The sequence below is a fragment of the Corynebacterium sp. MSK035 genome, from assembly GCF_030232615.1.
GTDB classification, from domain to species: domain Bacteria; phylum Actinomycetota; class Actinomycetes; order Mycobacteriales; family Mycobacteriaceae; genus Corynebacterium; species Corynebacterium jeikeium_D.
Genome location: NZ_JASPJP010000012.1, coordinates 1 through 57,671, shown reverse-complemented (window position 1 = coordinate 57,671; position 57,671 = coordinate 1). Strand labels below are relative to the sequence as shown.

Below are 57,671 nucleotides of genomic sequence, written 5' to 3'. Positions count from 1 at the left end.
CGCAGCTGCTTCATCAGGTGACCAATTTCCTTTAAGTCGCCGCGTGGCGCGGGCCCAGGCTCAAAGGTCAGTGGCAGCACATCATCTTCAGTGACTCCCGCCTCCAACATGCCGGGCGGGGAAATATGCCACGAAGTGGGCATCGGGATAGAGGCCAAGCTGCGGTACGCGCTGGGCTCCAGCCCATCGGTGGCAATTGGCGCCGAGCCACCCATCGCAGCAGTTTCCCACGCCGCGGCCATAAACTCCTCGCCTGCACTGATAAGGTCCTGTGCGCGAGAGCGAATGCGCTCCGGCCCGCACATGAGCACATGCGTTTTCTCCGGCATGACCTCAGTGAGCATCTTCATCGGATGCTGACTAATCAGTGGGATCAGCGATTCCATGCCCTCCACCCACTGGCCATCGCCGATGCGGGTGAGCATTTCTTGGACCTGGCCAGAGCGCGTGGTGGCGAGTTTCTCCGCGGCGGCCTTCACATCGTCGTCGATAAGCAGTGCACGACACGGGAAGATATCCAGCTGGTCGACCTCTACCTCAGAGATCGTGCGCTGGTCAGCGACGGAAAAAGCGCGCAGGTCGGTGACCTCGTCACCCCAGAGCTCGATACGTACCGGCAGCTCTTCGGTCGCAGGGAAAACATCGACGATGCCGCCACGCACGGCAAACTGGCCACGCCTGCCGACCATGTCCACATGCGAATAGCCGTGATGCACCAGCCGCTCAACCAGGTTCTCGCAGTCCCGGTCCAGTTGGACGTGAATGGGGGCGCTGGCTTCAGCCTCAAGGTCGTCCACAATCGGCTGCACCAACGAGCGCACCGCCGCAATCAGAACGTCGACCTTGCCCCGGCGAACGTCGTAAAGCGCCTTACGACGCTGCGCCACGGTATCCACCGCTGGCGAAAGCTTCTCATGCGGGAGCGTCTCCCACGAGGGGAACATAGCTACACGGTCGCCGATCATCGACTTGACCTCGGCAGTCAGGTCCTCCGCCTCACGGCCGGTAGCCGTGACGACCAGCACCGGCACCTTCGTGGACATGGCGTAAATAAGGTGCGAACGCACCGCGTCCGCACCCGTGAGCGCCAGCTCGTCTTCGCCGATGCGCCCGAGCACGCCGACAAATTGAGGATCCGTGACAACGAGGCTTTCCAGCCCCGACAGCGGGTTCGGCAGAATGCTGGGTGTGGCTTTCGCCGAGGAAGACGCAGAAGTTGGCATAGCCCCAATATAACCATGCACCCCGGATCCACCCTGCGTGCTGGTTAGCCGTTCTCCGCCACCTGCATCGGGTCCGCTGCAGCACCTGCTCCAAACTTCGCGCCCTCAGCGGCCGCTGGCACATCAGCGGAACCATGCAGAGTCGGAGAACCCTCCATGCCGGCCAGCCCGTTCCAACACAGGTTCACGATGTGCGCCGCCACCGTCTCCTTATCCGGACTGCGCTTCTCCATCCACCAGCGAGCGGTCTGCGAAACCATACCGACCATGCAGTTTCCGTAGAGCACCGACATGGCCGGGTCGAAGCCGGCGCGTTTGAAAGCCTCGGCAAGGATAGGCGTAATCGACTCAGTGGCATTATTCAGCAGCGTCTCATAGCCACCCGCCACGCCGGGGTCGCGAGAAATAATGGAGAATCCCTCCGGGTTTTCCTCCACATAAGTCAGCAGTGCCAACACCGCCTGTTCGATGCGGTAACGCGAGCGTCCCAGGGACAACGCTTCCCTAATCGTGGCCTCCAGGGTCTTCATCTCCTGGTCGACGACTGCCTGGTAGAGCCGCTCTTTGGTACCGAAATGCTCGTAGACAACCGGCTTTGATACCCCAGCTGCGGCAGCGATCTCCTCCATTGAGGCGGCATCAAGCCCCTTGGCGGCAAAGATTCCACGGCTGACTTCTGTCAGCTGAGCTTTGCGCTGTGGACCGGTCATACGTCGTCTCGGAGAATTGGAGGCCATGCTTTTAGATTAGTGGCTAAAGTCTTGCTATCGTATATCGCAGGCGCAAGCGAGTTGGCTGAGTCGAATCAGCCATGCAATTTTTCGCGTTTGCCCCATTCTCCCATGGTGTAATGGCAACACTCCGGTTTTTGGTACCGGCATTCTAGGTTCGAGTCCTGGTGGGAGAGCAAGCGGGGGGCCGGCCCCTTAATTAAGAAGTGACTTTTCGCCCCGCCGTGACCGTGATGCACCCTGACCGAGGAGTAGCAAGTTTCATGTCGAACGGTTCGGCCACCGCTGTGGTCATTCTCGCCGCGGGTCAAGGCACCCGAATGAAATCCGATACGCCGAAAATGCTGCACGCTATCGGCGGTCGTACCATGTTGGAGCACGCGCTCTATGCCGCCAAGGGCATTAATCCGGATGAGATTGCTGTTGTCGTTGGCCACCAGCGCGAAAAGGTAATCGACGCCATCGGGACTTGGGCCTCGGACACCGAGCACTCCAACGGTGTCGTCATTGCCCACCAGGACGAGCAAAACGGTACCGGCCACGCTGTTCAGTGCGCGCTGGAGCACCCCGAGCTGCAGAACTTCGATGGCACCATCCTGGTGACCACTTCCGATGTTCCGCTGCTGGATTCCGAAGCGCTCCAGGCGCTGCTCGAAGAACACAACCGCAAGCCACGCGCTGCCGTGACTGTGCTGACCTCCACTGCTGACAACCCGCACGGCTACGGCCGCATCGTTCGCAACGCCGACGGCGAAGTTCTGCGCATCGTGGAGGAAAAGGATGCCTCCGACGAGGAACGCGAGATCACCGAGGTCAACTCCGGTGTCTACGCATTTGATGCCGAGACCCTGGCAAACGCTCTCAAGCAGCTGGACACCAACAATGCCCAGGGCGAGCTCTACCTCACCGATGTCATCGGCATCGCCCGTGAGGCCGACCGCTCAGTGCGAGGCCACCGCCTCGCCGATGCCACCGTCGTCGCCGGTGTCAATGACCGCGTCCAGCTGGCTACCCTTGGCCGCGAGCTCAACCGTCGCACCTGCGAGGCAGCTATGCGCGGGGGCGCCACTATCGTCGATCCGGACACCACGTGGATTGACGTTGAGGTGGAAATCGGCCGCGACGTCACGATTCTGCCGGGCACGCAGCTGCACGGCAAGACCGTGATTGGCGACGAGGCCACCGTGGGACCGGACACGACACTGACCAACATGGTCGTCGGCAAGCGCGCCAGCGTCGTACGTACACACGGTTCCGATTCGGAGATCGGCGAGGATGCGACGGTCGGACCGTTCACCTACATTCGCCCGAACACCAAACTCGGTGTCGGCGCGAAGCTCGGCGGCTTCGTAGAAGCGAAGAACGCGCAGATCGGAAACGGTTCGAAGGTTCCGCACCTGACCTACGTCGGCGATGCGGAGATTGGCGAGCACTCCAACATTGGTGCCTCCAGCGTGTTCGTGAACTACGACGGTGTCAACAAGCACCGCACCATTATCGGCTCGCATGTTCGCACCGGCTCCGACACCATGTTCATCGCTCCGGTGACCGTGGGTGATGGTGCGTACTCAGGTGCAGGTACTGTTATTAAGGACGACGTTCCTCCGGGAGCATTGGCGGTCAGTGGTGGCCGTCAGCGCAACATCGAGGGATGGGTCGAGCGGAAGCGTCCAGGTACCGCTGCTGCTGAGGCATCGAAGGCGGCTCAGGTAGCTGACAACGCTGACAACAACAAGGAAGACCAGGAAGGCTAGACGGCAGATGACCGGCCAGTGGATCGATAACCAAAAGAACCTCATGCTCTTCTCCGGAAGGGCACACCCGGAATTGGGCGAGGCAGTTGCCAAGGAGCTCGGCACAGAGCTGACTCCGATGACCGCTCGTGATTTTGCCAACGGTGAAATCTTCGTGCGCTACGAGGAATCCGTCCGCGGTTCCGATGCCTTCGTACTGCAGGCGCACCCGGCACCGCTGAACAAGTGGCTCATCGAGCAGCTGATTATGATTGACGCGCTCAAGCGCGGTTCGGCCAAGCGCATCACCGCTATCCTGCCGTTCTTCCCATACGCCCGCCAGGACAAGAAGCACCGTGGCCGTGAGCCGATTTCCGCTCGCCTGGTCGCTGATCTGCTCAAGACCGCAGGCGCTGACCGCATCGTCTCCGTGGATCTCCACACCGACCAGATTCAGGGCTTCTTCGACGGCCCGGTCGATCACATGCACGCCATGCCGATTCTGTCGGAGTACATCAAGAAGAACTACTCCCTGGACAACCTGGTCGTGGTCTCCCCTGACGCCGGCCGTGTGAAGGTTTCCGAGAAGTGGGCCAACACCCTGGGCGACGCCCCGCTGGCCTTCATTCACAAGACCCGTTCCGTCGATGTCGCAAACCAGGTTGTCGCCAACCGCGTGGTCGGCGAGGTCTCCGGTAAGACCTGTCTGCTCATCGACGACATGATTGACACCGGCGGCACCATCGCCGGCGCTGTCAAGGTGCTGCGTGAGGCTGGCGCTGAGGATGTCATCATCGCTACCACGCACGGCGTCTTCTCCGACCCAGCTCGCGAGCGCCTGTCGAAGTGCGGTGCCCGCGAGGTCATCACCACCGATACCTTGCCGCAGTCCACCGAGGGCTGGGACAACCTGACCGTCCTGCCAATCGCACCACTGCTGGCTAAGACGATCCACGAGATCTTCGAAAACGGTTCCGTCACCACCCTCTTCGAGGGTCAGGCATAAGTTCTTTCCGCTTGCCGACGGGCACCCCGCCGCGACCAGCAACCTAGTTTTGCTGGTGGTGGCGGGGTTTGCTGTTTGACCTGTTAGTCCACTACAATTTCTCCGGTAAGTCTCGGCGAGGGCGGCCACAGAAGGTGGTTGCCGTTATCGACGCGACGCTCGCAGCCCAACTTTTGCGCCCACGGTGGCATGGATGCGGCACGTGCTCGACTCGACGACTCAATATCGAATCGTTTAGGAGTCCATTTTCATGGCAAAGCCCAACATCATCAAGATTGATGCTCGTAACCGCACCGAGTTCGGCAAGGGTGCCGCTCGCCGTGCCCGCGTTGCTGGCGACATCCCTGTTGTCATCTACGGCGCTGACCTGGATGCCCCGAAGCACATCCTCGTTGACACTCTGGATTTCCACGCTGTCATCCGTAACCACGGTGTCAACGCTGTTCTGGACGTCAACATCGAGGGTGAGTCCCAGCTGTCCATGGTCAAGGCTGTTGACCAGAACCCGCTGACCCTCGACATCGACCACGCTGACCTGCTCGCCATTCACCGTGACGAGAAGGTTGAGGTTGAGGTTCCGGTCGTTCCGACTGGCGAGCTCGCTCCGGGCGCCCTGCTCATGCAGGATGCCGAGACCATTCTGGTCAACGCACCGGTTCTGGCTATTCCGGAAGAGATCGAGGTCTCCGTCGAGGGTGCAGAGGTCGGCACCATGGTTCACGCCGGCGACGTTACCCTGCCGGAGGGCCTGGTCCTCACCGACGACGCTGACCTTCTCATCTTCAACATTGTCGAGCCGGAGGAAGAGCCGGCTGGTGACGTCGATGCCGACATCGAGGGCATGGGCGAGGCTGAGACCCCGGATGAGCCAGCTGAGGAATCCGCTGAGTAATTATGAACTCGCAGGCCTAGCTACCACAGCTAAGTAAAAAAAGGGACGGACACTCTGGTCCGTCCCTTTTTTGTTCTTGAAACTCCCCGAAGCCAACAGACCGCGCGCTGTGTGCCAAGATTGAACTCATGAACGCCTCCACCACACCTTTGCTTGTCGTGGGGCTCGGCAACCCTGGGCCCAAATATGAACTCACCCGCCATAACGTCGGGCATCTGGTGCTAGATGAACTAGCCAGCCGCACTTCTCCGATGCCGTCGTCGTTTAGCGTGCACAAGAAGTCGAATGCTGAGATAGTCCAGACTCGGTTCAAGACTTCCGACGGTGGCGAGCGGAGGGTGATTCTGGCTAAGCCCCGGACGTACATGAACCTGTCGGGTGGACCGGTCGCGGCGCTGACAAAGTTCTTCAACGTCGCACCTACCGACGTCGTGGTAGTCCACGATGAGCTGGACCTGGACCCGGGCGTGGTGCGCCTCAAGCGCGGCGGGGGCGAGAATGGCCACAATGGCCTGCGCTCGACCACGAAGTCGTTGGGCACGAAGGACTACATGCGCGTGCGCATTGGCATTGGCCGTCCTCCGGGCCGCCAAGATCCGGCGGACTACGTGCTGCGTAACTTCAATGCTAAGGAACGCGAGGAGCTCGCTTTCACTCTGCCCACTGCGGCGGAGGCGGTGGAGCTAATCGCCAGCCACGGGCTGGAGATTGCGCAGAACCAGATTCACGGGCGGTAGCAGAAGCGGGAGGGGGGGGGCTATTTTCACGTTCCCGGGAGCTTCAGTCTTTACAGCTCGTCGGTGTTCGTGCTGCTCGGCGTTTTCGTCGGCGTTTTCGCTCTGTCCACCGAGCGCCTGGCGGTGGGATTCGGGAAGCTGCGGCAGGGCGCCCGTGAGGGCATCGACCAGGTGATGAGGATCAGGCGCCCGAGGAGCTCCCCGTCCGGCACGCCCACGACTCGGCGTAGCGGCCGCCCTTCGCCAGCAATTCATCGTGCGTGCCCCGTTCTGCGACCGTCCCGTCCTCCGAAAGCACGACGATGAGGTCGGCATCGCGAACGGTGTGCAGGCGATGGGCGACGACAATCACGGTGCGATCGCCGCGCAACGCCTCCATCGTGCCGACGATCGCCCGCTCAGTGGCCGCATCCAGCGAGGACGTCGGCTCGTCGAGAAGCACCACCGGGGAATCCTTCAGAAGCGCCCGGGCGATGGCGAGGCGCTGCCGCTCGCCTCCCGACAGCAGCGTCCCCTCCTCCCCCACCGGGGTATCCCACCCGGAAGGCAGCAGCTCCACGATGCGGTCCACCCCGGAACGCCGGGCGGCCTCGCGCAAGCGATCCCCGTCACCGGGCTCGGAACCGAATCCGGGATCGGCGAAGACCACGTTGTCCCGCACGGACGCGTCGAAAAGGAACGTCTCCTGGAACACCGGGGTCACCAGCGAGTTCACGCCGTCGGTGCCAATCCGAGGCAAGGGTACCCCGCCGATGAGGACCTCCCCCGAGTCCGGATCATGAAAACGCGACAGCAGCCGCATGACCGTCGTCTTGCCCGCCCCCGACGGTCCCACTACGGCAACCAGCGCTCCCTGAGGGGCACGGAAGCTGACGCCGTCGAGAACCTTCTTATCCCCGTACCCGAAGCTCACGTCGCGGAACTCCACGTCATGCCCGTCGGGCAGCTCCGGTGCGGCAGGTTCGGGAAGGGCGGGGATTGCCCGCAGGTCACGCAACGCAGCCAACGTGTTGCGGCCCGCACCGAAACCGCCGGACAACGCTCCCGCCGTGGTGATCGGTCCGGTGAACTGGACGACCACGATGAGCATCGGCGCCAAATGCGCCGGCGCCATCCCGCCCGTCGCGGCGACTGCCACGGCGACTATCACCGCCGCCGTGAACACCGCATGGACGACCGAACCCAGCCGTCCGATGGCCGCCCCCTGCGTCGACGTCGCCTTCGCGAACGCATCGTGTTGGGCCCGGATTGCCTCATCCACCATCGCGTCCGCCGCCGAACCGTCGCCCGCGGCGCGAATCGCCTGCTGGCAGCGGGTGAACTCGATCAGCCTGCCGGAGACGGCAGCGACGGCGTCAGCATGCGCTTCGTCCGACTCCCCGCCGACGCGACCAATGGCCCGGTAGGCGAAGAAGATCACCGGCGCCGACGCGACGAGAACCAAACCGACGCGCCAATCCACCGCCAGAATTCCGAAGGCGATGACGGTCGGCGCAACCGCCGCGGCGATGACAGGCCGCAGGATCACGTGCGGCACGGACGCCGCGAACGCGATACCCGACGATGCCATCTCCGAAAAGCGGCCGGCCGTGGACTTGGTGACGTACCCGAGTGGCAACGTCAGCACGCGTTCGCCCAGAGAACGCAGTAGGGACGACAGCACCGCTGCGGAATTCGCCCTGCCGACCGTCCCCGCGGCGAGAGACAGCACCGCATGGGCGGCCGCGAGGCCGGCGATGACGCCGGTGAAACGCCACGCCGTCGCATCATCTCCCTCGGCCAGAGCCGACAGCAGCGGCAGCAGCGCGACGAACGCCGCTCCCTGAGCCAGCGCGGCAAGCGCGGCCAACGCAATGAGCCACGCCAGCGTCATTCTCGAGCGCCGATCCGTCATCGACCACAAGTCCCGAATCATCGGTTCCCCGCCTTTTCATCGTCTAATTCAGTGCCCCGCGGGGCGGATGGTTCGTCGTCGAGCGCGAACGCGCGCCACAAATCCCGGTAGCGGCCACCGCGCGCAAGCAACTCGTCGTGAGTACCCGCCTCCGCAACCGCTCCCCCGTCGAGAACGAGGATGCGGTCGGCGTTGCGGATCGTGCTCAACCTGTGCGCGATCACAATCACCGTCCGTGAACGGGCCAAACGCTCGATTGCGGACTGGATGAGGGCCTCGGAAGCCGGATCCGCGTAAGCGGTTGCCTCGTCGAAGATGAGCACCGGCGCGTCCGTGACGATCGACCTCGCGATGGCCACGCGCTGCGCCTCACCACCGGAAAAGGTCACGTCGACGTTGACCACCGAATCCAGGCCCTTCGGCAGCGCCGCGATGACCGCATCGAGGTTCGCGAGCTTCGCGGCCGCCATGATTTCGCCGTCGGTGGCGTCTCTCCTGGCCAGCCGGATGTTCTCCCGCAACGGCAGCGTGAGCAACTGCGGATCTTGGAACACCACCGACACCGAGCGGTGCACGTCGCGCACGGCGATGTCGCGAAGATCGGCGCCACCCAGCAGCACCGAGCCTTCAACGGGGTCGTGGAAACGCGCCAACAGCCGGGCGACGGTGGACTTTCCGGAACCGGAGGACCCCACCAGCGCAGTGAGGGTCCCCGGTTCGAACGTCGCGGACATCCCGTCGAGGACCCGCGGCCCATCGCCGTAGGCGAAGACCAGGTTCCGGGCCTCGAGCGCGCCTCCGCGCACGGGCACCGGATCGGCGGGCTCGACGATCGGCGGCGTGCCCAGCACCTCCGCGATGGACTTCAGGGCAGCGATCCCCGCGATGATGGGTTCGGAGTTCATGGCCACCCGCACGATCGCCGCGGAGAGTCCAAGGCCGAGAACCAGCCCGGCGACGAGCCCCTCCGGTAGGCCGCCCGCGGCGTCCCTCAGAGCGAGGCCGGCCCCGCACACCACTGCGAGGACTGTAATCGGGGACGTCACCACGTCGATGACCCCGAGATAGATGTTCGACTGCCGGGACCAGGCAGACCACGCACGGACGAACGACAGCGCCGCGGCATCGTAGCGACCCGCGCCCTGGTTGGCGCGTCCGAAGGACTTCATCACTGAGATACCTCGCACCAACTCGATGACCGCGGCCGTCACTCCTTCGGAGGCTCGCTCGTAGTCGCGCTGAAGACCGGCTCCGCGCGAAATCATCACACCCATCAGGGCGAAGGTGACCAGCACCGGGACGACCGCCACCGCCGCGATCCGCCAATCCACCGCGACGAGCGCGATGAGGGAAAGCAGGGGAACCAGCACCGCCACCACGGTCTCACCGACGGTGTGGCCCATGAGCTGGTGGACAGCCGCGACGTCCTTCTCAACCGACCCGATGATTCCCGACGAGCGCCGGGCGTCCAGCCAGCCCAGCGGCAACTTCCGGATTTGGGCGACCAGCTGGCGCCGGAGGTGGAGCTGCAGGTCGTTATCCGCCCGGTGCGAGAGCATACCGGCGGCGCCGTCCGCGGCCATGCGCACCGTTGCGGCGACGACGATGACAGCCACGGCCAACCACGTCCGATGCTCCGGGGCCTCCGGGTACGTCATCGCGATGTCGATGATGCCGACCAGCGAAGCGACGGTAGCCACCGACGACAGGACGGATAACGCGACCACCGCACGCATCCGGGTCCGGATCGGGGCGAGCAGCGACCACGGGCTTACGGTCCCGTCCACGGCGCTCACTTGCCCGCCTCCCCGATCGTGCTTTTCTTCGTGAGAGTACAGAAGTACACCATGCCGGCGTGTGAGGCTCCGCCCAGCTTCAGCCCGTTGGCTTCGGCGAGGTCCTCGAGCTCGCTGCCCCGGAACACCCGGTGGCCCATCTTCGCCATGACGGCCATGTCGACCCGCTCGTTCACGTCGGGATCCTCGGCGAACGTCTGCACGTAAGCGATGCCGTCGTCGGCGAGCAGCCCGGCGACCCTGCCGAGCACAGCACCCGCATCCTTCATTTGGTGGAGCGCGCCGCACACCCAGATTTCATCGGCCCCGCCGGTCTCTCCCGCGAGCGGCGCGAGGACGTCGGCGACGTGGAATTCCGTCCGGGCCCCGACCCCTTCGACGGCGGCGCGTTCGCGGGCGATGCGGATCGCATTGGGCGACAGGTCGTAGCCGACGATGTTCGCCCTGCGATAGCGAGGCTCGGCGGCAAGCATGCGGGAGAGCCACCCGGTTCCGCAACCGAGGTCGAGAACCCGGGCCGGCGCATCCGGCCCGGGATCCAGCGCACGGAGCTTCCGATACACGGCGGCGGCGTCCATCGGTTCACGCGCATAGCGGCTGAGGAACCTCGGCTGGACCTTGTCCTCGTAGGCCACGAGGAGTCTGCGGTTGTTCTGGACGATCTGGGCAATCGACTTCATCTGGTTCTGTCTCCGGGGGTGTGGGCCGCGTCCACGCGGCGGTTTCGGGTTAGGTGCTCGGGTTCGCGGGCCGTCGTCGGCGGCGCCGCGCCCGTGGACGTGCCCGTCATGCAGACTCCCCCGGCCTCGTTTTCACGGCGATGCCCCACGCCGCGAGCACGGCGATGCCTAAGAACCAGGCCGCGCAGACCACCAGACCCGCAGCCCCGGTGCCGTTGACGGCCTCGCCGGCCGCGGATACGGGGGTGTGCCCGGCGATTCCGCGCAGGAGAGGACGGAAGTGGTCGGCGGGCATGAGCACCGTGTTGACGAACATCGCAACGATGATTAACGGGATGAGGGCCACGGAACCCTGGGGGCTGGTGATGGAGAACGCGATGTACGTGCCGGTGCATGCGGCCGCCGCGGCAACCATCGCGCCGGTCACCGCGATCCTCCACCACCAGGACACCTCCGGGGGGCCGTCGGAAAGCAAGGCGGCCACCGCCGCGACGACGACCGTCATCGCCATGATCCGGATGAACTCGGCAATAATCCGTGCGGCCGGCACGGCCGCGTACGGTGACGGCATGGTGATTAACCGCTCGTGGAAGCCATTGCTGCGTTCAACGAACACGGTGGACGATCCCGTGATGGCCAGGATGAACGCCCACGCCGTCACGACCAGGATGACCGCGTTCCGGAGTTCGAACTCTCCGGTGAGCTGCCTGACCAGGCCACCGAACATGCGGTTGACGATGAACAGGTACACGAGCGGAGCAATGAACGTCATGAACCAGAAGTCGGGGCGCCGCAGCCAAATGTGGGCGATGCGCCGCAAATGCACGAAGATGGCGTCGATCATGATTCGCTCCTCGAGGTGAACCGGCGGATGAACAGGACGATTCCGGCGACCACCGCGACACCGAGCCACAGGGCTGCCTCTTCCCCTGCGCTATCCGGGAAGGCGTCCGGGGACGCCGCCCTGATCACCTCGATCATCGGCGAAAACGGCATGTGACGCACGACGTCGCGCAGGGAGCCGTCCAAAGCGGTCGCCGGAATGAACGCGGTGGAGAACATAAGCAGCAGCATTTCCAGCGCCTGGATCGATGAGGCCGTCGACACCGGGGCGGGCACCATCAGGATCACCCCGTCCGTGACCAGGGACAGAACCGCTGCGGCGAGCAGTGACCACAGGACAGTCCACGCGACGTCACCGACAGCCATGTCGAGGCCACAGGCCCACGCGACGACCAGCAGCGCCGCGATCGACGCGGACATCCGCAGCAAATCGGTGGCGAGCCTGCCGGCGACATAGCCGCCTGTGGCCCCGGGCAACACGCGCACGCGGTCAACAAGCCCGGATTCGACGTCCTGTCCCACCGCCATCGCCGACGCCGCGGCGGTGAACATCGCCGCCTGGAACAGGCAGCCGCCGAGCACGAAACGCAGGTACCCGAAGCCGGATTGCCCCGCCGAGTACCCAAACACCGCGTACAGGCACAGCAGGAAGAGGGGCGGAACTACGAACATGGAGATCAGCGACGCGGTGTTGCGTCGCAACAGCAGCAGATCCCGATGGAGAAACGCCGCGACCGACGTCGCACTCATCGCGCCGCACCCCCTGCGTTCATCGATATGAACACCTCGTTGAGGGTGGGCGGCGACACGCTCAGCGAATCCGGCAACGCTTCCGAGGCCTCCATCGCCCGCGCCACCGCCTCGAGGATCCGCGGTCCGGGGTCGACGTCGAGGGACACCGACTTCCCCGCGACGCGGGCGCGGTCCAGGCACGTTCCCCCGAGGCAGCGGGCGAACGCCTCCGCCCCGGCGGCGGTGGCGAAGGACACGCGGAGCACGTGCGACCCGAAGTCGCGGCGCAATTCCTCCGGCGTTCCGCTGGCGACGATGCGGCGGTCCTTGAGCAGATGGACGTGGTCTGCCAGCGCCTCCGCCTCTTCCAGGTACTGGGTGGTCAGCACCAGGGTCATTCCGTCGTCCCGCAGCTGCCGGATGAAGCCCCACAGCTCTTCGCGGCTGACCGGGTCCAACCCCGTCGTGGGTTCGTCGAGGAACAGCAGCCTGGGCACGACGCACAGCGACGCGGCGATGTCGAGGCGCCGCCGCATGCCACCCGAATAGGCCGACACCAACGTCGAGGCACTGTCTGCGAGCGAGAATTGCGCGAGTAGTTCCGTCGCGCGGGCGGCCGCGTCGGCGCGGTCGAGTCCGCGCAGCCGCCCGAAGAACTCCAGGTTCTCCCGGCCGGTGAGGTTCTCGTCGATCGCCGCGAATTGGCCGGTGGTGGCAATGTCGGCGCGCACGCCCACCGGATCCTCTTTCACATCGCGCGAGAAGATGCTCACCTCGCCGGAGTCTGCGGTGATGAGCGTCGACAGGATTCGGATGAGAGTGGTCTTGCCTGCGCCGTTGTGGCCGAGGAACGACACAATCGCCCCGGCGGGCACGGTGAAACTCACGCCGTCGAGCACATGCTTGCGCATCCGGGCACCGCGCTTTCCCTTACGCCCGCCGTCCGGCGGGGCACCTGCACCGCCTTCGGGCGCGGTGCCCGCTTTGCCCGCAATCGGGTAGCTCTTCGTGAGGTTGCGGACGACGATCGCCGCACCTCGTTCAGCTTTCTCCGTCATCGTTTCCCCTTTTCTTTGGTATCGCAGTGGGCCGCTGTCGGCAGCGGCCCCGTGGGCGGGTTGTCATGCGGCACCTCGATATGGATGCCCGCATCGCGGGCGAAGGCGAGGACCGGTTCGAGGAGCCGGGGGTGGCCGACGAGATCCCGGCACCCCGGCGTGACCGGCTTCCCCGCCACCGCCACAACGGTGGCGGCAGCAATCGCCGCGGTCATTTTGTAGGAACCCGGGCCGGTCGCCCGGACGACGGTCGTCTCGGCCGACGGCCCCGCATCGCCCGCGCCGGCGGACGACAGTGCGACGACCAGCTCGGCGGGTTGCGGAGTGCCCTTCGCCCGCGCCTTCCGCGATGTCACGGCCGCCCCGAGACGGGCGAGCAGACCGGAGACAACGGGCATCGCGTACAGTCTCGACGTGCAGATCTTCTCCACCAACGCATCGGGGAGGGCATCGAAGGCGACGTGGTAGGAATATCCACGGATCGAGGGGCACACCTCGCGTACGACGTCGACGTCCGGGCATTCGTAGCCGATTCCGCTTTGCGACGACACCGGGTTGCGCCGCACTTCGACAATGGCGCCGCCGAGCATCGCGCGGTATCCGCCGCGAATGGTCCGGAACATCGACTCGACCGACGCGGCCCCGGATTCCTGGTCGGCGCCGATTCTCAGATCGACCCGCACATCGCGGACCTCTTCGACCCCCGCAGCGCGAGCCCCGAGAATCAACAGTGCCGTCGACAAGCCCGGGCACAGGCCGAACCCGGTGAGCACGGGAACCCCCTCCCGCCGGGCATCCCCGTCGAGGGCCATGATTGCGCGGCGGGCGTCGATCGAATCGTTGACGTCGATGTATCCGGTGCCTGAGTCAATGCAAGCACGGGCGAGTGAGTCTGCGTGCACCTCGAACGGGCCGGTGCAGTTGACCACCCAATCGTGTTTGCGGAATACCCTGCAGATCTCGTTGTGGCCGGCGGCGATCCTCAGCGGGAAGTGCCGCCCCGGGCCATCGTCCGGTTTCTTTCGGGAAGTGTAGGCCAGCTCGATCCCGTCGACGGCGCCGAGCATCCCCCGGACGAGCCGTCCGGTGACGCCGGTACCTCCGGCCACCAGCACTTTCACAGGTTCGCCCGCGTCGCGGTCCCGTGCTTCCCCGCCGTTTCGTCGATCAGTCACTTTCCATCTCGTTTCCCCGGTCCCGCGACCGGTCGATTCCATCGGACGACGGGTCCACTGCCCTGTCGTCCGTTTCCGGCGCCCGGCGCCGGTGTTCGATGTACTCCCCGATGAGAGCCCCAGTCAGCGCGGCATCCTCTCCGAGGACGAACGAATAGTGGTTTCCCGCGACGCCGGCGACGCAGAGGTCATCGACGAGGTGGTCCCGCCACTGGTCGTGGTTGTGAGCCTCGCCGTCATCGGGGAAAACGAACAGCGCCTCCCTCACCCGCCCCTCGGGCCGGTACCGGGTGCGGGCATCGATGAGCGAGCGCAGCGAGTTGAACTCCGTCGCTGTCACCCGGTCGCCGGAAAGCCCAAGGTCCTCCAGGAGCGTCGGTGCGACCGCTGCGGCCAGGGCACGCAGGCGGGCCCCTCGTTCCTCATCGGTCTCGTCGACCCCGCCGAACTCCGCCCAGAGGCGGGCAACCGGCGTTCCGTGCGGGAGATCGGCGATCGAGGGCATCACCCGGGACAGCAGCCCCTTTTCGGATTCCGCGTCGAAATCCCCGACGTCGACCGCGATCCCCGGAGCCAGGCTGTCGAGAAACACCAGCGCAGGATCGAGATCGGCCAAACGGAGCGCCATCTCGGCCGCGATGGTGCCGCCGAGGCTCCATCCAACGATCGCAGGGGCGGCACCGTCGACGAGCACCTCGCGGACCCGGCCCGAGTAGTGGGCCGCGATATCGCCGATGCCGATAGCGTGGGGGAATGGTCTCTCGAACTCCGCGAAGCCGACACCCCACACCTGCCCGCCACCGGGGATCGCGAGTGCCAGGTCTCGGTAGATGTCGACGGTGCCGAATCCGCCGTGGACGAGGAAGATCGGGCGCGCCTCATCACCGCTGCGCAATAGGACCAGCGAACGGTCCGCGGCCGACGCGCCGGGGTCATCCGCGTCCCGCCGGTCGGTCGGCGTGGCCGTCGACTGGCCGACGAGCTCTGCCACGCCACGTGGCGTCGGCTTGGCCAGCGCTTCCGCGAGCGGCACCGACGCCCCGGTGATGTCCTGGATCCGCTGCATCAGTTTCACGAATCCCAGGGAGTCGTAGCCGAGGAGGAACAGGTCGTCGTCCGCGCCGGCTTCGGCACCGCCGAGGTCGGCCCGGACTATCCCAGTGATGACCGTCAGGTATCCGCGAACTCGGCCCATCAGGTCCCCGGATGCGATCCTCGAGATCGCGCCCGCCCTGTCGCGCTCTGCCGATAACACGCCCGCGACGCCGTCGTCGATCACCCCACCGCCGGAAGAAGTGCCCCCGACCGCCAGGCGCAGGTGCCGAACCTGGCCGACGCTCAGCGGCGCCGCTTCGGAGCAGCCCCCGGCGAAGCCCGACACCGACCTGATGTAATGGTCGAAGATGTCCTCCACCAGTTCCGGTTTCAGGATCTGCTCGACGAAATCCCAGGCGACGTTGATACGCCCGTCGACCTCCATCACCTGGTTGTCCAACAGCACCTGCGGAGTCTGGGAGATGGCGTAATCGACGTCTCCCAGGACGTGGGCATCCTTGCCCGAGCCATCGCCTGCCGCGGCCCCCTCGCCGAACAGCAACGAGGTGTACACGAACGGCGCTATGGCCTGTCCGACGGCCAGACCCCGGTGGCGCGCGATGGTGCCGAGCAACGACACCCCGGAGTACCCGGCCGCCATGTGCCCGAGCAGCCGGTTGCGCAGTTCCGCCGTCCACCAACGGAGATCATGGTCGGCGGCCGCTTTTACAGGCATCAGAATGACGCCGGTGAAATCACCGAAGACGCCGGCGACGTCGGCGATTTCGGAATCACGGTTGTACGTGGTGATGTTGATGCCGACCGAATCCCCCTTCGACCACAGCGACAGGCTCGTCGCATAGCAGGCGAGAAGCAGTGCGGACACGCTGCCGTCGGCGGCGCTGGCCCTTTCCCGCAACAGCGCGGTTTCCTCAGCGGTGAACGTGTACGACAGGCGACGCATCCGCGGCACATCCACGTCCGCGGCCGCACCGCTTGATGGAAGGGTGTTGCCGGGCGGGAACTCCTCGACCACCGTCCGAGTCAACGTCTCTTCGCCCCGCCCGACCGCCGAAGCTTCCCGACGCTTCATCTCCAAGACGTACGTGCGGTAGTCGCCAGTGACGGGCGGAAGCTCCGTTCCTCGGTACAGCTTGTCCAGGTCGTCGATGAAAATCCGCTGGCTCGCCCCGTCTCCGATGATCATGTCCACGCTGAAGAACAGGCGGTGCCGCCCGTCCGGGAGCGCGAACGCCGACAGATGGAACAAGGGCCAGCTGCCCAGATCGAATACCTGGTGGCTCAGCTCATCGCGCTTGCGCCGCACCGCCTCGACCACGGTCGCCTCATCGGCGGTCCGGTAGTCGGCGACATCAATACGGTAGCGCGGAACCTCCGGCAGGATCCGCTGCGTGGCTTGTGCGGTGAACACGACGCGCAGCATCGGATGCCTGCGGATTAGCTTGTCGAGGGCGTCTTCCAGGCGATCGATGTCGGTACCGGGTTCGGTGACGGATTCGATGTAGTAGTGCTCGGTGACGCCGCCCAGCTCGAACCCTGAGTTCCGGCCAACGTAGTAGGCCTTCTGCATGTCAGTCAAGGGGAACGGCGCGTGGGGGTCATCCCCGAATTGTTCCACCGGATCCTTTCCGTAGGCACTCGCGGAGCATTCTCGGGCGCCTCCTGCGGCTGAACCGGCACCGACGGCACAATCGGGGGAAGGCACTGCCTCGGCGACGGCTTCAGACTCGGCCCCGGACTCCCGCATGGCCTCCGATACAAGGCCGGCGATGTGCGCGATGGTCGGGTCGACGATGACGTCGCGGAAACGGAGCCGGACTCCCGTCTTCTGCCGGATTGCGCGAATCATAATCTGGAATTGCAGGGAATCGCCGCCACGGCGGAAGAAGGACTCTCCCGCGCCGCACGCCGAATCCGCGGCACCCGTCGACGGGGCTTCCCCGAGAATCTCGTCGAAGACTCCGGACACCAACTCGATCGCCCCGGGGTCGGCGATGGAACCAGCCGAACCCACGGCTTCGGCCCCCGCCCCGGCGACCTCGCCATCGGCCGTTGCCCCGCCGCCCGCGGCGCCGACGTGCCTACGAATTTCCTCCTGATCCAGTTTCCCGTTGACGGTAACGGGCAGATGCGCCACCGGCAACAGGACCGTCGGCACCATGTACGCTGGCAAGCAGCGGGCAAGCTCGGCCCGGACGGCATCCCGCGAGCCGGTCATATCGTCCACCGGAACGTAGAGGCACGCCAGTAGTCCCCGATCGCCCGATTCGACAACCGCCGCCATCGACGCGGTCACCAGGCCGGACCGCTCGAGGACCGATTCGATTTCTCCGAGTTCGACGCGGAAGCCCGCGATTTTCACCTGACGATCGCGGCGGCCGAGAAATTCCACAAAACCCTCCGCGTTGAACATGCCCACGTCTCCGGTCCGGTAGCAGCGACCGATGCCGGGGACATACCCGAAGGCGGCAGCGGTCCGCTCCGGATCGGCCGCATACCCCTGCGCGACGCCGAGGCCGCTGATGTGGATTTCCCCCGGCACCCCGACGGGGCAATGCACCCCGTCGGGCGCGAGCACGTGGATGCCCTGGTTCGCCAGCGGGTACCCGTAGGGAATGCGGTTTTCCAGGCTGTCGCGTTGCAGCGGGTACTGGATGGACCAAATGCTTCCTTCGGTCGCACCGCCCAGGCTATTGATCGACGCGTTCGGGAACATGTCCATGGCGCGCGCCGGAAGCCCCGCTGCGATGCGATCGCCGCTGAGCAATACGGTGCGCACATCCGGGAACACGTCGTCGTCCGTCGCCCGGACCAGGGCGAGCTCCAACAGGGCGGGCGCGGAGTTCCACAGCGTGACCCGCTCTTCCCGCAAGACGTCGAGGATTTCATCGGCGTTGCGTTCGTCTCCGACCATCGTCACCGTCGCTCCTGCCGCGAACGCACCGAACACGTCGTAGACCGACAGGTCGAATCCCAGCGACGACAATCCGATGATGCAGTCAGCGGAGGTGACCCCATACCGCCGGTTCACGTCGAGGATGGTGTTGACACAGTTGCGATGACTGATCCGCACACCCTTTGGCCGGCCCGTGGTCCCCGAGGTGAAGATGACGTAGGCAAGGTCGTCAGGGGCAGTGCCGGGCGAAGAGTGCGCACCCGCGCTGCCCGCGCGGTCGCAGACTTTCGCGGCTGCAGGCTTGCCGACGCCCTCTACTCCGCTTTGGTCCAGTTCATCGATCACGCCGGTGTCCAGAATCGGGCCCTCCGCACCTGAGGCTTCCACTACGTATTCTTGTCGCTGGGCCGGCATGCCCGCGTCGACAGGCACGAATGCGGCTCCCGCACGCAATGCGCCGACCATGTTGACGATGTCGTCGGGATGCTTGGTGTAGCGCACGATCACCGCATCCCCCGCCCCGACGCCGGAATCCGAGAGTTGGCGGGCGATGCGTCCGGCCCTGGCCCAGACCTCGGCGTAGGTGTACGAGATGCCCCGGGCGGCTAGGCGCACGGCCGGCGCATCCGGAGTCGCCGCGCATGCGGCTTCGACAAGCGAAACCAGGGTGTCATCGTGGATTGGGCCCGCAGCATCGTTGTAGCGGGCGACGGCCCCCTCCGTCTCCGCATGACGGATGGGCAGAGCCTCTCCCCCCTCCGCCACCACGTCCAGGGCCTCCGCAACGGCTCCGAACATCGCATCTACCGCAGGGAAGTAATCGTCGACCACGTCCCACGACAACGCCATCCCGCCCGATGCCGGCATCACCTGGATGTCGAGGCACACCTGCGCGGTTTGCGTGTAGACGCGTTCGATGACCGGGCTGCGCCCGCTTCCCCGCTCGCCGCCGAGGTAGCTGGTGAACACCACCGGAGCGGTGGCCTGGGACTGATTGGCCGCGTCCCGGAGGAATCGCTGTAGCACCTCCACACCGGAAACGCAGCGGTGGGACAGCCCTTCGCGGATGTCCAGGTCGATCGCCTCCGCCAACCCGTCGATGGTCGCGGCTCTCCCGGCGTCGACGCCGACAAGCATCGATGAAGTGAAATCTCCCATCACCCTCGTGCCCGCGGCGAGGCCGCTGCGTTCGCTGACAGTCACGTTGACCGTCAACGCGGATTCGGGCAGCCACCTGCAGACGACGGCGGCGTTGACGGCCATCACCAGCGACGACAGGGTAACTCCAATGCGGCGGGCACGTTCGCTGAGCTTGGCGGTGACCTCCGCGTCGAGCACCGTGCCCAAGCGCCGGGTCGACCAATCGTCGCCACCCCCCACGGCCGCCGGGAACTCCGGACGCCGCGGCAGATCTGCGGCCTTCTTCTCCCAGTAGGCGAGGTCCTCGGCCCGTTTCCCGTCGCGCCGGCGCGCAGAGATTGCCGCCAGGGCATCCCCATATCTGGAAGCCGGAGCCGGCGGCTCCCCGGCCAGCAGGGATTCGAGCTCGTCGAAGAACAGGTACACCGAACCCGCATCCATGACGATCATGTTGAAGTAGATGAACATCCTGCACCCGCCCGCATCTGCGAGCAGCCTCGCGGCGACCATGGGGCCGTCCTCGTTCGACGATCGCGCCGCGGTTCGCATGTCCCGACGGATCTCCCCCACCGCCGCGTCGATATCGTCGCCGGACCCGGCTACCTCGACGGTGGCGAGGCACACGCCGGTCGGGCTCAAGACCCCGGCATCGACGTCGAGCCGATGGAACAGCACGTCGTGACGCCCGAAGACCGCCCGCACGGCCTCCTCCACCTGCGGCAACGAATAGTCGTGCCGGGATTCCGCGTAGATGTACGTCGCTTGGCCGCCAAGCTCGATGTCCTCGTCCGCGCCGAGCAGGTAGGCGGTCTGGATTGGATTGAGCGGGACCGCATCCGCGGGACCAGCCCCATTTTTGCCGGCACAGCCGTCATCCGACTCACCCGTCGCTACAGCGGGATCGGCCCCGGCAGCGGCACCTGCGGCAGATCCGGCATCAGCGCCACCCCGGGCGGCGTCGATGACGGCCGCCAAATCAGCGACCGTGACCCCGGGGTCCATCGCCGCGTAATCGATGGTGACCCCGTACTCGTCCTCCAGCGCCAGCAGCATCTGGAGGAAAGTCAGGGAGTTCGGGATGTGGTCGCGGAGTTTCACGTCCGCCGAATCCAGGTGCACGCCGATGGCGTCGGCGATGGACTCCGACAGCCGTTCGGGGGCGACTCGGGCCCCGGTGCGGGCTCTTCCCACGGCGGTAGATGCGACGGCCGGCGCGATCGTTTCATTGGTCATCGTCATCGCCTCAGAGCAGAGCCTCGAGCTTGCGGCGGAGCTTCTTGCCGTTCGACGCGACGGGTAGCTCGTCGACCCACAGAACCCTGGAGACGGGCACCCCGGCGACGCGCATCAGCTCGGTCGTCGCGGACCGGGCCACCGCCTGTTCATCGATCGGAGGTTCATCCCCGTCCGATTGCCCGGCACCGGTCGCATCGTCGGCCTTACGATCGGTCGGGGTCCGCCTGGCCAAGAACACGGCGATCTCCTCTTCGCCCGTGGCTGGGTTGCTCCGGCCGAGAACGGCAACATCGCGGTCAAGCACATTCTCCAGCACGGCTTCCAAATCAGCCGAATAGTAATTCCGGCCGTTGACGAAGATGATGTCCTTCTTCCGGCCGAGGACGAACAACTCGCCGTCGCGGAGAATGCCCATGTCCCCCGTTGCGAACGCCCCATCATCGGTGAGCTCGTGCTCCACGATCCCCTCTGCTGTGATCGCGGCGCGGGTCATCGGAGCGCCGGCGATGTGGATTTCACCGACGGTGCCGTCGCCGAGGACCCCGCCCCCGTCATCGCGGATGGTCAAGGAAATCCCCGGGACGGCCTTGCCCAAGGCGACGAACTCAGCTCCGGACTCGCTCTCGATGTCCTCGAAACGCTGCCCCGTGGCGATGCCCGTCCGGTCAAGTCGCACCGTGGACAGACCCGAGTAGATGTCCCGGGTCGTGACCAGCAGGCAAGCTTCGGACATTCCGTAGGCGGAGGTCAGGGCATCCTCCCGGAGGCCCATGGCGGACATCGCCGCGAGGAACTTCCGGGCCAATGGAGCGTCGATGGGCTCAGAACCGCTCATCAGCTTCTGGACGTTGGAGAAGTCGTAACCGTGGTCATCCCCGAGGGGCCGGCGCTCGAGATGGCGCAGGAAATGCTTGAACGCGAAGTTCGGGCACACTGTCACCGTCGGCCGGTGCCTGGTCACGGCCTCGAACCACCTCGGGGGATCGGCGACTACCTCGGAAACCGGCAGCAACACCTGGTCGTACCCACGAAAAAGGGCGTAGACGTGGAAGCCGATCAGCGAAAGGTTGTGGGTCAAAGGCAGCCACGTGAGCATCTTGTTCTCGTACCGGTGCGCGTGGCGTGGGATCGTCGCGCGCAGACCGTTCAGCACGGACTCGTTGGTTACGATGACGCCCTTTGGCGATCCCGTGGAGCCGGACGAAAACTGGATGAGGGCTTCGCCTGCCGTCCCACCTCGCACCGGGAACGCGGGGACCGCCCCGGCGCCATCCCCGGAATTCACGTCACCCGCCTGAGAGAAGTCCGATTCAGCATCACCCGGCATCGCCGCATCCGGTTCCGCGGCAGCGTCATTGACGATGGACACGTCGAGCAGCCGGTCCTCGCCCACGACCACGGCACCGTTTGCGCCGGTGAGCAGCGTGTAACTGCGTTCGTCGACCAGGATCGGGGCCCCGGGCATCATGTCCGAGAGCGTCCGCACCCTGTCGACGTCAACCGGGCCCGACACCGGCGGCGCAAGCGCCGGAACCGCGCCGGCGTAGACGCAGCCCCAGAACGCCCGGATGAGCCCGCGGTTCTCCGAAACCTGGAAGATCACGCGATCGCCGGGGCCGATGCCGGCTTCGGCCAACCGAGTCGCAGCCGCCACCGCCTCCGCATGGACCCGGCCATACGGGACGAAGACGTCCCGCCGATTCTCGACGAAGGTGATCCCCTTTTTCGTCTCATCAGCTTTGTCCCGTAGCACGTCGCTGATGGTCCGGATCGTGTTCATTGGTACCTCTTTCGGTTGTCGGCGCCATGCCGGTGCCGGGCGGACCGGGCCCGCATGGCGTGACCCGGAGGATGTGTCTGAAGGGTTGAAAGGGTGAAGCACCTGGGTGGGGCGCGTCTCCGCACAAGCCCGGAAATGCTCACCCGCCGGTTCCAGGCGCCCGTCAAGTCACTGCGGACACCAGGGCGGCGACGAAGACCGCAGCGGACGCTGCGGCCGCGAACCCGTCACGCACTCGCCAGGGGTAATCGGTGCGGAAGGTGCGCCGCGGATGGCGGCCGAAGTTGCGCATCGCCAGGGTCAGGGACAGCTTTTCGGCGCAGCGCACGGCGCTGACGAACAGGGGAAAGGCGATGCGCGCGGGCGTCGTCGCGCGGATGAAGCCGGAGCGGAAAGACTGCCCCGGTCGCATTGAGCGCAATCTAATCGCCCATGTCAGATGGGGGATTTCGCTGCGCAGGAACGCCGCGATGCTCACCCCGGAAATCGCTATGGTGCACCATGTGTAGGGCACCCGGAGGCGTTGCACCATGGCGTCGAAAAGCTCCTCGACGCGCATGCACGCGGAGACCAGGACCGTCCCCGCGAACACGGCCGTCAGCAGCAGTCCGTGATGGATGCCGTGGCGGCCGGCCTCCGCCGCATCCCCACCTCCGTAGAACTCGGAGCGCCACCCGAGCAGGCCGAAGAACACCCCGATTAACAGGACGAGAAGGACCTTCCCCGCCGTCGCCCGAACGTCGCGTTCCGCGATCGCAGCGAGTGCGAGGAACGCGACCACCGTCAGGGCGAGAACGGCGTCTCCGCCGTAGAGCAGCCCGGCGACGAGGACGAGCATCACCGCCGCGACAATCGTGATGGCGTTCAACCCCGCGCGCCTTCGAGCGGCGGATCCACTGGTCCAGGGGCTTTCGTCCAAGGACGTCCGTGCGCCGGCCGCGGGCAGTGCACGATCCCGCCGGGACGACTCCGGGGAAGCCGGCACGTCGGCTGCGGGACCGGACCAGGCGACCTTCCCTTCGGCGACGATGCTCGCCCGATCCGCCCACGTTCGCGCGGCACGGCGGTCGTGGCACGTGAACACAACGGTTCCGCCGGCCCCGGCGTATTCCGCTAGGGCATCCAGTACGATGCGCGAGCTCGGCGAATCCAGGTGCGCCAACGGCTCGTCGAGAAGCAGCAAACGGCGATTGGCCGCCACCGCCAGGAAGATGCCCAACCGTCTTTTCTGTCCGCCCGACAGGACGAACGGCGAGACGGGGTCAAGTGCCCGGGGGCACAGGGCTTCCCGCAGTTTCCGCAGCTCATCGGCGCCGAGTGGTCCGTGCGGGTCCGTGCCGGCCAGCGCGGAGTCGATTTCCGCGGCGACGGTCGCGCGGGTGAACTGGTGCTCGGGGTTCTGGAACGCCAACGACGCGAAGGCGTCGGGCACGCGCCGGGCGGACGCGCCGTCAATCCGGAGGTCCGCTCCCGCCGTCATCTGGCCCGACAGCACCGCCAGCAAGGTGGACTTACCGGCTCCGTTGGCACCGACTAGGGCATGAATCTCGCCCCGTTCCAGTGTCAGATCGGCCCCGTTCAGGATCCTCTCCCCGCCTCGGGCCACGTGGGTTCCGGTCAAGGCCAGCAGTGGAACGGCATCCGCCTCCGATTCCGGATCGGGACGGTCCGGCGCCCCCGTGCCCGGCGTACTGGCGTCCGGCGTTCCGGCGGTCGCGGCCGTCGTCGCAATGCCCTTCACCGCGATGCCATCCGGCGCTCCGTGGGCGGCGACGCTCCCGTCCGCATCGAGGACCGTCACCGTGTCGACCCACCCGTCGAACGGGCGGAGGTCGTGCTCGATGAGCAGGATAACGCGCCCCGGGGCCCGCAAATCACGGATGGCGGCGAACAGCGACCGGCGACCGTCCTCGTCGACGTGGGCCGCGGGCTCGTCGAAGATCATGACCTCCGGCGCCCTGGCCACCGCACCGGCGATGGCCATCCGCTGGCGTTGCCCGCCCGACAAAGCCCACGGATCCTTCTCCGCGAGCTCTGACAGCCCGACCTCCGATAGAGCCTCGGCTGATCGCTTGGCGACGATACCGGCTTCCACGAGGGAAAACTCGAGGGCCATGGCCACGTCATCGACGACTCGGAGCGTGAGCACCTGCGTCGCCGGGTCTTGCCCGACGAAGGTGACCCGGTCCCCGTCCACGGGGCGTTCGGTGCCGTCGGCATCGATGATGTGCACGAATCCGGCATGGTCGATGGGGATGTGCGAGGGGATCAGTCCAGCGATGAGGTGGGCCAGGCTCGTCTTTCCGCATCCCACGGGCCCCGTGATGGCGTTGATCGTGCCGAAATCGAAGGAGAGATCCACCATGTCGGGTGCCCATCGCCCATCGGCGTGCCGCACACCTGCACCACTAACCCGTAACCGGGCCGGGGCCGTCCCGCGTGTCGCACCGGCGCACGCGGGTGCTCCGCCGGTCACCGGGTGACCCCGCGGCTGCGAAGCCCCTTTGCGACGGCAAAGCCCAGGACCAAAAACACCAAGCTCGATGCCAAGGCTACGGCGAAGCTGATCAGGGTCATGGGCGTGGTCGGCGAGTCGACGCCGACTGCGCGCGGGGCCATCGTTCCCATCAGCGCGGAGAACAACATCGCCGAGGCCACGAACTGGGGACGCGTCCACCGCCGGTACAGGGTGACCATGAACGGAAGCTCGATGAGCAATCCTTCCATAATCAGCGCCCCGATTGCGGCGACGCCGAACGGGGTGGTCGCCGCGGACACGACGCCCATGGCAAGGCACGCGATGAGGCTCGCGCCAAGCTTGCGGACGACGATGAGGGGAACAACGCACTGCAGGAACCACAACCCGAGCGTCGCCGCGACGAGATAAACGTGGGCGATGCCGGCAAACACCTGCAGGTAGGTCAGGGGCACGATGATGAGAGACCCCGCAACGCCGATCGCGGCGGCGACGAGCATGTCGCGGGTGGATGGTCGGCCACCCGCTGCGACCGGTGCGACGTGCACCAACCGCCCGTCATCCGTCTGCGACGCCACCGCGTCCCCGGCTCCCCCTCCGGAGAGGGGTTCTCCGGTCGATCCACGTTTTCCGTTCATCGTCGCCGCCTCGCTTCCGTTGCCGATTCCCGATCGGGAACACCACCTGAAACAGTATTAGGTTAGGCAATGCTTATCGCCTTACGCCAGGCTCAATTTACTGAAATTACCCCCGCCCCCCCCCGAACGAAAAACCGCCTTCCCAGCGTGCTCACAGAGATTCGCCCCGTACTCGAGCGCGTCTTTGCAGGCGAGATTCTCTCCCGCACGCTGGTGCTGGACTCGCTCATCCACTACGAAGGTCCGACAAAACTGGCCGCCGCAGGTCGAGGCCGGGTCCTGAAGTGGATGCGCAACCGCGCCAAGAAGGCCCCTGCTGCCCTGGTTGACGCATTTTTCGCCGCCCTTGCCGAGCGAACTGTCACGGTACCCGGCACTGCGGCAGCAGAATTGGTCATTCCCCAGCTGGCGGCGAACATCAAAGCGCTTCAAGCACAGCGCGACACGATTGCCGGACAAGTCGAGGAGATGCTTGAATCGTTCCCTCTTGCCCAGGTCTTGATGTCGATGCCCGGCGTAGGCATCAAGACCGCCTCTAACATCGTGTTGTCCATCGGCGATTGCCAGGACTTCGCCGACGCCGCGCACTTGGCCGCTTACGCCGGCATCACGCCGACCACCCGGCAGTCGGGTACGTCGGTCCGCGGCGAGTTTCCCACCAGGGCCGGCAATAAACAGTTGTAAAACGCGATGTTTCAATCGGCGTGGATCGCGTCGAACTGCCATCCTGCATCGCGCGACTACTACCTGCGTAAACGGGCTGAAGGACAGAAGCACAATGCCGCGGTGATATGGCTTGCCCGGAGCCGCTGCAACGACATCTATGCCCTGTTGACTCGGCGTGAGTTCTTCCGAGAAATCCCTGCTAGAACCATCGCCACGGCTGCGTAGACCGCTGCGCTGATCACCGCCGGCCCGCACGATGCGGCCCGGCGATCAGTCATGGCTACACCCCTCCCATACGATGTACGTGAAAGTCCCGCCTGACTATTGACAATCCACATAGGGCCCCACGCGGATCGGGACCGAGTGGCGGCCGTCACCTAGACGCCGAACAGGGCCACTTCCGCCGAGCCGTATTCGACGATCCCGAAATCACTTTCCCGGATCTTCATCCCCCGCCGGTGCTCGATGTCGCCGGAGGCCCGGAACTGGAGGCCGAAAACCAGATCCTCGTCGCCCAGTTCCGGCAGGTTCACAATCCTCACCAACTCGAACGGCTCATACGCGGAATCCAGGTCGTCGTCGATGGACAGGAAAATCTCTCCGCCCCCCGTCCGGCACGTCGACGAGCGCCTCGAAGCCCTCCCCATCGCCTCAACCCCCGTGGTTTAGGAGGGGGAAGAGGGCGTTCGAGGGCTCAACAGCTCAAGCCCAGGACCGCCGACTTACAGCTCGTCGATGTGCTTGCGCTTCGGGTAGACGCGAGGACGAGCGCCTGCGATCTCCTCAGCAATGCGGATGACCTGGTTGGAGTAACCGAACTCGTTGTCGTACCAGACGTAGAGCACCAGGTGCTTACCGTTGGCGATGGTAGCCAGACCATCGACGATGCCAGCATGGGTGGAGCCGACGAAGTCGGTGGAAACCACTTCTGGGGAGTGGATGTAGTCAATCTGCTGGCGCAGGACGGACTTGAGGGAAACCTCACGCAGGTAGTTGTTGACCTCGTCGCGGTCGACCTCAGTGTCCAGGGTCAGGTTCAGCACCGCCGTGGAAACGTCCGGGGTGGGAACGCGGATGGCGTTACCGGTCAGCTTGCCCTCGAACTCCGGCAGAGCCTTGGCGACGGCCTTTGCGGCACCGGTCTCGGTGAGAACCATGTTCAGGGTGGCTGCGCGGCCACGGCGAGAACCCTTGTGGAAGTTGTCGATCAAGTTCTGGTCGTTGGTGAAGGAGTGAACAGTCTCGACGTGACCGAACTCGACACCCCACTTGTCATTGACGACCTTCAGCACCGGGGTGATGCCGTTGGTAGTACACGAGGCTGCCGACAAAATGTTGTCAGATTCCTCGATGATGTTGTGGTTGATTCCGTAGACGATGTTCTTCACATCGCCCTTGCCCGGCGCGGTAAGAAGAACCTTGGAAACACCCTTGGACTGAAGGTGCTGCGACAGTCCCTCGCGGTCGCGCCAACGACCGGTGTTGTCAATGACAATCGCATCGTTAATGTCGTAGGCGGTGTAGTCAACAGTTGCCGGGTCATTGGAGTAAATGACCTGAATCGGGGTGCCATTTGCCCAAATAATGTTGTTTTCGCGGTCAACCGAGATGGTGCCGTCGAATGCACCGTGGACGGAGTCACGGCGCAGCAGCGAAGCACGCTTGACGATGTCGTCCTCACCATTCTGGCGAACCACAATTGCGCGCAAGCGCGGGCCGTTGAACAGTGCCTCGCGAGCCAGCAGAATGCGAGCCAGCAGGCGGCCGATGCGGCCGAAACCGTAGAGGACAATGTCGGTCTTCGGAGTTTGTGTCCCGGCACCGATGACGTCAGCAAGCTCACGCTCGAGGAATGCGCGCAGCTCGCCGCCTTCCTCTTCGAAGCTGGTAGCCAGGGCACCCAGGTCGATGGAGGCGGTGCCGAGATCCATCTTCACCAGTTCCTGCAGGATCGGCAGGGTCTGGCTCAAGGGCAGCTCCTGCGAGGTGATGCGACGGGCGTAGCGGTGCGACTTAATGATGCCGGTCTCGGTAACGTTTTCCAGTCGGCGGCCGAAGATTGAAGTCACGACATCGTTGTTGCGACGCAGTTGCCCCAGGAGGGGGATCATCTGCTCTGCAAGGCTGATGCGCTCATTCCAGTCATTGCGCTTGATGGGGGCCGAATCCGACATAAATCCTCCTGGCTTAAATGAATATGAGTTCCCCCTCAAAATACCCCGCACACGCTATTCACCGGCTATCGCCCTCAACTGGGTACCCCGTATTGTGGCCCAGCTTTCACCCAATCGGGGGAGGCGCTGGGAGGCGACCTGAGGAAGAAAAGTGAACCCTACTTACCCGTTAGAATTAAAGCCATGACGGAACCCCTGGATATCCAGCAGCAATCTCCCGCCCAGCCGCCATACCGCCTTGTAGTCACGGATATGGACGGGACTCTATTAAATGAAGACAAGGAAATCCCGGATTCCTTTTGGCCGGTAGTCACCGAACTGCTCGACCGCGGTGTCCACTTCGCTCCCGCATCGGGCCGCCAGTACGCCACTCTGGCCGACCAGTTCGCCCCCATTGCACACCGCATCCCAATCATTGCGGAAAACGGCAACTATGTCGCGGATGCGGGCGAGGTGGTCTCGGTTACCAGCATCGACCACGACATCGTCACCCAGTTGGTACACGCGATCCGCCAGTTCAACGACAACCGCGTGGCAGCGGGGCGCACTCCTCTATCGGTTATCATCTGCGGCGCTGCCAGCGCATACGTGGAGTTTTTCCCGCCGCATTTCAATATTCCGGAGGAAGTTCAGCAGCTGCAATTCAACGAGGCCGCCAAGTACTATTTGAAGCTGCAGAAGGTCGATGATGTCATCGCCGCTGCCGCCGAGGACGGCATCGTCAAAATTGCCGCCTTTGATCCTTACTCCGTCGAAGACGAATCCGCCGATTACTTGCGTTCCCAGAGCCCGCACCTGCGCGCGGTAGTCTCCGGTGCACATTGGGTCGACCTCATCGACGCCAACACCAACAAGGGCACGGCACTCGCCGCCCTGCAGGAGGCCCTCGGTGTCTCTCCTGCCGAAACTGTCTGCTTTGTTGACTACCTGAATGACCTCGAGCTCATCGACCACGCAAGCCGTTCGTTTGCCATGTCCAACGGTCACCCGGAAATCAAACGCCGCGCCACCGACATCGCACCATCGAACGCGGAGGAAGGCGTCATCACGACGCTGCGCGAACTGTTCAACCTCTAACTGCAATTGACCCCTTACCCCACTGGAGCGGTAAGTTAGAAAGGTTGAACCCGATTCCCTTATTCCGATTTTCTTTTTAAGGAAAGCGTAGTTTCCCTGTGACCACTCTCGCCGAAGAAGCCGCACGCCGCCGCACATTCGCCGTCATCGCACACCCGGATGCCGGTAAGTCCACGCTCACCGAGGCGCTGGCGCTGCATGCTCATGTCATTAACGAGGCCGGTGCTGTCCACGGCAAGGCCGGCCGTAAGTCGACTGTGTCCGACTGGATGGACATGGAGAAGGATCGCGGCATCTCGATTGCCTCTTCCGCGCTGCAGTTCGAGTACCAGCCAGAGGGGCACGACGGCGAGCCGTACATGATCAATCTCGTCGATACGCCTGGTCACGCTGATTTCTCCGAGGACACCTACCGTGTGCTCACCGCTGTCGACGCCGCTGTCATGCTTGTCGACGGTGCCAAGGGTCTCGAGCCTCAGACGTTGAAGCTGTTCCGGGTTTGTAAGTCCAACGGAATTCCCATCGTCACCGTCATCAACAAGTGGGACCGCCCGGGTAAGGCTCCCCTGGAATTGATGGATGAGATTGTCGCGGAGATTGGACTGCAACCGACTCCGCTGTACTGGCCAGTTGGTGAGGCCGGCGACTTCCGCGGTCTGCTGGAGCGTGGTGAGGACGGCGAAGCCAAGCAGTTCATCGGCTTCGAGCGCACTGCCGGTGGCGCCACTATTGCCGCTGAGCGTCACCTCACCCCAGATGAGGCCGCCGCAGAGCAGGGCGACGCCTGGGAGACGGCAGCCGAGGAGTCCGAGCTGCTCTCCGCCGATAGCGCTGACCACGACCAGGAGATGTACCTCGCTGGCGATACCTCTCCGGTGATTTTCGCCTCCGCCATGCTGAACTGGGGTGTCCACCAGATCCTGGACACTCTCTGCGAGCTGGCTCCGGCACCTGGTGCCCGCGAGTCCGACCCGGCTGCCGTTGCCGCTGCGGCGGCTGGCGGCCAGGGGGCTATCGTCGAAAAGCGCGAGCCGACGGATGATTTTTCGGGCGTCGTGTTCAAGGTGCAGGCGGGTATGGATACGCACCACCGCGACAAGCTGGCATTCATGCGCGTTGTCTCTGGCGAGTTTGACCGCGGCATGCAGGTCACGCATGCGCAGTCGGGACGTAGTTTCTCCACAAAGTATGCTTTGACCGTTTTCGGCCGGACACGTTCGACCGTGGAGACGGCTTACCCGGGCGACATTGTCGGCCTGGTCAATGCGGGTTCACTGGCACCGGGTGACACGATCTACGAGGGCCGCAAGGTTCAATTCAAGCCGATGCCGCAGTTCGCGCCCGAGCACTTCCGCACTCTGCGCGCCAAGAGCCTGGGCAAGTACAAGCAGTTCCGCAAAGCTGTCGATCAGCTCGATGCCGAGGGCGTGGTGCAGATTCTGCGCAACGATGCCCGCGGCGATGCCGCCCCGGTGATGGCCGCGGTCGGCCCGATGCAGTTCGAGGTCATGATGGCACGCATGGAAAACGAGTACAACGTCGAGACCATCGCCGAGCCCATCCCCTACTCCGTCGCCCGCCGCACGGACGAAGAGACCGCGACTGAGCTGGCAAAGCAGCGCGGCGTGGAGATCTTCACGCGTTCCGACGGCGCCCTCATCGCCCTCTTCGGCGACAAGTGGAAGCTGTCCTTCATTGAGAAGGAGCACCCGGAGTTCACGCTCGAGACGCTGGTCGCGGACTAGAGTTTTAAGGAGATTTCACCAACATTGAGCCAAACGGTTGAGCTTCCTCCACAACCAAGTGCATGGCAACTTTTTACTGCCTTCCACTCCCGTGCACAGAGATGGCCAGGCGCCCTCCGCGCAGCACTCGCGCTATTCCTGCCGGGTGCCGTGGCACTTCTCACCGGACACGGCTCGGAAATGCTCCTTATCGCCGCTGGTGGGTGCGTGGTCATCTATGGCGAAGGCCACCCCTACCGCAGTCGTCTGCGCGTGATGGCCATCGCCGGGCTATGCCTGATCGCCGGAGTTATGTCCGGCAGTTTTGTCGGATCAGTGGTCCACAGTGAGATCGCTTCCGGCGGCAGCAATCTATGGCTGCTGCTCATCGCACTTTTTACCACGGCGTTGGCCACCATCGGCGCTTTTATTCAAAACGCACTGCGCCTGCCACCGCCGGGTTCATTCTTCATTGTGATGGTCTCCGGCGGCACAACAATGGTCGCCCGCCTTGGCTTCAACCCGGTGGAAACCGCCATGTGGGCTACCGTTGGTGTGCTTTCCGCGATAGTCATCGGAATGGCACCGCGGCTGTGGAATCCGCACGGCCCCGAGATGGCAGCTGTCGAATCCCTTGAATCAGCCATCGATGCGATGGAAAAGTCAGACTCGACATCGTTCGCCGTTCATCACCAGGCGCAAACTGCACTGACCGACGCATGGGAATCGCTTGCCGACGCAGGCATCATCCGTGGCAGCAAAATCGTCAAGCCCTCCCACACGGAACTGGTCAACCGTGTCATTGCTGCTCATCAGCGTCTGATTGCTATCCGCACACGCTTGGGCGTGCACGGCAGCGCTGTGGACATCGTGGACACGCCTAACCTCTTCGACGAGACGCAGACAACCATTCCACTCGCGCGACCAAGCGTGAGTTACCGGATCTTCCGCTCTTTCGATCGCTATTCCCATGCGTCGATGACTGCGGCAAAGGTTGCTATTACCGGTGGCTTAGCTGGTCTCATTAGCGTGCTTGTCGGTCTCGACCGGCCTGACTGGGCGGTGGTCAGCGCATTGATGACTCTGCAGTGGGGTCCCGACCGCACCGCTGGTTCGATCCGAGGGATTCACCGCATGGTCGGCTCGATTATCGGCATTTTCCTCTATGCGCTGCTCTTTTCCTTTGGCCTGGACAGCTGGACGCTACTTATCGCGCTTGCAGCCTGCCAATTCGGCGCGGAGGTTCTCGTGGTGAAAAACTATGCGCTGACGACAATCGTCACCACTCCATTGGCGCTGCTGCTGGGCGGAAACGTCGCTGGCGAACTCGCACCGATTGTGACCGATCGTGTCTTGGAAGTCGGTATCGCCTGCGCGCTGGCTCTCGCTGTCCTGCACTTCTGGCCAACCGAGAGCATTGAAAAGCACTACCTGCGTCATATTCCGCGCTGCTATCGACAGATGGGCGCTCTTCTCGGCGCGCTGCTAACCGGTACTCCGAATCAGGCGCTCGATATTCGTCGAGATCTCCAGTACGAGCTGCTCAGTGAGCGCCAGGCCATCTCGTCTTTGGCCACCAACGACCCCGAAATCGCCACTCCACACTGGGATGGGCATCGTCGCATTCGCACAGCTGGCTATTTGTTGCTGGACTACTGTCGCACGCATCCGGATATCCGCCCCTCTCACGAGGAGATTTCCAAGCTCGCTGAGGTAGTCCAGGCAGCTAAAGCTGAGGAGCGCTAGTCCTCCGGCAGCGGGGGCTCCTTGCGCAGGTCGCGGGCTGTTGCCCGCCGTACCTCGCGCGGTTCCTCCTCCGAGCCCCGCGAACGGAACTTAGCCGCGATGTCCTTCAGCGAAGACGACAGCGGCGGCAGCTTCTCCAGCGCGTCACGGCCCGCGTCCCACGCGTCGGTAGCAATATTTTCCGCTTTCCGACGGAACTTGCGGACCTTCTCCTCACGCTGCCGCTTAGTCTCTGCCGCGTCATTTTGCCGCTCGCGCTCGCGTTCAAAGGCTGCGACATCGCGGGCCTCCGCGTCGGAAAGCCTCTTCGAGGCGTGTGCCGCGGCGTCCCACGACTCCTCCAGCGATTCCGCGAGGTGCAACATGGCATCGATGCGCTTTTCAACTTCGCGCAACTTCTCGCGGTAGCCCCGCTGAATGTCATAGCGGCGCATGATGCGGCGGGCACGAGTGGCCTCATTGCGCCAGGTGATGATTGCGCCCTCAGAAATCGACTCATCGACGACGAAACGCATCGTCCACGGGTCGACATCAGCGCTGGCCAGATTGTTGCGTACCCGCTCCTCGCGGTCGAGGACGTCCTGCACGAGACTGCGGGCACGCTCTTCGGCTTGATGGGCGCGGTTGGTACGGGAGTTATCTGGTCGGAAGCTCACCTGGACTATCCTACCGCTCGGCTGCTGCCAAAGCCGGTACTTGGTCGGTCGCGGAGCTCTTCTGCTGGTCATTGTCGCTCTGGTGCTCGAGGCGAACCCAGGAGACAAAGCCCCAAATAACGAAGCATCCGTAGAAGAGGTACAGCGCCGCCGACGGGTAGTAGCCACCCTTGAGCAGCAACGGCACTCCCACGGCATCAACGGCAATCCAAATTAGCCAGAATTCGTTCCACCCGCGGGCCATACCCCAGGTCGCCAACATCGAACCGACGAAAATCCAGGCATCGGCCCATGGCCCCCACGAGCCCAGCATCTCAAAGATATTGGCACAAATCACAGTGGCGAAGATAGCCACGGTAATCATCCCAATGCGTTCCGATGCCGTCGCCCACCGAGGCTCAATTGCGACCTCGTCACCGCTCTGATTGCGGCTCTTGACCCAGCTGAACCATCCGTAGAGACTGACGACGATAAACATGACCTGACGCCCCGCCTGGCCATAGAGATCAAGATTTTGCGGCGTGTGGAAAACTCCGCCGAGGAAGACGGTAAACAGCAAGGCATTTCCGATAATGCCGACCGGCCAAGCCCATACCTTCCGTTTCATACCTAGGAAGGCACACGCCAGGCCAAAGAGGTTACCGACAATTTCTCGAATCAAGATTGGTGCTCCCGCCACACTGAGCTGTGCAGTGAGGAAACCCACCAAAAAATCCGACACGTATTCCACGAATTATTCAACTCCTTCTCTTTCATCCGGACTATGACCGTCGGTTTCGGATTCCAACCGAAATCTGCTTGTCCCCTACCTGACGACCCTTCTGGCCACAGGTAGGGCGCTCGTGGACTTGTCTGCGTCAGCCGCAGCATCACCACCGGTGAGGAATTTCACCTCGCCCTGAGAATGCGAGTTCAACGTTAGCACTGTCGCCTTGCGCGCATGTGCATTTTATTCAATGAGGTTTCAATATGAGGTTCTAATACAGCCTCGACATAATTACGCATCTACAATGCGTAGTATGAGCCAAAAGCCCCGCCAACCACGTCCTCCCCGCCCCGCCCGCCGCTCCCATCACAAGCGCTCCGCTGGCTGGGTTCCGGACCAGCACGGCGCCTGGTTCATGGTCACCATTCCCCCGCTGACCGCTCTCGCCCTCACCCCCACAGGGACAGGCCTTGCCGTCACCGCGACCTGGCTGCTCGGCTACTTCGCATTCTTCGCCGTGAGCGTCTGGCTCCGCTCTCGTCGCCAACGCCGCCACCTCGCACCCGCCGCCACATACACCGCGCTCACTGCCGTCGCCGGCTGCATCACACTGCTTGCCGACGTTTCCCTCCTCACCTGGGTCGCCCTCATTGCCCCTCTTGCCGCTATCGCTATTTGGGAGACCTACCGCCGCCGACCGCGCTCACTTCTCTCTGGTGTCTCCACCGTTCTGGCCGCTAGCCTCATGGTGCCTATCATCGCCGGACCAACCCCGAAAGCTTGGGCAATTGCGGCTATCTACGCTGGATATTTCGTCGGCACCGTGCCCTATGTAAAAACTATGATTCGCAAGCGCGGCAACCGCCAGTGGCTCATTGGCTCGGTCACGTATCACGTTCTCATTACCGCCGTGGCCATCATCGGGTGGCTCCTCCTCCACGACCGGAACCTCATCAGCATCGGTGTGCCCATCGTCGCAATTGGGCTTCTCATCAGGTCTTTTGCCATGCCAATCTCCGGCGCTCGCCGCGCTCGGCCGTGGACTCCGAAACAGGTCGGAATTCTCGATGCCTTCTTTGGAGTCGCCGTCGTTCTGGCTGCGTGGTAAAAACGACGGCGGGGACATACTTTGGGGATTTTTGGGGAGGGGATGAAGTCTATGACTTCCACCAAACACGCAGTCAATCACGCAGTTTCCGTCTCAGACTTGGCCGCTAGCCTGAACTCGCGGCAGGCACCACAGTCGGGCTGGCGCAGCTGGGTTCATAAGGCCACCTGGGGCGCAATTTCACCGCGGGAATCATCGTCGGCACGCAAGCAACGCGAGCTGATAGAGCGGGTGCGACAGCCTATCTACGGTGACTACAACATCGCTGTTATCAGCGTGAAGGGCGGCGTTGGCAAGACGTCGACAACCATGTGCCTGGGCGCCACGCTTGCAAGCCTGCGCAGTGACCGAATCGTCGCGATCGACGCGAATCCGGACTTTGGCACCCTCGGCGCACGCGTCACCGCAGCCAATCCCGCATCTATTCGCGATCTGCTCCGAGCCCCGGATACGGACAAATACGCGCAGGTCCGTACATATACATCGCACACGCCATCGCGGCTGGAGGTTGTCGGCAGCGACCAAAATCCGACATCGACGATCGCGCTTTCCGACGGCGAATACTGCGCGGCCCTCGACATCCTTCGACGGCATTACAACGTGAGCCTGACTGACTGCGGTACCGGCCTGACGCAGCCCATCTCCGCTTCGATTCTGTCTGCGGCCAATTGTCTGGTGCTGGTCACCACGCCTGCACTGGACGGCGTGAAAAGCGCCTGGACGACATTGGACTGGCTTTCAGCGCACGGCTTCGAACGGTTGGTTTCTACCACTGTCGTGGTGGTCAACGAGCTAAATAAACAGGGACTGTCCACAGAGACCGTGCACGAGTTATTTGCCCAGCGCTGCCGTGCAGTGCAGGTCATCCCCTACGATCCGCATATCGCGAATGGTGCCAATATCGAGCTGGACAATCTCCAGCCCGCCACCACCCAGAGTTATCTCGAATTGGCGGCCATGATTGCCGATGATTTCGCGCCGACGACTGGCCGCCACAGCTTTGTCTAACGCATAGCCAGCTAACGAAGGTGCTGTCGAATCTCTTCGACATCAACTTCCTGCACGGTAGCGGGCTTAAAGGCGGCGTCGCGGTCCTTATCCACCAACACTGCCCGCACGCCTTCGGCAAAATTGGGGTGCTGACGCATGTAAGCGCCAAGCCTCATTTCCCGGTCTAGCGCCTCCTGCAAGGTGACCTCGTGGGCCGAGTTAGCCGCATAGAGTTCCACGGCCGCTACGAGACTTTCCGGGTTGGCGGGTGCCAGCAGGTCGCGAAAAGTCTCCACTGTTGACGATGCACAGGAGCCCGCCTCAGCGGCTTCGTTGAGAGCTCGCTCAATCTCCGCCCAGGTATCAGCCCCAAAGCAAGCCTCAATGCAGTCGCTCCACTCGGCCAACTGCGGATCCCCGAGCAGATCACGAGCCTCAGCTGAGTCCACATCGAGCGCATACTCCGCGAGCGCCGAATCAATTCCATCGCGGTCCAGAGCCGCAACAAACTCGTCCAGCTGCGCGGATGGCACCGCATGTGTCGCCCATCCAGACCACAGCATGTCCGCCGCAGTTAGGCGGTAACCGGTCAGCCCGGTAAACCTCGCGATTGCCGACGAGGGCCCTCCTAACCGCGTGTTCACATGCTGCGAAAAGTGGGTAATTCCAACGTCGGGAATAAAGCCGATTGCCATTTCTGGCATGGAAGCGCTGGCACGCTCGGTCACGATTCGGTGGGAGCCGTGCATGGAAACACCAAGGCCACCGCCCATAGCGATGCCATCAATAATCGCGATATATGGCTTGGACTGCGCGAATTCCGCAATCATCGCGTTCATCTCGTACTCATCCCGGAAAAACTCCTCCCCCTGCTCCGGAACGCCATCGAGCACAGCCTGCCGAACTGCGCGCACATCACCACCGGCACAAAACGCCTTGGGGTGACCGGATGAAACAACAATGTGGTCCACCGAGTCGTCGTCACGCCATGCGCGGAGCCCCTCGACGACCTCGGTGACCATATCCAAATCGAGCGAATTAAGTGCCTTCGGCCTATTCAGCCGAAGGTGACCAGATCGCCCGTGGACTTCTCGCAGCACCTTCGGCTCATCGACCTCGGTGCGTGCAGTGCCAGAACCGTTATCAGTAGCAGTCATGTCACCCAGTGTGACACAGATAACTAACCAGGGAAAGGTTCTGACGGGAAGGTTCTGCTGCGAAGGTTCTGACGACCAGAACCTCACTGAGACTAAGGAGCTACTTCTTCTTGCTCTTCTTGTCCTTTTTGCCCTTCTTGTGCTTCTTGCCCTTCTTATCGGACTTGCCTGCGCCCTTTACGCGGTCAGCCTCGAGATTGGCGGCAACGTCCGGCACATAGCGGAACTCCGTGCGCGGCGGACGCTCGTAGCTTCCCTCCGACTCCGGACGCTCCGGGATTTCCGGAACATCGCGGTGAATGCGCTCGTACGGAATGGTCGTCAACAGGTGGTTGATGACATTGATACGCGAACGCTTCTTATCCTCAGACTCAACCGTGAACCACGGTGCGGACGGGATATCGGTGTGGATGAACATCTCATCCTTTGCACGGGAGTAATCCTCCCAGCGGGTGATGGACTCCAAATCCATCGGCGAGAGCTTCCAGCGGCGCAGCGGATCCTCACGGCGGGACTTGAAGCGGGCAACCTGCTCCTCGTCCGACACAGAGAACCAGTACTTACGCAGGATAATGCCATCTTCGACCAGCAGACGCTCAAAAATCGGCGCCTGATGCAAGAAGCGACGGTACTCCTGGGAGGTGCAGAAGCCCATGACCCGCTCAACGCCGGCACGGTTGTACCAGGAGCGGTCGAAAATCACGATTTCACCAGCAGTCGGCAGCTTTTCGACGTACCGCTGGAAGTACCACTGACCCTGCTCACGGCTAGTTGGGGCCGGCAGAGCCTCAACACGGCAGGTACGGGGGTTCAGGTACTGCGTGATGCGCTTAATGGCCGACCCCTTGCCGGCAGCGTCACGCCCCTCCATCACGATGACAATTCGGGCACCGGTTTCTACTACCCACTGCTGCATTTCGACGAGCTCTGCCTGGAGCTTTTTAAGCTCGGCCTCATAAGCCTTCTTGTCGAGCTTCGGTGGGCGCTGGACGTCGTCATTATTCATAGTCCACAGTTTACCCGGCAGGGCGCGACGACCCTATTCGCCGGGTTTAACCGCGGGGCCTAATAGCTAACCTTTTTGCAACCCTAGTCGCGTGAGTAAAGACGCAGCGTGACCTGCGCAACAAGCCCAGCGAAGACCATGCCAATAACGACCACGATCGGCGCCACCACACCGATATCGCCGTTGGTCAGCGGCGCCAGGAGCTGTGCCTTGTACAGGTTACTCAGCGCCGGATCGATGACCGTCGCCTTGCCCAGGAACAGCGCACCAATGGCCAGCACACCACCAATCAGCGACGCAATCACAGCCTCGAGGACGAACGGCGCCTGCGTGAACCAACGGCTGGCACCGACCATGCGCATAATCTCAACTTCCTTACGACGCGAGAACGCCGCAATCTGCACCATGTTCGCAATCAGGAACACAGCGGCAACGGCCTGCACCGCAGCCAGCAGGAAGGTCGCATTTCGCACCGAATCCAAGTTCTGAGCTGCAGTACCGATCTCTTCATGCTGGTCAGTAACGTGGTCGACCTGTGGCAGCTCCCGAATCGGATCGAGCGGGCTGACATCGGTCGGATCGCTCAAACGCACCATCACGACAGCCGGCAGCGACTCCGGCGTCGCATTTTCCACGAGCACGGGGTCACTGTCCTTGAACATCTCCACGAAGTGGTCAAAGTTTTGCTGACGATTTCGGAAGGTCACCGAATCAATGCCGTCAGCCTCTTCAAGCTTGCCGACGACGTCAGCGCACTCCGGCGAGGAGCAAGTTTGGTCTTCGGCGGAGATTTGTTCATTCAGCTCAATCTGCACTTCTACTCGATCGAGATAGAGATCCTTCGTGCGGCTGGTCTGCTCAGTAACCAGGATGCCCGTCGCAAGCAGCGCCAACGACACCGCAGTCGTAATAATCATCGCGATGGTCATCGTGATGTTTCGGCCCAAGGAGGAGAAAGCCTCACCGAGGACAAAGCGAGTCTTCATAGGTCAGTAATACCTTTCGAATGAGTTCTTCTACCGATGGACTGTCTGCTAGTTGTTCAGGCCGTAAACACCCGTGGCGTCGTCACGCACGAGACGCCCCAGCTCCAGCTCCAGCACGCGGCGACGCATGGAGTCCACGGCATCGTTGTCGTGAGTCGACACAATAACGGTCGTGCCCATGCGATTGATGCGGTCAAGCAGGAGCATGATGTCACCGGAGGTGCTTGGGTCGAGGTTGCCGGTGGGCTCGTCGGCAAGCAAGATGAGCGGGCGGTTGACGAAGGCGCGAGCAATGGCGACGCGCTGCTGCTCACCACCAGACAACTCGTGCGGGTAGCGGTTTTCCTTGCCCGAGAGCCCGACCATTTCGAGCGTTTCCGGAACTGCCTTGTCGATTTTCGCCTTCGGCTTGCCAATTACCTGCAACGCGAACGCGACATTTTCGTACACCGTCTTCTTTGGCAGCAGGCGGAAGTCCTGGAAGACATACCCCACTTTTTGACGCAATTTAGGGATGTTGCGACGAGAAATCTTGGTTAGATCCTGGTCTGCAACCGTCAGTTTTCCTGAATCCACTTTCTCTTCACGCACCATAAGGCGCAGGAAGGTCGACTTACCAGAGCCCGACGGTCCAATGAGAAAGACAAACTCACCTTTATCTATGTGGACTGAAACGTCGTCGAGAGCTGGTCGGCTAGAAGTCGAGTAGGACTTGGTAACCCCGTCGAAAGTGATCATAAATAGACACTCTAATCACTTAAGCCACTCAAGTCACTCTGGAATGCGTGGAATTGGACGCTGGAATAGCGAGGCTGCGGCGCAAGGTGGCGTTGCCCCCCCCCGGAGCGCGCGACCACACAGAAGTGCACACTACGACAGAATTCGAAACCATTTTCCCCAAAAATCTTTAAATCCCCCTTTACTTCGCCTACCTGTTCGATTAAAATGAGCGATGAAAGATTAAACGCGAGGATTAAAAACACAGAATAACGTCGCCTAGCTGCTTAAAACTCGGAAAGTTAACACTCAAGGTTAGTCGAAAATATTTTCACTATCTCTTCCTTATTTCAACATTTCAACGTCCAGGCCTTATCTTTCAGGGGGATTCAACAATGGCCAGCGGGGAACATATACCACGGAAACGCACTTACGCTGCGGCGATGGAAGCAACAGCGCCACGCTTTCACCATGAGATTTCTCAAACAGCACCAGCACGTCTTGGAATTGACCGTAATCGAGCTGATCTGCAGCTTGCCCTTGCTTGTGTTCCGTCTTCTTCAACAAAAGATGTCGAAGATTACATCGCCAAAATCGCTCCAGCTCTTGGCATGTCGCGCGGGAGAACACTCCAGTACATCGATATCGGGATGCAGCTAGAGCGGCTCCCGCGGTTGAAAGAGCTTCTGCTCAAACGCGCACAGCTACCGCTTCCCCACATGCGGGTCATTGCCACAGCCATCCTCCCCTTGGATGACTCCTCTACTGTGAAATATTTCGAAGACCATCTCCTCGAACTGATCACGCCGAGAGTCAATGGTGTAGTTCTTCGCGGAGTTCGGAGTCTTCAACAGAATATTCAGCGATTTATTAATGAAGTCAGCCCGCTATTGCGCCCTAAAAATGAGTACGACCCGCCGATTACTTCGTTTCAAAAAGGCATCGAGCAAAAAGCTGGCGAATCTATAAAGTTCGAGTTAAAGAACAACCTCACTGAAGTCACCATGGAACTGATGCCTGAGCGGGCAATTGAGTTTCAGAAAGTCTTGGAAGAAATTACCGCTGATCAGGACTGCGACTTCGTCGAGGCTTTTTCACACCTTCTGCACGGGACTGCTCAGGTCACCGCCACATTGAATCTGTACTGCCCACTTACTCAAGACAAGCCGCAGGAGGCATGGATCGGCGGTCTGGGGTGGATCAACAAAATCGCCACTGAATCCTGGCTCGATCGAGTCACTAGCATCCGGCTACTAGCGGACGAGAAAACGGAAAAGTACTCGCCAACAGAGCGACAGCGTACTTACGTCCAAGGTAGAGACGGCACCTGCCGCTTTCCCGGATGCGATGTCGATGCAACGAAGTGCGACATCGACCACATTCAGCCGTATAACCACGAGAATCCCGAAGAAGGTGGCCAAACCGAAACGCCTAACCTCCATTGCCTATGCCGCCGTCACCACAATCTAAAAACGGCCGGTCTTTGGAATGTCGTGCGCGATATCGACGGCGTGGAGTACTGGACCTCCGTCACTGATCAAAGCACCGAAAAAGCTGCGCTTATCAGCACAGAATCAGGACCGCTCTCCGGCCACGGTCGCTACTCCTTCGACCTGCGCAAGACAAAGAAAGCACAGACACTCAAGGAGTACAACGAGCAGAGGTTGGAAAACCTCCGCGAATCACAGGAGCTGACAAATCAGGCTCGCGAAGAACTGGGAATGAACAAAAACAAGAGAAAATCAGAAGCCGACGAGCCCACCACACCGGAAGCACCGGAAACTCCCGAGACACCGGAAGCACCCGAAGACGAACCGCCGTTCTAGCGCTGCTCCCCTTCGGACTGCTGAGCCATGCGCCAGCGAATACCGGCCTCAATGAAACCGTCGAGGTCACCGTCGAGGACCGACTGCGGGTTGTTGACTTCGTATTCGGTACGCAGATCCTTCACCATCTGGTACGGGTGCAGCACATAGGAGCGCATCTGGTTACCCCACGAGGCATTGCCGCCTGCGCCGAGAGCGTCCAGCTCCGCGCGCTCTTCCTGGCGCTTCTTCTCCAGCAACTTCGCCTGCAGAACACGCATGGCAGATGCCTTGTTCTGGTGCTGCGACTTCTCGTTCTGACAGGTCACCACGATGCCGGTTGGGACGTGCGTAAGTCGGACCGCGGAGTCCGTGGTGTTCACCGACTGCCCACCTGGGCCGGAGGAGCGGTAGACGTCGATACGCAAATCTGACTCGGGGATGTCGATGTGATCCGTTTCCTCCACAACCGGCAGCACCTCAACCTCAGCGAAGGAAGTCTGGCGGCGCCCCTGGTTGTCGAAAGGACTAATACGAACCAGACGGTGCGCACCCTGCTCGACCGAGAGGGTGCCGTACATGTACTCGCCATGGACGACGAAAGTAGCGGACTTAATACCGGCCTCTTCAGCGTAGGACGTGTCGTAAACCTCGACCTTATGCCCATGCTTGTCGGCCCAGCGCAGGTACATACGCATGAGCATCTCGGCCCAGTCAGCGGCATCCACGCCACCGGCACCGGAGCGGATGTTGATGACCGCCTCGCGCTCGTCGTAAGGCCCCGAAAGCATCGTAGTGACCTCGAGGGATTCGATGTCGGCACGCAGCTCAGCGCGTTCGGCATCGGCCATCTCGACGGCGTCGGGGTCGCCCTCCTCTTCCGCGAGTTCGTACATCACAGAGAGATCGTCGAGGCGCCCGCGCAGCGAGTCGATCTTTTTCTTCTTCGCCTGCGCCTGCGATAGTGCGCTGGTGACCTGCTGCGCGTGGTCGGGGTCATCCCACAGCGACGGGTCGGCGGCCTGGGCTTCCAACTCCCTGATCCGGTCGGAAAGCTCGTCGACATCGACCACCTTCTCAATGGTGGTCAGCGTCGCGTCGAGTTCTTTGAGGTCAGCATTCAGATCCGGGTTCACGGGTACTACCTTAGCTATACCGCCTGTTTCGGTGCACAATAGGACGTATGTCTGAATCCACCGCCAGCCAAGATTCCAGCCAAGACCTAGAACTCTTTCTCTCCCAAGTATCCGAGTCGATTGTGGCATCGGATACCAGCGTTGCGGTTGCCATCGTGAAGCGTGCCGCTACCATTGCCGCTCGTATGCGCGACGAAGGCCTGGTCACGGAGTACAAGACATCGATTTCCGACGTCGTCACCGCGGCCGACCGCGCAGCGGAGAAATTCGTCGTCGAGGCTTTGGCCGCGCTCCGCCCGGAGGACGGCATTCTTGGCGAGGAAGGGTCCGCGAAGGAGTCCCAGTCTGGTCGCACGTGGGTGATCGATCCTGTCGATGGCACCTACAACTTCACCACTGGTTCGGACTACTGGTGCAGCGCATTGGCGCTGGTTATGGGCGATGCGAACAATCCGGATGAGGTCGTCCTCGGCGCGGTGCACCGCCCGGCAACGGGCGAGAGCTGGATTGGTGGCCCCAATCTCCCGACCACTCGTATCAACCTCGATGGCACTGTTGATGACCTCCGGGTCACTGACCGCCCCCTCTCGGAAGTCTGCGCAGCGACCTACCTCCACACCACGGTGGTGAGCTCGAGCGAGGAATCCGAGGTCACCGCCACAAAGTCCTGGTTGGATGCGGTGTCCCGCAGCGCTACCTGGCGCATGCTGGGCTCCGCGTCGGTGGATATGGCAGGCGTTGCCGACGGCCGCATCGGCGTATGGTTCCAGCGCGACGTCGCAGCCTGGGACTGGCTGCCTGGGTATGCGCTTATCTCGGGCGCAGGCGGCGAATGCACGTCGGTGGGGCGCTGGAAGCTTGCGGGCTCGAGTGGCCAGGTCGCAGAGCTGAGTGAGGTTCTGCGCTAGAATTTCGGCCATGACCACCTCTTACTCCGAAGATCTCGCCCTCGCACTCTCGCTTGCCGACGCAGCCGACGAGCTCACGATGTCCCGCTTCGAGGCGGCCAATCTAATCGTCGAGTCCAAGCCCGACCTCACACCGGTCTCCGATGCCGATATCGCGTGCGAAAAGCTGCTCCGCGAGATTCTGTCGGACAAGCGCCCGAGCGATGAGGTTCTCGGCGAAGAATTCGGTGGCGAAGCTGTGTTTGAGGGCCGTCAGTGGGTCATCGACCCCATCGACGGCACTAAGAACTTCGTGCGCAATGTCCCGGTCTGGGCCACCTTGATTGCCCTGTTGGAGGACGGTAAGCCCGTTGTCGGCGTGGTCTCCGCACCTGCGCTGGGACGTCGCTGGTGGGCGTCCAAGGGCGACGGCGCATTCAAGCGCGTGCAGGTCGGCGGCTGGGACGCCGCTGAGCGCCGCATTGAGGTCTCGAAGGTGGCGAACATCGCGGACTGCTCAATTTCCAACTCTTCGCTCACAGGTTGGGCCGAGCGCGATTTGCGCGACAACTTCATCGGTCTCACCGATGACGCCTGGCGCCTGCGCGGCTATGGCGACTTCTTCTCCTACTGCCTGGTAGCGGAGGGTGCGGTCGATGTCGCCGCCGAGCCAGAAGTTTCCCTGTGGGACCTGGCAGCTCTTGCGATTCTGGTGGAGGAAGCTGGCGGCCGCTTCACTTCCCTAGCGGGAGTCGACGGGCCGCACGGCGGGGACGCGGTTGCGACGAATGGGTTGCTTCACGACGCCGTCGTCAAGCGCCTGGGCGGGTAAACAGGGTTTTCCAACCTATCGCAATTTGCGACGAGCGGCTCACTATCTCACTATCTCCCGTCCGCGTGACCGATATCCAGGATACGTCGCAGCTCAGCAAATACCTCAGGGCGTACCTCATGGGTTACCACCCGTCCACTCTTAGACCTAGTTAGCAGCCCGGCATCCGCCATGGTCTTTAAATGATGCGACACCGTCGGCTGACTAAGCCCAGAAACAGCGGCCAGATCCCCCACGGTCATCGGACTACAGCCAGCGGCAGCGAGCTGAGACAAAATTTGCAGGCGCGCCGGTTGCGCCAGCGCTTTGAAGAGAGTTGCCGCAGCCTGCGCTTCCGCCGCGTCGAGAGGCCGACCGCCAAGTGCACAGCATTCTGAGATTTCGTCCATACCTGTTGAGGCTACACGGCCCCCTCTCTAAATATATTGACAATCATCGATATATTGATTACACAGGAAACTATGACACAGACTACAAAGTCACTCAGCTTCCTAGATCGCTTCTTGCCGCTATGGATTGCAGCTGCAATGGCAATTGGCCTCATTCTGGGCAAAATTGCACCGTCACTTGTGAACTGGCTGGCAGAGGCAAAAATTGCGACAATTTCCGTACCAATCGCCATCGGCTTGCTGGTCATGATGTACCCACCGCTCGCAAAGGTTCGATACGACAAAACGGGCAAAATTTTGACATCCAGGAAGCTGATGGGCATCACAGTCTTCCTCAATTGGATTCTCGGCCCCGCACTGATGTTCACCCTTGCCTGGGTATTCCTCAGTGATAGTCCAGAACTGCGCACTGGCGTGATCATCGTCGGTCTCGCCCGCTGCATTGCAATGGTTTTGGTCTGGAACGACCTATCTTGCGGCGATACTGAAGTCGCTGCCGTATTGGTGGCCGTAAACTCGCTATTTCAAATTTTCATGTTCGGCGCTCTAGGGTGGTTCTACCTGCAGATTCTGCCCTCCTGGTTGGGACTGGAAACCACTTCCGCCTCCTTTTCTTTTTGGGCAATCGCACTATCCGTAGTGGTATTCCTCGGTATTCCGCTTCTGGCTGGCGCGGCATCACGCATAATTGGTGAACGCACCCGTGGTCGCGACTGGTATGAAAATGAGTACTTGCCCAAAATCTCACCATTGGCACTTGCCGGCCTTCTATACACAATCGTGTTGCTCTTTGCGCTTCAGTCACAGCAGATTCTTGAGAATCCCTGGACCGTTGCGAAAGTGGCGCTACCACTAGTGATCTACTTCCTCGCCATGTTCGCGATCGCTCTCACTTCGGCCAAGGCCGCGGGCATGAACTACGCAACCTCCGCATCGATTGCCTTTACGGCCGCCGGAAATAACTTCGAGTTGGCAATTGCGGTTGCGATTGGCACCTTCGGCCCATTGTCCCAGCAAGCACTTGCGGGAACGATTGGACCACTTATTGAAGTACCCGTACTCGTTGCACTTGTCTACGTCACCCGCTGGCTCGGGCCGCGCCTTTTCCCCAATGACCTTTCCGTACCGGAAAAACTATAGAAAAAGGATTCTGAAATGAAGGAAATCCCGAAGGTACTTTTCATCTGCGTGGCAAATGCCGGTAAATCCCAAATGGCCGAGGCCATTGCGCGTGCAAAATATGCCACGCAGTTCACCGCCCTTTCAGCAGGAACGAACCCCAAAACTACTACCAATGCGCTTGCAGCCAAATCAGTTGCAGAAATCGGCGCCTCTATGGACGGTGCATCACCAAAGCCCATTGACCCCACGATTCTCCGGACTGCAGATCGTGTTGTCATCATCGGCGATGCCGCTCATGTAGAGCTCCCCTCGGACGCTCAAGGCTCACTCGAGCGTTGGCTTACTGACGAGCCTTCAAAACGAGGTATCGACGGAGAAGAACGCATGGACCTGATTCGCGATGACCTCGAGCGCCGTATCGACGAGTTAGCTGTCGGACTCCGTCCCACTAAGAATCCCTAAGCGGCAGAATCCAACAAAAGCTTCCTTATCGCCAGCGTAAGCCACACGACTGCGCCGACGCCTGCGATGAGGCCGAGGAGCAGGAATATCAGACCGACTCCCCAAAGCCCGGTGGTGTCGTCAGTGCCGGCGATGATGCTCCAGCACAGGGCATAGCCGGCGACCGCTGCCCACCACGTGGGCAGCAGGTTCAGAGTTGGGGCGGGCACGCGCATCATGGCAGAGGCAGTAAGGATGACCATCGCGAAGCCACTGCAGAAAACCTGCCATGGCGAGTAGTCGTATTCGCCCTCGAGCGTCCACGCGAGCGTACAAAAGCAGATTAGGAATGCTGCGACAAAGACGAAAATCGTGTGCCCAAACGCGATACGCTCGCCGGACTTTTTGGCCAGCCACACGGCACCCATCCAAGCGAGAGCGGTGGGGATGGCAATAATCAACAGGTACGCGAGGAAGACTCCTGGCACCTCAGCCCAGGTGAAACTCGTCAGCATTGATCTCATGCCACTAGGTTACGCGTGCCCCTGGGCTTTTTGAACGCGCTAGTTTCCCAGTAAAAACACAGACGAAACACCGTGTTTTACACATGCTCACTTAATGTATTGTCAGATTCGGCTGCTACAACTAGAAAGTCGTTTTCAATACGCCATTTGTAGAGAGTGCTTTTTACCAAAGAGCACCTCCCTATACGTTGTAGTAAAGGAGAAATCTGGGGTGAATAAACCTACCCGAATCGTGGGGCTTGATATAGCGCGCTCACTCGCCATCATCGGCATGATTATTGTCCATATGGCCTCACTACTTTGGAGCACAAAGGTTGTGCTCTCTGGCCTACCCTCATCACTGTTCGCCATCATCGCCGGCGCCACAATGATGATCATCGGCCGTAATTACAGCAGCACTACCTTCTTGCGTCTAATCACCCGCGGTGCCCTGATCATTCTCATCGGCCTGGCACTATTGCCGGTCGGTGGAGAAATTCAGGTGGTCCTCGTCATCATGGGCCTGGTAATGATGCTGGTTTCCTGGATGCCAGCGCTCGGAACTTGGTGGCGAGTCGGCTTCTTCATCGCCGCAACCATCGCCGCCACAATCAAGTACGCGCCTATGACGCTGCCACAGATCTATCCGCTACTCGCGTGGATTGCATATTTCATCGGCGGCATGCTGCTTTACGACGTCTACTTGCGCGGTCGCCTGCAAAGCACTTCCACCTCTGAGACCAACGCCAATACTCGGTTGAGCTGGATTGTTACCGCTGTCAGCGTTGTCGTCACTGCCGTCGGCATGTACTTCCGATTTGATCCAGAGATTGCTGGCTGGCTCCGCTTTACCGGACACACTGGCGTCTTCGGCGAAATCATTCTCTCCGTCGCTGTTGCCGCTATTGTGTTGCACTTGTGCCTGTTCGTAGGCGATCGTTTCCCAGCTGTGGTTTACCCATTCGCGGCTATGGGAACAATGTCACTGACTATCTACATCCTGCACGTTCTCACCGCGTTTTATTGGCAGCAGAATGTTGTATTGCATTCCACGTTGTCCGCAGCCGGTTTCATCGTATTCTTCCTCGTCATTGCTAGCCTCTGGAAGAAATTTGTCGGACAGGGCCCTGCCGAAAAACTCGTTGCCACCGCAATCAAGGCCATTGTTCCTTCTGGGAAAGGGAAATAACCGTGAAGAAAACATCTTTTTCCATCGCAGCAATTGTTAGCAGCACCCTGCTTCTATCTGCAGCCCCAGCTCTTGCATTGGAAAACGGCGAACCCGCACCTGCGAATGCTGAAAGCAGTTCTGTGGCCGCGCTGAAGATTGGCAAAATCGGCAATTTCGGTGACTGTACCGGGACGCTGGTTGCCGACCAGTGGGTGCTCACTGCACGCCACTGCCTGGAGTCTGTGAACAACGAAGGGACCCAGGCCCGCATCGGCGGGAAGGTCTACGATGCCGATTCTTGGGCGCTGTCTCCAATGTCTGATGCGGGGTTGCTCCACCTGACCCAAAAGGTCACTGACGCAACACCCGCGAATGTTTCCCGCGATATCCCAACACCTGAACAGACGGGAACTCTCTATGGCTGGAGTAGCAGTTCGTCCATGGCACGATCCGGGCAGCTTCCGATGACCAAGATGGTCGTCAATGAGTTGCTAGGCGGAGGACCGGCTGATGGAACTCCAGGTGAGGCTGCTCCAGATGGGGCCGCTCCTGGTGAGGCTGTTCCGGGCGGTGCCATGCCGGATGCAGTAAAGCCAGATGACTCCAAAACCGAGTCGATCCCCGCAGGAACGGAAAGCATCCCAGCCGACGCTGCCATGATGCCAATGATTCAAAGCGCCATCCTCGACGCACATTCCGTCTCTGGCGCGGGTATGCAGGGCGGTGACTCCGGCGGCCCGTTCTTCGTCGACGGTAAGCTCGCGGGCCTGGCTACTGCCGGAACCTCCAATGGCGACCCTGACCTCCCCTCCCCCAGCGCAGCTATCACCACCCTCGCCGGCACGGCTGACTGGATCGATGACATCACCTCTGGCCGAGACACAGAAAGCGTGCTGACCGCGGAGAACACTCCTGCTCCGCCAAAGACCATTCAGACCAGCGCCGATCACATGTGGGGTTACCTCGCCATCGCGTGCGTTGGCCTGGTTGTCGCAGCAGCCTGGTCGCGCATTAGGAATGGCCGACAGTAGAACCGTCTAACCACAACCACAAGCCGCCTCCCCGGAAAGTACTGGGTAGGCGGCTTTTATCGTGCATGCGAGGAACTTAATCGTGACTGAAGCCACAAAATCTCTCGGTAACTGACGTACAATCGTGAGGTATTCCTATGGTTTTATTCCAATTTTTCTAAGAATCGACTATGCGATTCACATAATTGTTAATTGGTGAAACCCCACCAACGAGAAAGGTAATCAATTCCCGTGGATGGTTACACGCCCTTCGACGTCTTGATGGATATCGGTTGGATTTCGCTGCTGCTCATCATCGGTAATTTGATGCGGCGGTTCATCCCCTGGTTCCAAAAGCTTCTCATCCCTGCACCGATTACTGCGGGCTTGCTCGGCTTGCTACTAGGCCCCAACGCTTTGGGAATCATCCAGTTCAGCGAGCACTTCGGCGACTATGCGACGATTCTAATCGCTGCAGTCTTCGGTGCCCTTCCGTTCACAATGGACTTCGATGCCAAGGTTCGCCAGCGCGCGCGAACAATGTGGTCCTATTCCGTGGGCATGTACCTGGCACAGTGGGGCTTCTTCGCACTGCTTGGCGTGATTCTTTTCGCCCCGCTGTTCAATACTCCGGACTGGTTCGGCATCATGCTGCCCGTCGGCTTCGTCGGCGGTTTCGGTGTGGCAGCAGCAGTTGGTGGCGCACTGGACTCGGCCGGCATGACTGAGGCCACGAGTTTGGGCTTTACAGCCGCCGCGGTGGGCATGTTTTCCGCAATTGTCGGTGGCGTTATCTTTGCCCGCTGGGGTTCAATGAAGGGGCACACCAACGAGCTGCCCGCCTTGGATAAACTGCCGGAGGACATGCGTACCGGCATCATCTCTCTTCCCGGCCAGCGACCAAGCGTGGGACGCGCGACCACGAGCCCGTCCTCAATTGAGCCGATCGCGCTGCACGTGGCGGCACTGGCGGTGACGCTCTTCCTGGCGAATATCCTGACTGACTGGGTCAATGACGCTTTCCCGGCCTTGAGCTTCCCGCTGTTCGCGATGGCCTTCCTCGTCGGCCTGGCGGGTGTTGGAGTACTGCACCTGATTAAGGCACCGCACTACCTGGATACGAAGTTGATGGGTTCGGTCTCCGGGGCGTCGACGGACTTCCTGGTTGCAGTGGGCATCGCGTCGATTGTGCCGGCAGTGGTGGCCACCTACATCGTCCCGCTGATTATTCTGTTCGTCGTGGGTCTGGCCTTCTGCCTGGTGTTGTTTTTCTACGTCGCACCACGAGTCTTCGAACATGGTTGGTTCGAGCGCGCCGTATTCAGCTGGGGCTGGGCAACCGCTTCCGTAGCCACGGGCATCGCCGTCCTGAAGATTGTGGACCCGGAGCAGAAATCCGGCACTCTCGAGGAGTTCGGCATGGCCTACGTGGGCTTCGCACCATTCGAAATCGCGGCGGCCATCCTCGCCCCCATCGCCATTATCGCCGGACTGGTGTGGCTATTCGGCGGGGTCGCACTTATCGGTGGCCTGGCTCTGTTGATTCCGCCGATGATCTGGTTAAAGAAATCGAAAGCCAGGGCTTTGTAGAAGTTCCCACACCGCCCACATTTGCGAGCCCAGCGTGGGCTGTCCGGGCCTGTCTGGCAGCTGTCTTCCCACCGTTTTGCCAGTATTGCGCTCACTTATCGATGCATGATTCACCCATCGATGCGCTCCAGCGTATCCATAAGTGAATAACTCATCGATATGTGAAACCGAAAGCTAGCAGCGCGTACATGAGCTGAGGCAAGTCGACCAGAATCAACCCAGCAATCCCCTCAAGCTAAGTACCTTCAGCCCGACTAATCGAGCAGCGCCTCACGCTGCATTTCTGATGACCGTCCTTCAATGCCCGGTTGTGAAGTGCGCGAGTTCGTCAGACCCAACGACTACCTAACGGCTTAACCCCCAAACGGTGATTTGACCCCCAAATAAAGAAAACCCCTACCAGCGTTTGCACCGGTAGGGGTCTCTTCTTAGTGGCGGGGGCTGGATTCGAACCAACGACCTCTGGGTTCTCACCCTCAAGTTCGAGCCACCTGCAGTTATTACCCTTTTACCTGCTGATTAGAGAGGTATAAGCATACTGGGCCTTACTGCGCCTTACCGCGGATTACCGACTCTTAAGTCCCGTTTTGAGTCCCACTTTCTTCACCGAGATTCAAGGCTCCCCGCATAGCGTCGACATCAGTCCAATCCGTGTAGTTGCGCGCGTTCACGTCGACGTCATGCCCGAAGTAGGCTGCACGCACCTGGGCGGGCACCCCTCGCGCGATGGCCCGGTTATTGAGCACCGTGCGCCAGTCATGGGATCTCATTAAAGCGATGTGGTCGTCCTGGACCTGCGCGCCGACATCTTTAAACAGAGCCGCTGACGCTTTCACGGCGTTGTCGGTGCGCCAGTGCGCCTGCTTGTCTCCTGGCGAAGGGATCAGTGGGTCGGTCGTTCCTAGTCCGTCGAGCCGGTTTAACCAAAACTTTTCGACACGCTTGTCCAGGAACGGGATAGAACGGCCTCTGTGCGTTTTGGATTGATCAGATGTAATGCTGATCGCGATTTGCCCATTAGCGACTTTTACAGATTGTCTCGTCGCCGCCAGCGCCTCTGAGATGCGAAGTCCCGTCCCCGCTTGTAGTAGTGCCAGCGCAACCACGTTGCCATGTTTTGCGATGGAGCTTGCTCGCCGCCTGTTTGTGAGGGCCGTCTTTGACGGTGGCGAGTACGCCTGAATCTGCGCAGCAGATTCAGGGGGCCGACACCGGAGAAGCGTGACCCTCACAAACAGACTGTGGCCCTGGCTGCATCAGCAGTCGGGGCCACCCTGCCACAGTAAGCACGACATGTAGGAGGTGGATATGCGAGACAAGTTCTCGGCATATTCGCGTACAACCGTGCGCCTCGATAAGGATTTAGACCGATTTGTCGAGGAGGTTGCACGGGTTTCAGGGGTGCAAAAAGCCGTCGTGTTCCGGGAAGCTCTCTACGTCCTCGCAGAGGAGGGGAGCGTACTAACGCAGAAGCGTTTGGCCCCGGACACTCTGCGCCGCCTAGACGAGATGAATGACCAACTGCGTCGGATTGGTGTCAATCTGAACCAGGTGGCGCGGCGCGCGAATATCGACGGCGTTGCACCTGTGTCTGAGGCTGTAGAAGCGATTGCTTCCGAGGTTTCTTCTCTTCGTAAAGAGGTGAAGGGCTTTGTCCACAATCAAGATTAACTACAGCCAGAATATCCGCGCGGCGACGGTCTATGCCGTCTATGGAACGGCAGACAATGCCCGCAAGGGCAAGGTGCGAGCTGATGCCTTATGCACGGTTCAGCCCAACGCTGAATCGTTTTCTCCGGAGGCTACGGCTGGCCGTTGGTCGGGTGTGGACTTCATGGAAGCCAGTGTGGAAGAAATGGAGCGATATGCTCCGGCTCAGCGCACTGACGAAGCAATTATTTATATCCAATCGTGGGCTAAAGACGAGCTGGATAAGGATAACCCGGCCGATGTAGCTCGGGCTAATGCGGCTGGCTCAGAGCTGGCGATGCGGCTGACGCAGGGCACGGGAGTTCCGTTTACCGTGGCTACGCACACCGACAGTAAAAGCGGCTGTGTCCACAACCATATCGTCTTTGCCAACCACGATACGCAGACAAAGAAGGCTGCACCTCGGGATATGCGCAACTGGTACAAGCTGCGCAATATCAACGACGAGCTGATGCGCGATTTGGGGATGCGTGTCCTGGAGCGAGAGCCGGAAATATCGCTGCTTCCTGCTGAGCGCAGGGCACGCAAGGAGGGCAAGTCCACAGACTCGACGGGCCTGGGCGTGGATGAGCTGACCGCAGCCACGTGGGCTGATTTTGCCCGCAAGCGCATGGATGAGCTGTGCGCGGATAAACAGGTGGCAGATGCTGACGACCCACTGGCGAAGGCAGTAGAGATTGCTGGCAAATACAACCTGTCTCTAAAAGTGCAGCCCAACTCAAAAACCGAGGGTGAGTCGCTAACCGTGGCCCTGGTCGACGACGACGGCGAGGATGCCTACTTCACGAACACCACGAAGGCCGGACGTACTCGAAAGCGTAAAGCAGCTAAAGCTGGCTCAAAATTGGGCCGCAGCTACTCGCTAGAGGGTGTGACCGAACGCGTTAACGAGGCCCAATCAGCCCTTCTTGCGCGGCAGCTTGCAGCACTTCAAGCCAATTCAACCGATGACGACCTGGAGGCGAAATACGGCTCCAGCCTTCTCGATGACGAGGAGGAAGAAAACTATAACAACCAGGAGGTATTCAATCATGGTGTCAGTGACCGAGATGACGAAGCTAGCCCAAGCAGCGGCGAAAGGCAAGATGGACAGCGTCTTGAAGGTTCTCAGCCCACGCCTGGACAAGGCGGAGAAGGCTATCAAGACGCTGCAGGAGAAACTGAAGAGTCTGCCGGAGAATACAGGGGACATTCTCAGTTCTCTGCCCAGCGACTTCTCGACGAGGTTGACGCAAGCGGAAAGCGAATTAAGGAACGTAAAAAGCAATCTCGCCGCAAACAAGAACTACGTGAGCAGCAGTCACTTCCAAGTAACGATGATGGAAGTGCAGCAGATGATCACCGGGCTGATAAGGAACATCGAGGATCTGCCCAACGGCCTGGAGGGGGTAAAAGGGTACCTAATCGAGATAAGCGAGCAGATGTCGCGTCTGACAAGGATGCAACAGCTGGTACTCAAAGCAGCCGAAAGCCCCATCCATCTCGACAAGGATTCCAGCCAAGCAGTAGCCCAGAGCCTGAACGCTCAGATGACTTCGAGCCTGACTTCTAGCCTGGAACCGCTGGTAGAAGTAGCTGTATCTGAGGCAATGTCGAAAGAGTCCGAAAGCCTGCACAAGGCAGCAGAAGCATCTAAGAAGGCTCGCAGCGCCCTGCTCCAGGAGAAGGAGTCCAACGAAAAGCTGCTGGAGAAGATACGTGCAGAGCGCAAAAAGTACAACGACGACATGGAAAAGTCGAACACGAACTTTATTAAGGCCTGCATGTCTGCCTCGTGGATTGCAGCCAGTGTTCTCTTCGTTGCTATCGCACTCGTTGCTGTCGGAGCCTTGGGGAACGGGCTGCTAAGTATGCTCGGCATACCCGACGGCGTGTCTGCCTTGTGGGGTCACGTCCAGGAGGCCAACGGCATCGGCCCAACACTGGGCTGGTTGGCGTTAACACTTATCGTCATAGGGGTTCTTATAGCGCTTATGACCTGGATGTTGTCCCAGGCTGCGCCGGGTATTGCTCACTTAGTCGAGGAATACCGTCGCAATCACCCGAGGAAAGAAACGAACCACTAACTAGAACACGTGCACCGTAAAAAGTAAAAATCCCCACAACACAGCGTAGCGGTTAACCGCTACGCTTCTTTTATGCTCTTCCTATGCCCCAACTTTGCAACAGCACCAATAAACTGGCGCCCCGGTTATAAGTTGGGGCGCCAAGTCGATGTGCTCGAGTCGGGGGATGTTAGTGGCCGGTGCCAAGCCGGCCAGACAGGCGGTTCAGCCGGTCCTGACTGGGACCGTCGAGCCCGATAATGGACACGGTTTTGCCTCTGTCCTGGAACTTCTGCGTAATCGCGTCAAAGGTCGCGACCGTGGAGGCATCCCAGATCTCCGCCTCAGTGAGATCAATAGTGATATGACGGGCAGAATCGGTGTAATCAAAGCGATAAACCAGGTCATTGCTTGATGCCCAAAACAACTGGCCATGCACCCGGTAGGTACGAGTATCAATCTCGCCATCGCCGTCGCCGTCGATCTCGGAGACCTTTTCAATGGAAGCGATATGTGCCATCCGACGGGCGAACATGATCATCGCGGTGACCACACCCAACACCACACCAATGGCCAGGTTGCTGGTGGCTAGGGTGGCAATAATCGTCACGGCCATAACAATGGTCTCAGAGACCGGCATGAGTTTAAGGGTGCGTGGATGCACCGAGTGCCAGTCGATGGTGCCGACCGAGACCATGATCATGATTGCCACCAGCGCAGCCATCGGGATCATGCCAACGATGTCGCCCAGTGCCAGGACCAGGACCAGCAGGAACACACCGGCTAACAGGGTGGATAGGCGGGTACGTGCCCCGGATTCGCGGACGTTGATCATGGTTTGACCGATCATCGCGCAGCCACCCATGCCGCCGAAGAAACCGGAGGCAATATTAGCCACCCCCTGTCCCCAGGATTCACGAGTTTTATCGGAATGAGTGTCGGTGATGTCATCGACGAGCTTGGCGGTCATCAACGATTCCATGAGACCGACCACGGCCATGGCCAGGGCATAAGGCGCGATGATCTGCAGGGTCTCCAACGTCCACGGCACGTTCGGAATAAACAGGGACGGTAAGGTCTCCGGCATCTTGCCCATGTCCGAGACCGTCGGGACAGTCAAACCGGCGGCAATGACCAAACCGGTGAGCACGATAATCGTGACCAGCGGGGCGGGGATCACACTGGTGAGCTTGGGGAAGAAAATCATGATCACCACACCCAAGCCGACGAGTGGGTAGACTATCCAAGGCACATCAATGAGGTGTTCGAGTTGGGCGGTGAAAATCATAATGCCCAGTGCATTGACGAAACCCAGCATCACCGATCGGGGGATAAAACGCTGAAGTTTCGCCACACCGAGGGCGCCGAGCACGATTTGTAGGACACCGCCCAACAGGACGGTGGCGATGAAATAATCCATCCCGTAACCACGCGCCACAGGAGCAATGACTAGGGCAATAGCCCCGGTGGCGCCGGTGATCATTGCCGGGCGGCCACCGGTAAAGGCGATCGCAATGGCCATGACTACCGAGGAAAACAGACCCATGGCTGGGTCAACACCGGCAAGGATGGAAAAGGCAATGGCCTCAGGGATCAGCGCCAGGGATACCGCCAGTCCGGCCAGAATCTCTATACGGATACGGGCGGGGGAAGAAAATGCGTAACGGAAGGATGCGATGATCCCGGTAGGGGCATCAGCGCCGTCTGGACTCAGGAGGGGGCGGGGGGCCGCCGTGCTAGTTTCAGTCATAGATGTCCAATCTTTGAGGGGATAGGTAACTGGGCGAACGCCCGAAAGGAATCCAACCCTCTAGTAACTTTAGGTTTGGTGATGGTGGTCATGGTAGCGGGAGTTTTACTCAACCGCCAACCCAGGCACAGGAACCCGTGGGCAACATCACCGTGAAGGAGAACAGGCAATGCAAAACAGTAATTTCAAGATCGGCGAGGTCGTTGACCAGACGGGGTTGTCGATTCCCACCTTGCGTTATTATGACAACGTCGGCCTGATTACCCCATCGGGGCGTAGCCCTGGTGGGTTCAGGCTTTATAGTGAGGCTGATGTACGTCGTGTTTTGCTGGTGCGACGGATGAAACCGCTGGGGTTTACTCTGGATCAGATGCGGGAATTCCTGGAAGCTGCGGAGATTCTTCATAGTTCAGATGGCGGGCAGGAAAGTGATACCGCACAGCAGGCACGGAGTAATGCCAAGGCCACCCTTGCCGACATTCGTGAGGAGACGCGCACCCGCTACGAAAAGCTACGCAAGCAAATTGCCTACGCTGAGGAATTCCTCGATCTGGTCAACACCCTGGCACCCTAAACTGCCCCCATCCTTCGCAGGGAGAAAAAGACCATCGTATTGAATGCGCTCTGTCGAATCGCGTTCCAGATGAAGTGGACGAACGCCCGCGGCCTCTCCGGAGTGGATGGCGATAGTACAGAGGACTTCTGAAATCCGTGCAGACGACTCCTCAAAACGACACAGTCATCCAAGGTCACAAAATCGAAAACTGTGGGTTAAGTAGCAAAAAGTGTGTCTGACTTTCAGCATTACTGCTGATTAGGCTGGGTAAATCGGGCGGATATAAGCA

The 57,671-nt window shown here is 61.4% G+C and carries 47 protein-coding genes, 1 tRNA gene, 2 pseudogenes and 1 riboswitch (1 of these 51 running past the window's edge); of the genes and pseudogenes, 23 read left to right on the top strand and 27 right to left on the bottom strand.

The genetic code is table 11. From position 1 onward, the window contains the following. Positions 1 to 1,223, bottom strand: the 5' end (the start) of a protein-coding gene (gene mfd, locus QP978_RS08400; RefSeq protein WP_284857061.1) for a transcription-repair coupling factor. The gene continues 2,404 nt to the left of window position 1, outside the view; 1,223 of the gene's 3,627 nt are visible here — the first part of the coding sequence; the start codon lies at positions 1,221 to 1,223; its stop codon lies off the left edge, out of view. Between the two features lie 44 nt (positions 1,224 to 1,267). Further along, entirely contained in the window at positions 1,268 to 1,960 is a 693-nt protein-coding gene (locus QP978_RS08395) for a TetR/AcrR family transcriptional regulator (protein WP_101687444.1), read from the bottom strand. Between the two features lie 99 nt (positions 1,961 to 2,059). Between QP978_RS08395 and QP978_RS08390 the strand changes: the two genes are divergently transcribed. From QP978_RS08390 to pth, 5 genes are all read left to right on the top strand, one after another. Continuing rightward, positions 2,060 to 2,130, top strand: a tRNA-Gln gene (locus tag QP978_RS08390). Between the two features lie 87 nt (positions 2,131 to 2,217). After that, positions 2,218 to 3,708, top strand: coding sequence for a bifunctional UDP-N-acetylglucosamine diphosphorylase/glucosamine-1-phosphate N-acetyltransferase GlmU (gene glmU, locus QP978_RS08385; RefSeq protein ID WP_070429657.1), 1,491 nt, complete (start codon positions 2,218 to 2,220; stop codon positions 3,706 to 3,708). A 7-nt stretch (positions 3,709 to 3,715) separates the two neighbouring features. Next, positions 3,716 to 4,693: a ribose-phosphate diphosphokinase gene (locus QP978_RS08380; RefSeq protein ID WP_016423206.1), complete on the top strand. Its 978-nt coding sequence runs from the start codon at positions 3,716 to 3,718 to the stop codon at positions 4,691 to 4,693. A gap of 250 nt (positions 4,694 to 4,943) precedes the next feature. After that, positions 4,944 to 5,585 carry a 50S ribosomal protein L25/general stress protein Ctc gene (locus QP978_RS08375; RefSeq protein ID WP_038626221.1) on the top strand — a complete coding sequence of 214 codons (642 nt, stop codon included), beginning with the start codon at positions 4,944 to 4,946 and terminating at the stop codon, positions 5,583 to 5,585. Between the two features lie 128 nt (positions 5,586 to 5,713). Further along, positions 5,714 to 6,322, top strand: a complete 609-nt coding sequence (pth, locus tag QP978_RS08370) for an aminoacyl-tRNA hydrolase (RefSeq protein WP_284857060.1) — start codon at positions 5,714 to 5,716, stop codon at positions 6,320 to 6,322. A gap of 181 nt (positions 6,323 to 6,503) precedes the next feature. On the opposite strand, the gene QP978_RS08365 is transcribed toward pth, so the two are convergent. The 12 genes and pseudogenes from QP978_RS08365 to QP978_RS08315 form a co-directional block, all read right to left on the bottom strand. Then, positions 6,504 to 8,237: an ABC transporter ATP-binding protein gene (locus QP978_RS08365; RefSeq protein WP_016423209.1), complete on the bottom strand. Its 1,734-nt coding sequence runs from the start codon at positions 8,235 to 8,237 to the stop codon at positions 6,504 to 6,506. Beyond that, the gene (locus tag QP978_RS08360) at positions 8,234 to 10,012 is read right to left on the bottom strand and encodes an ABC transporter ATP-binding protein (protein WP_284857059.1); all 1,779 of its coding nucleotides are present in this window, start codon (positions 10,010 to 10,012) and stop codon (positions 8,234 to 8,236) included. The genes QP978_RS08365 and QP978_RS08360 overlap by 4 nt, the downstream gene beginning before the upstream one ends. After that, complete coding sequence (locus QP978_RS08355) at positions 10,009 to 10,692, bottom strand: class I SAM-dependent methyltransferase (protein WP_284857058.1); 684 nt, start codon at positions 10,690 to 10,692, stop codon at positions 10,009 to 10,011. The genes QP978_RS08360 and QP978_RS08355 overlap by 4 nt, the downstream gene beginning before the upstream one ends. A gap of 106 nt (positions 10,693 to 10,798) precedes the next feature. Continuing rightward, on the bottom strand, positions 10,799 to 11,536 hold the full coding sequence (locus QP978_RS08350; protein WP_070653326.1) for an ABC transporter permease: 738 nt from the start codon (positions 11,534 to 11,536) through the stop codon (positions 10,799 to 10,801). Then, positions 11,533 to 12,285, bottom strand: a complete 753-nt coding sequence (locus QP978_RS08345; RefSeq protein ID WP_049172223.1) for an ABC transporter permease — start codon at positions 12,283 to 12,285, stop codon at positions 11,533 to 11,535. Before QP978_RS08345 ends, QP978_RS08350 begins: the two co-directional genes overlap by 4 nt. Next, entirely contained in the window at positions 12,282 to 13,325 is a 1,044-nt protein-coding gene (locus tag QP978_RS08340) for an ABC transporter ATP-binding protein (protein WP_049172221.1), read from the bottom strand. The genes QP978_RS08345 and QP978_RS08340 overlap by 4 nt, the downstream gene beginning before the upstream one ends. Beyond that, positions 13,322 to 14,500, bottom strand: coding sequence for a saccharopine dehydrogenase family protein (locus QP978_RS08335; RefSeq protein WP_284857057.1), 1,179 nt, complete (start codon positions 14,498 to 14,500; stop codon positions 13,322 to 13,324). The genes QP978_RS08340 and QP978_RS08335 overlap by 4 nt, the downstream gene beginning before the upstream one ends. Then, the gene (locus QP978_RS08330; RefSeq protein WP_284857056.1) at positions 14,493 to 20,825 is read right to left on the bottom strand and encodes a non-ribosomal peptide synthetase; all 6,333 of its coding nucleotides are present in this window, start codon (positions 20,823 to 20,825) and stop codon (positions 14,493 to 14,495) included. Before QP978_RS08330 ends, QP978_RS08335 begins: the two co-directional genes overlap by 8 nt. A 10-nt stretch (positions 20,826 to 20,835) precedes the next feature. Beyond that, positions 20,836 to 22,608, bottom strand: a complete 1,773-nt coding sequence (locus QP978_RS08325) for an AMP-binding protein (protein WP_284857055.1) — start codon at positions 22,606 to 22,608, stop codon at positions 20,836 to 20,838. 163 nt (positions 22,609 to 22,771) lie between these two features. Beyond that, positions 22,772 to 24,553 carry an ATP-binding cassette domain-containing protein gene (locus QP978_RS08320; RefSeq protein ID WP_502870679.1) on the bottom strand — a complete coding sequence of 594 codons (1,782 nt, stop codon included), beginning with the start codon at positions 24,551 to 24,553 and terminating at the stop codon, positions 22,772 to 22,774. Further along, positions 24,545 to 24,973, bottom strand: a pseudogene (locus QP978_RS10900) (ATP-binding cassette domain-containing protein); the annotation flags it as partial. The gene QP978_RS08320 and the pseudogene QP978_RS10900, both read right to left, overlap by 9 nt. A gap of 107 nt (positions 24,974 to 25,080) precedes the next feature. Then, the gene (locus QP978_RS08315; protein ID WP_224783742.1) at positions 25,081 to 25,662 is read right to left on the bottom strand and encodes an ECF transporter S component; all 582 of its coding nucleotides are present in this window, start codon (positions 25,660 to 25,662) and stop codon (positions 25,081 to 25,083) included. A 183-nt stretch (positions 25,663 to 25,845) separates the two neighbouring features. On the opposite strand from QP978_RS08315, the pseudogene QP978_RS08310 reads away from it, so the two are divergent. Next, a pseudogene (locus QP978_RS08310) lies at positions 25,846 to 26,613 on the top strand (transposase); the annotation flags it as partial. Between the two features lie 152 nt (positions 26,614 to 26,765). Here the strand turns inward: QP978_RS08310 and QP978_RS08300 are convergent. Beyond that, on the bottom strand, positions 26,766 to 27,035 hold the full coding sequence (locus QP978_RS08300; protein WP_088611626.1) for a hypothetical protein: 270 nt from the start codon (positions 27,033 to 27,035) through the stop codon (positions 26,766 to 26,768). A gap of 75 nt (positions 27,036 to 27,110) precedes the next feature. Beyond that, a complete protein-coding gene (locus QP978_RS08295) occupies positions 27,111 to 28,562 on the bottom strand; it encodes a glyceraldehyde-3-phosphate dehydrogenase (RefSeq protein WP_284857052.1) in 1,452 nt (483 codons plus the stop codon). Between the two features lie 183 nt (positions 28,563 to 28,745). On the opposite strand from QP978_RS08295, the gene QP978_RS08290 reads away from it, so the two are divergent. The 3 genes from QP978_RS08290 to QP978_RS08280 all read left to right on the top strand — a co-directional run bounded on the left by QP978_RS08290 (position 28,746) and on the right by QP978_RS08280 (position 33,109). Then, entirely contained in the window at positions 28,746 to 29,639 is an 894-nt protein-coding gene (locus QP978_RS08290) for a Cof-type HAD-IIB family hydrolase (protein ID WP_070437488.1), read from the top strand. 98 nt (positions 29,640 to 29,737) lie between these two features. Next, positions 29,738 to 31,384, top strand: a complete 1,647-nt coding sequence (locus tag QP978_RS08285; RefSeq protein ID WP_070429652.1) for a peptide chain release factor 3 — start codon at positions 29,738 to 29,740, stop codon at positions 31,382 to 31,384. Positions 31,385 to 31,408: 24 nt separating this feature from the next. Further along, positions 31,409 to 33,109 (top strand): FUSC family protein, encoded by a 1,701-nt coding sequence (locus QP978_RS08280; protein WP_070429651.1) that lies wholly within the window; start codon positions 31,409 to 31,411, stop codon positions 33,107 to 33,109. Here the strand turns inward: QP978_RS08280 and QP978_RS08275 are convergent. Together QP978_RS08275 and pnuC are read right to left on the bottom strand one after the other, a co-directional pair. Continuing rightward, positions 33,106 to 33,765, bottom strand: coding sequence for a hypothetical protein (locus tag QP978_RS08275; protein WP_016423226.1), 660 nt, complete (start codon positions 33,763 to 33,765; stop codon positions 33,106 to 33,108). The two genes, QP978_RS08280 and QP978_RS08275, sit on opposite strands and share 4 nt — an antisense overlap. 10 nt (positions 33,766 to 33,775) lie before the next feature. Further along, positions 33,776 to 34,495 carry a nicotinamide riboside transporter PnuC gene (gene pnuC / locus QP978_RS08270; protein WP_049192843.1) on the bottom strand — a complete coding sequence of 240 codons (720 nt, stop codon included), beginning with the start codon at positions 34,493 to 34,495 and terminating at the stop codon, positions 33,776 to 33,778. Positions 34,496 to 34,505: 10 nt separating this feature from the next. Next, positions 34,506 to 34,675: riboswitch (FMN riboswitch) on the bottom strand. Between the two features lie 109 nt (positions 34,676 to 34,784). Between pnuC and QP978_RS08265 the strand changes: the two genes are divergently transcribed. Both QP978_RS08265 and QP978_RS08260 read left to right on the top strand, forming a co-directional pair. After that, entirely contained in the window at positions 34,785 to 35,579 is a 795-nt protein-coding gene (locus tag QP978_RS08265) for a YwiC-like family protein (RefSeq protein ID WP_065421705.1), read from the top strand. A 51-nt stretch (positions 35,580 to 35,630) separates the two neighbouring features. Next, positions 35,631 to 36,587 (top strand): MinD/ParA family ATP-binding protein, encoded by a 957-nt coding sequence (locus QP978_RS08260; RefSeq protein WP_224433563.1) that lies wholly within the window; start codon positions 35,631 to 35,633, stop codon positions 36,585 to 36,587. 11 nt (positions 36,588 to 36,598) lie between these two features. Here QP978_RS08260 and QP978_RS08255 read toward each other — a convergent pair whose 3' ends face one another. From QP978_RS08255 to ftsE, 4 genes are all read right to left on the bottom strand, one after another. Beyond that, positions 36,599 to 37,726 carry a 3-hydroxyisobutyryl-CoA hydrolase gene (locus QP978_RS08255; protein WP_049192840.1) on the bottom strand — a complete coding sequence of 376 codons (1,128 nt, stop codon included), beginning with the start codon at positions 37,724 to 37,726 and terminating at the stop codon, positions 36,599 to 36,601. A 100-nt stretch (positions 37,727 to 37,826) separates the two neighbouring features. After that, positions 37,827 to 38,732: a polyphosphate kinase 2 gene (gene ppk2, locus QP978_RS08250; RefSeq protein WP_049172194.1), complete on the bottom strand. Its 906-nt coding sequence runs from the start codon at positions 38,730 to 38,732 to the stop codon at positions 37,827 to 37,829. Between the two features lie 83 nt (positions 38,733 to 38,815). Continuing rightward, positions 38,816 to 39,718, bottom strand: coding sequence for a permease-like cell division protein FtsX (gene ftsX, locus QP978_RS08245; protein ID WP_016423232.1), 903 nt, complete (start codon positions 39,716 to 39,718; stop codon positions 38,816 to 38,818). A gap of 48 nt (positions 39,719 to 39,766) precedes the next feature. After that, a complete protein-coding gene (gene ftsE / locus QP978_RS08240) occupies positions 39,767 to 40,456 on the bottom strand; it encodes a cell division ATP-binding protein FtsE (protein WP_016423233.1) in 690 nt (229 codons plus the stop codon). A gap of 422 nt (positions 40,457 to 40,878) precedes the next feature. Here ftsE and QP978_RS08235 point away from each other — a divergent pair, with 422 nt between their 5' ends. After that, a complete protein-coding gene (locus QP978_RS08235; RefSeq protein WP_284857051.1) occupies positions 40,879 to 42,261 on the top strand; it encodes an HNH endonuclease signature motif containing protein in 1,383 nt (460 codons plus the stop codon). Here the strand turns inward: QP978_RS08235 and prfB are convergent. Continuing rightward, the gene (prfB, locus tag QP978_RS08230; protein ID WP_049189559.1) at positions 42,258 to 43,376 is read right to left on the bottom strand and encodes a peptide chain release factor 2; all 1,119 of its coding nucleotides are present in this window, start codon (positions 43,374 to 43,376) and stop codon (positions 42,258 to 42,260) included. The two genes, QP978_RS08235 and prfB, sit on opposite strands and share 4 nt — an antisense overlap. 47 nt (positions 43,377 to 43,423) lie before the next feature. Here prfB and QP978_RS08225 point away from each other — a divergent pair, with 47 nt between their 5' ends. Further along, entirely contained in the window at positions 43,424 to 44,284 is an 861-nt protein-coding gene (locus tag QP978_RS08225) for an inositol monophosphatase family protein (protein ID WP_258225389.1), read from the top strand. A 10-nt stretch (positions 44,285 to 44,294) separates the two neighbouring features. Next, a complete protein-coding gene (gene hisN / locus QP978_RS08220) occupies positions 44,295 to 45,095 on the top strand; it encodes a histidinol-phosphatase (RefSeq protein WP_284857050.1) in 801 nt (266 codons plus the stop codon). 50 nt (positions 45,096 to 45,145) lie between these two features. Here the strand turns inward: hisN and QP978_RS08215 are convergent, their stop codons facing one another. Then, on the bottom strand, positions 45,146 to 45,484 hold the full coding sequence (locus tag QP978_RS08215) for an ArsR/SmtB family transcription factor (protein ID WP_048759843.1): 339 nt from the start codon (positions 45,482 to 45,484) through the stop codon (positions 45,146 to 45,148). A gap of 72 nt (positions 45,485 to 45,556) precedes the next feature. Between QP978_RS08215 and arsB the strand changes: the two genes are divergently transcribed. Both arsB and QP978_RS08205 read left to right on the top strand, forming a co-directional pair. Next, positions 45,557 to 46,624 (top strand): ACR3 family arsenite efflux transporter, encoded by a 1,068-nt coding sequence (gene arsB, locus QP978_RS08210; RefSeq protein WP_284857049.1) that lies wholly within the window; start codon positions 45,557 to 45,559, stop codon positions 46,622 to 46,624. A 15-nt stretch (positions 46,625 to 46,639) separates the two neighbouring features. Continuing rightward, entirely contained in the window at positions 46,640 to 47,068 is a 429-nt protein-coding gene (locus QP978_RS08205) for an arsenate-mycothiol transferase ArsC (protein ID WP_070855944.1), read from the top strand. On the opposite strand, the gene QP978_RS08200 is transcribed toward QP978_RS08205, so the two are convergent. After that, positions 47,065 to 47,571 carry a hypothetical protein gene (locus tag QP978_RS08200; protein ID WP_256882010.1) on the bottom strand — a complete coding sequence of 169 codons (507 nt, stop codon included), beginning with the start codon at positions 47,569 to 47,571 and terminating at the stop codon, positions 47,065 to 47,067. The two genes, QP978_RS08205 and QP978_RS08200, sit on opposite strands and share 4 nt — an antisense overlap. Before the next feature lie 211 nt (positions 47,572 to 47,782). On the opposite strand from QP978_RS08200, the gene QP978_RS08195 reads away from it, so the two are divergent. From QP978_RS08195 to QP978_RS08185, 3 genes are all read left to right on the top strand, one after another. Then, on the top strand, positions 47,783 to 48,739 hold the full coding sequence (locus tag QP978_RS08195) for a DUF418 domain-containing protein (RefSeq protein WP_049192834.1): 957 nt from the start codon (positions 47,783 to 47,785) through the stop codon (positions 48,737 to 48,739). 2 nt (positions 48,740 to 48,741) lie between these two features. Further along, positions 48,742 to 49,752 (top strand): trypsin-like serine protease, encoded by a 1,011-nt coding sequence (locus QP978_RS08190; protein ID WP_284857048.1) that lies wholly within the window; start codon positions 48,742 to 48,744, stop codon positions 49,750 to 49,752. Positions 49,753 to 49,983: 231 nt separating this feature from the next. Beyond that, a complete protein-coding gene (locus QP978_RS08185; protein ID WP_284857047.1) occupies positions 49,984 to 51,321 on the top strand; it encodes a sodium/glutamate symporter in 1,338 nt (445 codons plus the stop codon). 575 nt (positions 51,322 to 51,896) lie between these two features. Here the strand turns inward: QP978_RS08185 and QP978_RS08180 are convergent. Further along, positions 51,897 to 52,427 (bottom strand): tyrosine-type recombinase/integrase, encoded by a 531-nt coding sequence (locus tag QP978_RS08180; protein ID WP_049156218.1) that lies wholly within the window; start codon positions 52,425 to 52,427, stop codon positions 51,897 to 51,899. 202 nt (positions 52,428 to 52,629) lie between these two features. Between QP978_RS08180 and mobC the strand changes: the two genes are divergently transcribed. The 3 genes from mobC to QP978_RS08165 are packed head-to-tail and all read left to right on the top strand — an operon-like array spanning position 52,630 to position 55,097. Further along, positions 52,630 to 52,992 carry a plasmid mobilization relaxosome protein MobC gene (gene mobC / locus QP978_RS08175; protein ID WP_070549414.1) on the top strand — a complete coding sequence of 121 codons (363 nt, stop codon included), beginning with the start codon at positions 52,630 to 52,632 and terminating at the stop codon, positions 52,990 to 52,992. Further along, positions 52,973 to 54,583 (top strand): relaxase/mobilization nuclease domain-containing protein, encoded by a 1,611-nt coding sequence (locus QP978_RS08170; RefSeq protein ID WP_070549416.1) that lies wholly within the window; start codon positions 52,973 to 52,975, stop codon positions 54,581 to 54,583. The genes mobC and QP978_RS08170 overlap by 20 nt, the downstream gene beginning before the upstream one ends. Next, the gene (locus QP978_RS08165; RefSeq protein WP_224783739.1) at positions 54,561 to 55,097 is read left to right on the top strand and encodes a hypothetical protein; all 537 of its coding nucleotides are present in this window, start codon (positions 54,561 to 54,563) and stop codon (positions 55,095 to 55,097) included. The genes QP978_RS08170 and QP978_RS08165 overlap by 23 nt, the downstream gene beginning before the upstream one ends. Positions 55,098 to 55,266: 169 nt before the next feature. On the opposite strand, the gene QP978_RS08160 is transcribed toward QP978_RS08165, so the two are convergent. Further along, complete coding sequence (locus QP978_RS08160) at positions 55,267 to 56,826, bottom strand: SulP family inorganic anion transporter (protein ID WP_034664651.1); 1,560 nt, start codon at positions 56,824 to 56,826, stop codon at positions 55,267 to 55,269. A gap of 169 nt (positions 56,827 to 56,995) precedes the next feature. Between QP978_RS08160 and QP978_RS08155 the strand changes: the two genes are divergently transcribed. After that, positions 56,996 to 57,400, top strand: a complete 405-nt coding sequence (locus tag QP978_RS08155; protein ID WP_034664654.1) for a MerR family transcriptional regulator — start codon at positions 56,996 to 56,998, stop codon at positions 57,398 to 57,400. Positions 57,401 to 57,671 lie beyond the last annotated feature (271 nt).

What these genes read in the sequence shown, in the direction of transcription:
- QP978_RS08205 (WP_070855944.1), top strand. Translation starts at nt 46,640, where the DNA reads ATGAAGGAAATCCCGAAGGTACTTTTCATCTGCGTGGCAAATGCCGGT.
- QP978_RS08200 (WP_256882010.1), bottom strand. Translation starts at nt 47,571, where the DNA reads ATGAGATCAATGCTGACGAGTTTCACCTGGGCTGAGGTGCCAGGAGTC.
- QP978_RS08375 (WP_038626221.1), top strand. Translation starts at nt 4,944, where the DNA reads ATGGCAAAGCCCAACATCATCAAGATTGATGCTCGTAACCGCACCGAG.
- QP978_RS08345 (WP_049172223.1), bottom strand. Translation starts at nt 12,285, where the DNA reads ATGAGTGCGACGTCGGTCGCGGCGTTTCTCCATCGGGATCTGCTGCTG.
- mobC (WP_070549414.1), top strand. Translation starts at nt 52,630, where the DNA reads ATGCGAGACAAGTTCTCGGCATATTCGCGTACAACCGTGCGCCTCGAT.
- QP978_RS08300 (WP_088611626.1), bottom strand. Translation starts at nt 27,035, where the DNA reads ATGGGGAGGGCTTCGAGGCGCTCGTCGACGTGCCGGACGGGGGGCGGA.
- QP978_RS08365 (WP_016423209.1), bottom strand. Translation starts at nt 8,237, where the DNA reads ATGATTCGGGACTTGTGGTCGATGACGGATCGGCGCTCGAGAATGACG.
- QP978_RS08225 (WP_258225389.1), top strand. Translation starts at nt 43,424, where the DNA reads ATGTCTGAATCCACCGCCAGCCAAGATTCCAGCCAAGACCTAGAACTC.
- QP978_RS08215 (WP_048759843.1), bottom strand. Translation starts at nt 45,484, where the DNA reads ATGGACGAAATCTCAGAATGCTGTGCACTTGGCGGTCGGCCTCTCGAC.
- hisN (WP_284857050.1), top strand. Translation starts at nt 44,295, where the DNA reads ATGACCACCTCTTACTCCGAAGATCTCGCCCTCGCACTCTCGCTTGCC.
- arsB (WP_284857049.1), top strand. Translation starts at nt 45,557, where the DNA reads ATGACACAGACTACAAAGTCACTCAGCTTCCTAGATCGCTTCTTGCCG.
- QP978_RS08395 (WP_101687444.1), bottom strand. Translation starts at nt 1,960, where the DNA reads ATGGCCTCCAATTCTCCGAGACGACGTATGACCGGTCCACAGCGCAAA.
- QP978_RS08290 (WP_070437488.1), top strand. Translation starts at nt 28,746, where the DNA reads ATGACGGAACCCCTGGATATCCAGCAGCAATCTCCCGCCCAGCCGCCA.
- QP978_RS08265 (WP_065421705.1), top strand. Translation starts at nt 34,785, where the DNA reads ATGAGCCAAAAGCCCCGCCAACCACGTCCTCCCCGCCCCGCCCGCCGC.
- QP978_RS08380 (WP_016423206.1), top strand. Translation starts at nt 3,716, where the DNA reads ATGACCGGCCAGTGGATCGATAACCAAAAGAACCTCATGCTCTTCTCC.
- ppk2 (WP_049172194.1), bottom strand. Translation starts at nt 38,732, where the DNA reads ATGAATAATGACGACGTCCAGCGCCCACCGAAGCTCGACAAGAAGGCT.
- QP978_RS08260 (WP_224433563.1), top strand. Translation starts at nt 35,631, where the DNA reads ATGACTTCCACCAAACACGCAGTCAATCACGCAGTTTCCGTCTCAGAC.
- QP978_RS08320 (WP_502870679.1), bottom strand. Translation starts at nt 24,553, where the DNA reads ATGATCTTCGACGAGCCCGCGGCCCACGTCGACGAGGACGGTCGCCGG.
- QP978_RS08255 (WP_049192840.1), bottom strand. Translation starts at nt 37,726, where the DNA reads ATGACTGCTACTGATAACGGTTCTGGCACTGCACGCACCGAGGTCGAT.
- QP978_RS08165 (WP_224783739.1), top strand. Translation starts at nt 54,561, where the DNA reads ATGACTTCGAGCCTGACTTCTAGCCTGGAACCGCTGGTAGAAGTAGCT.
- QP978_RS08340 (WP_049172221.1), bottom strand. Translation starts at nt 13,325, where the DNA reads ATGACGGAGAAAGCTGAACGAGGTGCGGCGATCGTCGTCCGCAACCTC.
- QP978_RS08155 (WP_034664654.1), top strand. Translation starts at nt 56,996, where the DNA reads ATGCAAAACAGTAATTTCAAGATCGGCGAGGTCGTTGACCAGACGGGG.
- QP978_RS08325 (WP_284857055.1), bottom strand. Translation starts at nt 22,608, where the DNA reads ATGAACACGATCCGGACCATCAGCGACGTGCTACGGGACAAAGCTGAT.
- pth (WP_284857060.1), top strand. Translation starts at nt 5,714, where the DNA reads ATGAACGCCTCCACCACACCTTTGCTTGTCGTGGGGCTCGGCAACCCT.
- glmU (WP_070429657.1), top strand. Translation starts at nt 2,218, where the DNA reads ATGTCGAACGGTTCGGCCACCGCTGTGGTCATTCTCGCCGCGGGTCAA.
- QP978_RS08295 (WP_284857052.1), bottom strand. Translation starts at nt 28,562, where the DNA reads ATGTCGGATTCGGCCCCCATCAAGCGCAATGACTGGAATGAGCGCATC.
- QP978_RS08330 (WP_284857056.1), bottom strand. Translation starts at nt 20,825, where the DNA reads ATGACCAATGAAACGATCGCGCCGGCCGTCGCATCTACCGCCGTGGGA.
- QP978_RS08235 (WP_284857051.1), top strand. Translation starts at nt 40,879, where the DNA reads ATGGAAGCAACAGCGCCACGCTTTCACCATGAGATTTCTCAAACAGCA.
- QP978_RS08160 (WP_034664651.1), bottom strand. Translation starts at nt 56,826, where the DNA reads ATGACTGAAACTAGCACGGCGGCCCCCCGCCCCCTCCTGAGTCCAGAC.
- ftsX (WP_016423232.1), bottom strand. Translation starts at nt 39,718, where the DNA reads ATGAAGACTCGCTTTGTCCTCGGTGAGGCTTTCTCCTCCTTGGGCCGA.
- ftsE (WP_016423233.1), bottom strand. Translation starts at nt 40,456, where the DNA reads ATGATCACTTTCGACGGGGTTACCAAGTCCTACTCGACTTCTAGCCGA.
- QP978_RS08350 (WP_070653326.1), bottom strand. Translation starts at nt 11,536, where the DNA reads ATGATCGACGCCATCTTCGTGCATTTGCGGCGCATCGCCCACATTTGG.
- QP978_RS08355 (WP_284857058.1), bottom strand. Translation starts at nt 10,692, where the DNA reads ATGAAGTCGATTGCCCAGATCGTCCAGAACAACCGCAGACTCCTCGTG.